Here is a 55617-nt window from a genome sequence, read left to right on the forward strand (position 1 = left end):
ACATAGTTCTATCAAGAAACGTGTCCGCCAAAGTTCTGTTCGATAATCCGGTTACCCGAACCATCAGCAGACAATGCCGCCCACGTTTCTCTTTCTTCTGTATAAAATTGTCAAAGAACAGACAGTCTCAAAACCGTCGAAAACTCACCCGCTTAACTCCGCGACCCAATCTCAGTCATCAGAACCTTTCGGCCCAAACTCTCAATCTCGTCTCGCTCCGTCTCTGCGGTGCCGGGTATCTAATCCACAGCGCAAACCGTGTCAACCCATTTTTTTCAAGAAATTCACAGCCTTATCAACCGTTCCTTCCTCAATACATCAAGCAAACTCGCGCCCACTCAACGCCGCCAAACCAAACAATCAAAACCGAAATCTCAATCGCTTAACCCAACTCCAAGGACGAACCATTCTGTCGCTTGCGACGCTCGCCGCCCTCGGTGAGCGCCATATAGACCCCACACAACAAAACTGTCAACGTTCATTCATAAAAAAATACAAAGTTTCTTTCCAAAGGGGATATGGTGGCTTTTAACTGAATTTCAACCGTTGCGGCGGGCTGATTCCCATCTTTACGACAATGAAACGACAAGCCAATGCATTACTACTTCGGAATCGACGGCGGCGGCAGCGGATGCCGCGCAGTGCTGTCCAATCGAAACGGAGCCATTCTCGGAAAGGGAATGGCTGGTCCTGCTAATATAGGTGCGGATACGGCAAATGCCATCCTGCATATAAAGGAAGTCGCCGAGCAGGCGCGCCTTCAGGCCGACTTACCTCCTTCTATATATATAACGAGCGTTGCCGTACTTGGCCTTGCCGGTGCGAACTCACTTACCAACCATGTCGCCGTTTATAAGGAACTGCCGTTTGGTAGAAGCAGTATCGTTTCCGATACGGTAACAGCTCTGCAGGGCGCACTTGGAAATGGCGACGGTGCCATTGCGATTCTCGGAACCGGCTCGGCATTTGTGAAAAGAACCGGCGACGCGGTCGATGTTATTGGCGGGCGCGGCTTTATGCTCAGCGATCACGCAGGCGGAGCCCGTCTTGGCCGTGATCTTCTTGAGCAGACGTTGCTGGTTTCAGATGGAATCAACGACGAAACGGAATTGACCCGAAAAACTCTCGGTAATTTTGGTGACGACGCAAGGCGGATCACGCAATTTTCCCGCTCGGCAACTGCCGGTGATTATGCGGCCTTCGCCCCCATGGTGTTTGAGTTTGCAGCGAAGGGCGACCCTCTCGGCATGAAACTTGTTTCTGATGCCTGCATCATGATCAAGCGGAACCTGCGTGCCTTAGATATCAAAGCTCTGGGGCGCTTCAGCATAACCGGCGGTTTGGCGGCATCTTATGGTGCGCTCGATTTGCTACCGTATAAGGAGTTTTATACCCCGGCAAAGGGCGACAGCTTGCAAGGCGCTTTAGCTCTGGCCTTACAAAATGACAGAGATCAAGCGGCTGCGACGCGAAAGTAACTTGCCGCAAGGTGCTTTCCTCCCTAATTCTCTTGGGAATAATCATTGGTATTGGATCGTCCAAAGGACATTGCTGCAGGGATGCTATGCTAACCAAAAAAGGCAAATACGGCCTGAAAGCCATGGTTCATCTTGCCGGTGTGTCTAATGGGCAGCTAATTTCCGCAAGTGAGATTGCCGAGCGGCATCACATCCCACGCAAATTTCTCGATAACATCTTCATCGAACTACGCAATGCGGGCTTTGTGCTGAGTCGCAAAGGCAAGGGTGGCGGCTTTTGTCTGGCACGTCCCGCTAGTGAAATTCATATTGGCAATATTATCCGCGCATTGGACGGTGCGCTCGCACCCATCGCCTGCGCCAGCAAGACCGACTACCAGCCGTGCGATGACTGCGATGAGACCGAATGTGAAGTGCGGCACATGATGCTCGACGTGCGTGAAGCAATCGCCAATGTGCTCGACCATCGCACGCTTGCCGACAGCAGGGCTGCCGAAATCGCCGCGCTGTCGGCTGAGTAGTTTTTTACGCCGCGACCGACCAGCTAGGGAACGGATCACTCAGGCGCAGCCAACTTTCCGGCTTGAACACTTCTTCTGGCACCAGGCAGCCATCAAGCTCGGCGGAAATTGCGGCCCTGTTCATTGGATCGACGCCGATAAAGACGATCTCCTGCCGACGATCACCCCATTCTGCATCGAGATAGGGTTGCATTGCACGATGCCATTCCGGTTCTGCCGGCCAATAGCTGCGCGGAACTGCCGACCACCAGCGACCACGTTTGTTGGTACGGACCAGCGCACCGGCCTGGCTGAGCTCTCCAACATAGTCGGGCCTTGTCGCCAGCCAGAAAAAACCCTTGGCGCGGACAACACCCGGCCAGCTCTTATCAATAAAGGCCTGAAAGCGGGCCGGATCGAAGGGACGACGCGCACGATAGACGAATGAGTGCACGCCATATTCTTCTGTTTCAGGCACATGATCGTTAAAGCCGTGAAGCTCTTTGTACCAAAGGGGATGTTCATGAGCGCGATTGAAATCGAAGCGTCGTGTATTGAGGATCGCATCAAGTCCGACCTGACCGAAGTCCACTTCTTCAATTTGGGCATCGGGATTGAGCGACCGGATCACCTTGCGCGCAAGGTCTTGCTCCTCCGCGCTCGCAGTCGAAATCTTGTTGAGTATCACAACATCTGCGAACTCAATCTGTTCGACCAGCAGGTCGACCAGCGTACGCTCATCCTCATCGCCCAGCGATTCACCGCGGTCGCGCAGAAAATCATTTGAAGAATAATCTTTCAGCAGATTGGCTGCATCAACCACCGTTACCATCGTATCGAGGCGCGCCAGATCGGACAGGCTTTCGCCTTTTTCATCACGAAACTCAAAGGTTGCTGCCACCGGCAGAGGCTCCGATATGCCAGTCGATTCGATCAGCAGATAATCGAAACGATCCTGAGCGGCGAGCTGGGCTACCTCTTTCAAAAGATCATCTCGCAAAGTGCAGCAGATGCAGCCATTGGTCATTTCAACGAGCTGTTCCTCGGTCCGGGAGAGGTCGGCCCCGCCCTCGCGCACAAGGGCCGCATCGATATTGATTTCGCTCATATCGTTGACGATCACCGCAACACGGCGATTCTCGCGATTGTTGAGAACGTGATTGAGAAGTGTGGTTTTGCCTGCACCGAGAAAGCCGGAGAGGACAGTGACGGGAAGCCTTTTCATGGGAACTCCTTTGCTGGCGGTTGTAAGGCACGCTGCGGTTGCAGCGTTGCTGGCGATTAATGTTATATCATTACATTCAATTGGCTAAAAGGAGGCGGCAAAGCCACCTTTTGAGAGATCCAGTTAGAATATACTCGACGGGTGATCCGGCGTGAGCAGGGGCTGGTTTAACATTGGTACACTGCAAAATCCCGACCTGCACTTGAATGGAGGGATTTTCAAATCAATCATCGCGTATCTAAGATGCCGGGCCGCCCATACAGGCAGCCCGGCACCACAACAGGTCGCTTCTGGGTGGGGCCCCAGAACGAGGGTGCGACCAATGCTACTCAGACAAGCAACTCTTGAGGGAATCGGCCAGATTGCGTATGAGCTGCGGATAGAGATCCGGGCCGTCCTTCAATTCCGCGCCAAGCGGATCAAGCGTGCCGGTTTTCGCATCCGTTCCATCGATAACCGTATTGACCAGCTTTGGCTCAAACTGCGGCTCGGAGAACACGCAAACAGCGCCCAGTGATTTGATCTTTTCGTGAATATCCTTGATGCGTCCAGCACCCGGCGCCTTTTCAGGGCTCACTGTGATCGAGCCTGCAGCCTTCACGCCAAAGCGATTCTCGAAATACTGATATGCGTCATGGAAGACAATGAACGGTTTATCTTTTAGTGGTTGGAGTTCGCTGTCGATATCTTTGGTCAGCGCATCAAGCTTGTCGGCATAGTCGGCAGCATTCTTTTCATATTGCGCGGCATGTTCAGGATCGTTTTCGCTCAGAACCTTGGCGATATCACCGACGAGAACCTTGCCGTTCTGCGGATCAAGCCAGAAGTGAAGATCAAACTCGCCATGATGGTGGTGATCATCGGCTTTTTCTGATGCTTCATCGGCGTGATTATGGTCGTCATGCTTTTTTTCACGCGCATGGTCATGAGTTTCGTGCTTGTGGCCCTCATGGTCATTGTTATGCGCGTGCTCGCCTTCCTCGCCGCCATGATCGTGTGCCTCAAATGGGCCACCTTCACGGAACTTTAGCTTCGTCAGCCCGTCGGCTTCGCCAAGTGCAACAACCTTGGCACCCTCGCCCAATGTGTCGAACGGTTTGTCGAGAAACGTTTCCATCGAAGGCCCGGCCCAGAAAATCACCTTGGCATGTTCAATGGCTTCGGCATCCGATGGCTTCAGACTATAGGAATGCTCAGAGCCCGCGCCCTGAACAATGAGCTTCGGCTCGCCCACGCCCTGCATAACTGCTGCGACAAGCGAATGCAGCGGCTTGATGGAAACAACGACGCCTTCGCGCTCAGCGGCTGACGCCACTGTACCGAAAGCCGCCATAAATGCAGATGCCATAAGCAGGGAGCGGATATGTTTCATGGGTCTCTCTTGAAGAATTCGCCGAGGGGAACAACATAGATGAGTGATATGTTATTTTATTACGTCATTTGCGTTATGCTATAACGTCTGCAATAAGGAGATACAACCTCTTTTTGGAGAAATGTGCACAGCCGAGAGACGGCCAACGCAAACAGACACGAATCGTCATACTCTCCCTAATTCTTGAGACAAGAATTTTAGAACGCACGATTCATTTTCCCAAAAGCATCGTTAAAGGCAGCGAAAGCCCAAATTAGAATGGCCCAAAAGACCTCCCTCCCCGCAAATTCAAAGCGGGAACCATTGATAGAGCTGAAAGGCGCCGGCGTTTATCGCGACGGGCGATGGCTTGTGCGCAATGTCGACCTTAGCGTCCATCACGGCGAGATCGTTACGCTGATTGGACCGAACGGCGCGGGGAAAAGCACTACTGCCAAAATGGCTCTGCGCGTTTTGAAGCCCGATGAGGGCGCGATCGCCCATAAAAGCGGCCTTCGCATCGGCTATGTGCCGCAGAAGATCAATATTGATCGTACCATGCCGCTCTCAGTCGAGCGCCTGATGACACTGACTGGCCCCCTCGGCAAAAGTGAAATTGCGGATGCCCTTCAGGCGGTCGGCATTTCCCATCTCCTGAAAGCCGAAATTGCCAATCTTTCCGGTGGCGAGTTTCAGCGCGCCCTCATGGCGCGCGCTTTAGCACGCAAACCCGACATTATGGTATTGGATGAGCCGGTACAGGGCGTCGATTTTTCCGGTGAAGCCGCTCTTTACGAGCTGATTGCAAAATTGCGCGATGATTCCGGTTGCGGTGTCCTGCTGATTTCACACGATCTGCATCTGGTGATGGCAGCAACAGATCGCGTTATCTGCTTAAACGGCCATGTCTGTTGCAGTGGAACACCGCGCGATGTGACCTCAAGCCCCGAATATACGCGACTTTTCGGCAGCAGAGCGGTCGCTCCTCTTGCTGTCTATGAACATCACCACGATCATACCCACCTGCCCGATGGCCGCGTACTCCATGCCGATGGTTCTGTAACAGATCATTGCCATGCCGATGACGGCCATCATAACGACCATGATGGGCACAATCACGGTGGGAACGGGCACGAGGGCCACCATCATCATGAGGAGAAGCCACATGCTTGATGACTTTTTCACCCGCGCCCTTATTGCCGGTGTCGGTCTTGCACTGACCACGGGTCCGCTTGGCTGTTTCATTGTGTGGCGCCGCATGGCCTATTTTGGCGACACGATGGCCCACTCAGCGCTGCTGGGTGTGGCGCTGGCGCTGATCTTCGACATCAACCTAATGATCGGGGTTTTTGCCGTTTCCGTCATGATTTCGGCAATTCTTCTGCTTCTGCAGCGACGCCATACTTTGTCGGCAGATTCCCTGCTCGGCATTCTGTCCCATGCGACCTTGTCACTTGGTCTGGTAATCGTAGCCTTCATGACCTGGGTGCGTATCGATCTCCTCTCATTCCTTTTCGGCGATCTGCTTGCAGTTTCGCGGATCGACATTGCCTTTATCTATGGCGGCGGCATTCTCGTTCTGGGTGTCATTGCCTGGCTCTGGCGCCCATTGCTGGCCGCAACCGTCAGCGAGGACATTGCGCGTGCGGAAGGAATGAACCCTGCCGTCTCACGGATCGTCTTCATGCTGCTTCTGGCAATTGTGATTGCAATTGCGATGAAGATCGTCGGCATTTTGCTGATTACATCGCTTCTGATCATTCCCGCAGCGACTGCCCGGCGCTTTTCCTCCACACCAGAGAGAATGGCCATTCTAGCATCTCTGATTGGTGCGCTCGGCGTCATTGGCGGGCTATATGGTTCTGTCGAGTTCGACACGCCATCTGGCCCATCGATCGTCGTTGCTACCCTTGCTATTTTCATTTTCAGCCTCTTGCCCCTACATAAAGGAGAGGCATCACTGAAACGGACCGCTGGACAATGAGCAATCATCACCACCATAACCATGCATCGCACGATTTGACCCGCAATCAGACACTTGTTTTCAACGTGTTGTCCAAGGCGGATGGACCTCTCAGCGCCTATACGATCCTCGATCAGCTTCGCGATGACGGTTTCCGTGCGCCGCTGCAGGTCTATCGCGCACTTGAAAAGCTTCTTGATTTTGGGATGGTACATCGCCTTGAAAGTCTCAATGCTTTTGTTGCATGTGCCCATCCGCAATGCCACCAGCACGGACTGATTGCTTTCGCGATTTGCGAGCAATGCGGTCAGGTGACGGAGTTCTCCGAGCCGGCCATTGAAAACCTTGTCAGTGCATGGAGCCTCCAAAGCGGGTTCAAATCACGTAAAACCACGCTGGAACTGCGTGGTCGATGTGAAAAATGCGGTGAGCACTGAACTTAGGTAACGCATACTAAAGCGATGCCTGCTATATTTTCTCTTCAAGGGGAACAGCAGGCAGAAATTCATGGTACGCAACAAGCCGTCTCAGGAACGACGTAGGGAGGAACGACAGCGTACACGGCTGCGGTCAGGAAAAGTTATCGATCTTGATGGTCGGTTCATTATCGAGTGCCAATTCTGCGACATTGCTCCACACGGCGCACGATTGAGAATAACCGAAGTTCCGAATCTTCCAGAGCGGTTCTGGCTTTTTGACGATCATTACGCGCGAGCAATTCTGGCGCAGATCGTCTGGCGTGAAAAACGTGAAGTCGGCGTTCAGTTTACCGTAGACCCTTCCCTGCCCCCTTTGGATGACGAACGTCTGAGCCAGCTGGCAGGAAAATACTATTCACTCTAACTCTTTATTTTTTATTGGATTATCCAGCACAAAATTGCTTCGCACTTTTGCCGGAACGCTGTAATTTAGTGTTCAGTCGACGCCTGCTTACCCGCTGCATTGGGTGATACAGCTCCGCCACGCATATTCATGGCGCGGATTTCTTCAGCGGAAATATAATTGAACTGCTCGACGAGCAGGTCCTTGATGACCGGCTCTGGAAAACGTGCATTCAAATCGCTGATCACCGATGCGCGAACATCCTCGAACTTCACTTTCTCGACTTCTTTCGTATCCGAATAGCTGCCGTAGAATTTACGGAAAATCTCGTCACTGATGAAATATTCGAGCGGAACCGTGATCTTTTTCCGGATATTAGAATCGATCGTATAAACCAACTGCGTTACGACATAGCCAGCAACGCTACCATTGGAGATAATAGGAACGCTCATCACATCCGTTTTGACGTAATCGAGCCCACCGAATCCTCCTGCCTCTGCTTTCACCTCACCAGATGATCCATCGTTCTGGCGAACGGCGAAAAACAGGGAGCCCAAAGCAACTGCACAGATCCAGAGGCCGATTACGATTGTGCGGATCATCTTGCGTGACCGAGCCTTGCGCTCTGCATGCTGTAAGTGCCGTCGGCATCCTGCGTTTCAAGCGCACCGCGAATAAGATCGGCCAGCTCGCCAACAGCACGCAGATGCAATTGCAGCGCTTCGCAATTCTTCTCAAGTTTCTGCTTGAGGCTATCGAGCAATGGCTGCAATCCCTTCATCGTCGCTGGTTCAGCAAGGCTTGCAGCCTTTTTAATTGCTTTGTTGAAGTCATACAGGCCCCGGCTCTTGCGTGAATTAATCTCAGCGAGATCCGGATGACCGCCTTCAAGCAGAAGACGAGTTTCAGTATCAATGACGTCCTCAAGACGCTGAATTGCACGCACGACCGGCGTGAGTACGGGCTGCTGTTCCAGGTCCTGAACCGAGCTTGCCTCCAGTGCCGCTTCCACCACTTGCGGCAGCAGGCTGATTTCGGAGCTTGTGTCAGTCATTTTCGAGTTCCTCAATTATATAGCATTTCCAGCAAAAGTGCGAAGCGGCTTTGCGTCGGATAATGCGTAAAAACAAACAGTTACAGCGGTTCCAAAGTTTCGTTCTTAGCGGGAACCGCTGTAGGTATCAGCGGGTCGCGGTTTTATTCGCCAGTCAGGTCTTGGAAGGGTTTGCTGTCCTGACCGCTCGATTTTGTGCTCGATGTTCAGCATCAGCTACGAGCGCGATCTCCACTGTCATTGTTTCCCAGTTGTTTCTGAATGAGCTGCCGTTCAAATCCGTGAACGATATCTTTTGAAACTGCGTCTGTGTTCATTCCCTGTCCCAGATCGTCGATCACGCCTCCTAAGGCCAAGGTTGACGAGTTTTCCGCGCGCACCTTCTGCGCTGCCTGCGCTTCAAGCATTTTTGCGATACCAACGCCGCCGGTATCGGCCATCTTGTTCGCCATCGCTTCGGCCATCATTGATTTCCAGTATTCGCCTGCGATGCCCTTGCCGAAGGTGGCCGTCGTATCGCTGGTAAACATCGACTGGACGAAAGATTGCAGCATGAAAGCTTCAAACTTCCGATAAGCCGGGTTGACTGTGTTCGCCCCTTGCGGATTGAACCGAACGCCTGAAGCCAGGCTTTCAGAAAAACTGACGAAGTTTTTTCCCGTATCCGTATCAGCGCCCACGGGACCAGTGCTTGCCGATATGGATTTCAGACGCTCTGCCGCAAGGCGATACGCCTGCGGGTCAGCCGCACGCGCCACGTCCATAACCAGATCTGACGGCGGATTAATCGCCATACAACTTGTCCTTCTTCATCTCTTGATTGCACATTAATCTGTCAAACTTGACTGAAGCTTGCGGTACGAATCAGTTTCAATTTTATGACAAAACCTTGGTCAACGCGGCCAGCGCAAACTCACCAGATTTATTGCAAACAACTGATTTTATTACTTTTTTTCTATCGAGATCGCGACTTATAGTCTTGCGGCGCGGTGGTTTTCCGGCTAACAAACTCTTCAATCAGGCTTGCAAGCTCTCGTCTTTCGGCATCATTGCGAACAGTTTCGAGCCGATCTTCCAAAAGTTCTACCCGACGTTGTTCTTTCAAAAGGCATATACGTTCTGATTCGAGCTGCTGCTCAATTTGGTCTGTTGCGAGCGCATTCGCCCCCAGCCGTTTGATGAGCAGAGATGGATCGACCGTAAAGGCATCGCCGTCATAACGGCGATCCTGCATGGCGATCAGCGCGTCACGTTCTTCATCCAGAACAGTCTTGCGATTGCTGGTTACAGACAGCGAGGCTTCCAGCCGTGCAGCGCCGAGCTTCTGCAAGGTGATAAGCTTTTTCAGATTACGGGCATTGGTTTGAGCCATGCAATCCTCAGAACAGATCGCGCAGCTGCGTTGCAGCTTCGCCGGTGAAAAAACGCAGCAATTCGGGCAGGATGAAGTAGACAACCAGAAGCCCCCCGCCCAGCACGAAGGGCATCGACACAAAGTAGATCGGGATCGTCGGCGTCAGCTTATTGATAAGACCGATGGCGAAATTGACCAGAATCGCAAACACGATAAAGGGTGCTGCGATGCGTAACGTCGCCAGAAATGCTGCAGAAAGCGCATCGCTGATGTCGATCATCGCAGCATCAGGCCTGAAATGCCCGTCAACAGGGATAGCCGTATAGGAGCTCAGCAGTGCTCGCAGAATTTCAAGATGCAAATCCGTGACGAAAAATAGGAATAGCGCGCTGAAAGTAACAATGGTCGCAAGCGTTGCCTGTGGTTCTGCTTCCGTAATCGCATCTGCTGGGGTACCCGAATAACCAACCGCCATTGCCATCATGTTGGCCATAAACTGCAATGCCCAAAAATAGATATGCGCCAGAATCCCGATCACCCCTCCGATGAACATTTCGCTGAGCATGAGGCGGAACATCGCGAGCGGATGGCTGCCATCAAGGCTCGGAGCAATATTTTGGATCACCAAAGGCAAGACCGCAAATGAACAGGCAAGCGCGATAAACAATCGTACCTGCAAGGGAATGCGTCCGCTTGAAATGCCGGGCATCAGCATCAGACACGCGCCAACGCGGCAGAATGCAAGCATGGCCGCAAAGACAAGTTCATTGATCGGCAGTTGCGTGATGGGCAACGGGTTCACTCCCCCGTCAGGAAATCGCGCCGAGCGATTTCACTTCGACACCACGCGCAATCTCCACATGTGAAAGCACGGGAAGCGTTGCAAACAGCCGCTCGATAATCATTCGGATGTAAGGGCGCGCTTCCGGCGAAGAAACGAGGACGAAACGCTCGCCACTATCGAAATGTTTGCGGATTGCTGTGGTTGCTTCTGTGCCGAACTGCTCAAGCTGGCGCGGGTCGATGTCAAATTCGACGATTTCACCCTTGTTGTCGCGCTTGAGGCTCTGGTGGAACACGAGGTCCCAACGATTACCCAGACGAAGCACGTTCAGAACACCATTGTCTGAAAGATCGCCGCATATCTGCTGCGCCATCCGCATCCGAACATGCTCGACGATCATCTCCGGTCGACGGACCAGAGGTGCAATTTCGGCGATGGATTCGAGAATAAGATGCAGATTGCGGATCGAGACGCGCTCCGCAAGCAACAGCTTCAAGACTGCCTGCAAACCAGAATAGGAAATATTGGCTGGGCAAATGTCATCCAGAAGCTTGCGGTATTCCGGACCAAGGCGGTCCAGCAGAATACGCATATCCTTGTAGGAGAGAAGCTGCGCCAGATTATTGCGCACGATTTCGCTAAGATGGGTAAGCAGAACCGACAAGTTGTCGACAGTCATATAGCCATCGCGGCGAAGATCTGAAGCAAAAGTCTCGGGCACGGAATAAGCACGCATACCGAAAGCTGGTTCCCGTACTTCCTCACCCGGAATGGATGGCAATGGACGCTCGCCCAACACCACGAGAATTTCACCGACCCGCAATTCATGGCTCGCAACTGCGGTACCGTGAATTTTGATGCGATAGCTCTTTGGCGGCAGCGAAATATCGTCGGTAACTTTGATCTCTGGGATGACGAAACCATATTCCTGCGCAAACTTCTTGCGCATCTTGGCAACGCGGTGCGCAAGTTCCTGCTGCGAAGCAATAAGGCGTGCGGAAAGCTGCTTGCCCAGGCAAAGTTCAATCTGTGTGGTTTCCAGCGAAGCCTTGACCGAGTTGCGTTCCAGGTCTTCTGCGTCACGCTGCTTCGACTGTGCTTCTGCCTCTTCTGCCTCGCGCTGACGCGCCTGACGGCGTGGCACGGCAATACCGACAAATGCCATCGCACCACCAAGCAGGAAGAACGGGAAAGCCGGGAGGCCTGGCATGATGCCGAGAACAAAGAGAAGGAAGGAAGCAATCAAAAGCGCCTTGGGGTAAGCGCCGAGCTGGCCAAAGATCGCCTGATCTGCGGAACCGCGGGTCCCGCCTTTGGACACCAGAAGACCTGCTGCGAGCGAAACGATCAGCGCAGGGATCTGCGTAACCAGACCGTCACCAACCGAGAGCTTGGTGAAGACGTCAGCAGCTTCCGAAATATCCATACCATGGCGGGTAACGCCAATGATAATCCCGCCGAAAATATTGACAGCGGTGATGATCAAACCGGCAATCGCATCACCGCGGACGAACTTGGACGCACCGTCCATCGAACCGAAGAACGAGCTTTCTTCTTCCAGTTCACGACGGCGATGCTGTGCCTGCTTTTCGTCGATCAGACCCGACGAAAGATCGGCGTCAATCGCCATCTGCTTACCGGGAATAGCATCGAGCGTGAAGCGGGCACCTACTTCCGCAATACGTGTCGCGCCCTTGGTGATAACCAGGAAGTTGACGATGATGAGGATGGTGAAAACCACAAGACCGATGACAAAATCACCGCCCATCACAAACTGCGAAAAGCCATGAATAACATGGCCTGCCGCCAGATAGCCCTCGTTACCATGGGTCAGGATCACGCGTGTCGTGGCAATATTGAGCGACAGACGCATCATGGTCGCAATAAGCAGCACCGTCGGGAACGCCGAAAAATCAAGCGGGCGCTGAATCCACAGCGAAACCATAAGGATAAGAACGGAGAACGCAATCGAGAAAGCAAGGCCGATATCCAGAACAACCGCTGGAACCGGCAGGAAAAGCACTGTCAAAATAATGACGATACCGGCAGCAAGGCCCATGTCGCCACCGGTCAGAATTCCACGTTTTGTCAATGGCTTAGCTACTGCCTGCTGCACGTCCGTCTCCTGTTATCAGACGGAACATAAACGACGAAGCTTGCGCGAGGGCTGCGTTAGAGCAAAAATCCTGTCGGAGTGAAACGAAGATCGATAAGATTATGTTTCCAATAAGACGGCTTAGGGCGTCGATCTGATAAAATCAGATCGGAACGCGCTCTAGAAACCCTTTTCGATGCGCGAATAGGCCAGCAGCGTGAAAGAGTTGATCTGCGCGCCAACAAATGGCGCGGTAAAGGCAAGCACCACAAAAATAACGATGATCTTCGGCACGAAAGTCAGCGTCATTTCCTGAATCTGGGTCAAAGCCTGAAAAAGCGCGATGCCGATACCTGCAAGCATTGCCGCAAGTACGGCTGGACCGCTCGCCATAAGCACGGTCCAGATCGCCGAATTTACGATATCGAGCGCATCAGCTTCGTTCACAGGTAAGGTCCTCAGCGCACAGCGCTTTTGCCCAGTTTCGGTTCAAATGAACTATCGAAACTTCGTCTCAATCTAGATTTTTAGCGCATGCGATTGTCTCAAAACCCGCAGTCGGTTTTGGAGACATCGTTTAACTGATCTTGACGCCCTGGCCGATCAGCATCGTCTTGCCGTCTTCGAGTTCAGCAAGCATCCCCGAAGACTGAATCGTGACAGACTTGACCACACCCGTAACCGCGCCGTCAGCACTCGTCAGCGTGCGACCAATCCAGCCTTCAGCCTGCGAAAGCGACGAATTGGCGATCAGCGTTTCGAGCTTGCTGTTCATCTGCACTGCCTGTTCGACATTGGAGAATGTCGCAAGCTGCGAGACATATTGCGTCGCATCCATCGGCTGTGTGGGGTCCTGGTTCTGCATCTGGGTAACGAGAAGCTTCAGAAAGGAATCATAATCCACACTCGCCTTGGCGGCGGCGGAACTGCTGCTTGATGACGAGTTTGCCGTATTGTTGGCGCCGACTGTCGATGTTGTCGTCATAGACTTGCCCCTTAGAGCGCTGTTTGTCCCAAAGGACGCTCTAGAGCATTTCCTGTTAAAGCTGAATTACTGGAAATGCTCTATCTGTTTGTTTTTACACGGCTCTGGTTCCAAAAACTGACTTAGATTCTTGGGCCGATGCCATAGGCTTTTCTGTTTGTATGGCAGGCACCGACAGGCCTTTTTCACCCATCAGCTCTGCCTCACGCTTATATTGCGTGCGAATTGTTTTCAGTGCCTCGAAGACGCGCCCGTTATGCACCAGCTCATCAACGAGCTTGAGCGCATTGAGGATTTCCGCATCCTTGAACGTCGCAAACATGCCCTTCAACATCTGTGCAAATGTGTTGCGCGCCTGTTCCCTCAGAGCCGGCTCAATCAGGATCGTCTGTGCCGCAAAATAGAGCTGACGCAGCGGGGATGTCGTCTCTTCCGGCTGCAAAACGTGGTTTTCCAGAAGAAATGTCGCGTCGTTCAAAAGCTCCAGCGAAACCTTACGGTCAGCTTTCAAAACCGCACCGTTGATATAAATCTTTTCGCCTGCACGTAGCGAAAGACGGATCGCTGATTTGCCGCTCGTCGTCATGTCAAAGTCCGTCACGTATAGATTGAGTAACCTCGATCAGAGTGTCGTAATCGGTGCTTTCACCCTGTCGAATTTGCTCGATTTCTTTGAGAATGAAGATTCCAACCGAAATGATTGCGGCTTTCAGTTCTTTTGGAAGCACATTCTCTTCTGAACCAAGATCTTCAATGATTGTGGTCCACAGCTTGGTTGTGAAGTAGGAAGCATCGATGCCCTCGCGCGATCCCGCACCATGGGCTTTCGCAGCGGCGAGCATTTCAATCGAGCGATCAAAAAGCATCCGCTCGCGTTCCTTGGCGCTCGCCATATCATCATTCATGACGTCTTCGTAGCGCAGCTGATACATTTAGTCTCCGTTTTCCGGCATCACTCGTACGAACCGCATCACGCTGCCCGATTTGTGATGTTCTTCTTCAGGTCGGGTGAGCGCCCCACCGTATTAAAAGCACGATTCGTCGACCTCATAATTGACACCGACCTTTATGCATCGAGAGAGCGTATAGCGCTCAAATGGTTTTATTTCAGATAGTTGAGCAAACTCATATTCTGCAGCTGAACAGTTAGCGCATAAGAAGTCTCGATCTGCGACATCAGCGCATTGACGCGCGTGGCAGCCTCATAAGGATCGACCGATTCAAGGTCCAGAACCGATTCATTGAGGATTTTCTGCTGCGCCCCGATCCGTGTTGTAGCGGCATTAGTGCGCTGCTGAGCGAGACCCAGCGTCGTCTGCTCAGAAGTCGTCTCCGTAATTGCCTGCGTTGTGGTCTGCATTGCCTGATTTGTCAGAGCCTGAAACGCCGAATTACTCAAGCTAATCGTTGCGAACTCGGAAACCATGACAGCAGACATTATGGTCTTGCGGAAACCATCAGCATTCGCCGAAATGGAGGTCGAAGCTGTTTCGGTCGGTGAAATGCGGCTCTTGATCACCGTATCAGAGGCATTCGACCAATTGGCATCCCAGTTAGCATCATTGAATTGCTCGGCAAAATCACCTTCAAGGAAGGTCTTCATTTGGTCGCCAGTGATATTGGCGACCTGCGGATCATCCATAGCAAAGCCGAAATGAACTTCAAATGCCTGGCGAACTGCATTCTGCGCCCGGCTGCCTTCCGTGTAGTCAGCAATCGGCTTCACATCCGTGTTGACACCTGAGAAGAGATATTCGCCGTTATAGCTGGTGTTTAGCAGGCCTGTGACTGAATCCAGCAAAGACTTTGCCACTTTCGCCGCAGTCTGGGCACTTTCAACGGTGCTGTTGGCACCTGTTAGATCACCAAGAAAATCTTGCGTGTTCTCAATAATGGTCGTGGTCGCAGTCTGTGTCGTCGTCATGCGCTGCTGCAGTAGCTTGTTCATGTCGGTGAGAACGGTAAGGCGATCATATTCTTTGCGCAGCGATATAGTCTGTCCAGCCTTGGAACCAAGCGACAAACCAACATCGAAAACCGTACCAGTGGTGGCTTCCTGCTGCGCCTTTGCAAGCTCAGCCTTCGTCTTTGCTACGAGAACCTTGAGGGCTGAAGCTGCACCATAGGTAGAAATAGATTGCGCTTTCATAAGCCTCACACCGCTCTGAGGAGTTCGTCAAGCATGGCGTTGACCGTCGTCAACACGCGGCTTGATGCCTGATAGGAATGTTCCAGATCGAGAAGCAGCGCCATTTCGGTGTTTATATCGACACCGTTGGCATTGGACAGAGCCTGATCGGCCTGAACTGCTACAGTCTGGTTATAAGAGAAATTGGCATTCGCAGTCTTGCGCTTGCCTTCCAGCCAACTGATGGACGACGCGCTGTAATCGATCAGGCTCGCATTTGAACTGAGCCCAGCCGACGAAGCGAACGTCAGTGGCTCGGAGAACGCCTCATTTAAAGCACGCAGACGATCGCTAAAGCCGCTCGCACCGGCTGAGTTATACTTGTAATTCGCGCCATTTGCACCGCCATCGCGCAGCAGCAGCGAGCTGCCGCCTTCGGCTGCAACAAACGCCGATGACACATTGATCGTGCCTGCGAGACCAGCTGCAACACCCGCGCCCGGAATGGCAGGCGAATTTGACCAGCCGAAAAGGCCTGTTAGTTTTGGACCTGCATCAGCCTGTTCGGTTTCTGCAAACATCGACACCAGACCGCGAGCGATCTCATCGAGCTGCATCTGATATTGCGGCGCAATCTGATCACGCAGCTGCAGAAGCCCGCTCAGACGGCCGGTGCCATAAGGCTGATCGAATGTTTCATGTGTAAGTGGCACACCATCGACGAGAACTGCATTGCCAGCGACACCAGCCGCCAGACCGCCAGAGGGTTCGAAGCTGATGTTGCGCGCCGTGGTTTCAAACAGCGTCACGCCATTTTCCGCAAAGATGACCATGTCATTATCGCCGCGGACCAATGTTGTAATGCCCAGTTCGCCGGAAAGCTGCTTCAGCAGTGAATCGCGCTGATCAAGAAAATCGGACACATCATTGCCGGCACGTGTGCCGCTAACGATCTGCTGATTGATCTTCTCGAACTTCACCAACACATCGTTGATATTGGCAACGGAGTCCGCGATTTCATTATCTGCATCTGTGCGCAGAGACTGGATCTGTTTCGTGCCTGTATTCAGTGCATTGGCTAGTGACTGGGCAGTCGAAACAACGCTATCACCAAGGGCCGAATTGGATGGCGAGGCAGCAAAAGTCTGGAGCGCATCGCGAAGATCGCCGATCAACGCCGAAGGCGAACCCGAGAAATTATCTGCAGAATAAAGCGACGAAAGGCGGTCAAGTCCGCCTGCAAGAATGGATGATGACGATGCAGCACTGTTTGACTGAATAAAGCGGTTGAACAACGCTTCGTCAGCGGATCGGCTTATATTGACATAAAGCGAACCATACGACCCCGAAGCCAGCGACGCAGTGCGGCGCGAGTAATCAGGATCATTGACTCCCGCAATATTGCGAGAGACGACTGACGTCTGCTTGGACGTTGCCGCAAGCGAGCTTTTGGCCGTCAGAAGAGCAGAACTAAGCGACATCTTATCCCCATCCTACATCGAACCGTCTTTGTTGCGAAAACAGTCCAGTTTTAAAACTGCAATTCCGGAGAGGCTGACCACCTCCCCGGAATTGCATCAATTTATCTTTTCAGGTTAACCAACACGTCCATCAATTCGGAGCCGGTCTGGAAGACCTTCGAATTAGCGGTGTAGCTGCGCTGAGCTTCGATCATATCAGTCAGCTCTTGCGCGATATCCGCATTGGATTCTTCAAGCGCACCTGCAGAAACCTTGCCCATGCCCCCGTTTTCAGGGAAACCTAGCTGGATATTGCCGGATTCTGCACTTGGCGAGAAAACGTTGCCGCTTATCACCGACATGCGATCCGGGCTTGCCACAGTTCCCAGTGGAATACGGTAAAGCAGCTTCTGCGAACCGTTTTCATAAAGAGCAACAACCGAACCGTCTTTACCGATATCAACCCCCTTGATAGACGAAGGGGCCTGACCGTTGATAACAGCTTCAGTGATCGTATAGTCTTTTGCGAGTTGCTTGGACGAACCAAGATTAAGGTTCAACGCCTGACCGTTATAAGCTGTCAGATCGACAGCAACGTCACCGCCAGAAAGCAGCTTACCATTTGTGCCATCGAAGTTCAGCGTTGTCGTGCCGACTTCAACACCATCTGCGGCGTTCTTAATCGAAACATCCCAGGTATTATCGGCGGTCTTGGTAAAATAGACATCCAGCGTGATCTTGCCGCCGAGATTGTCGTAAGCGATCAGCGATGTCTTGTGATTGAATTCGCCAGCAGCAGGGACCGAATCAGTAGAAGGCAGGTTGACGGTAAAGTTGCCGGCCGTGCTAGGCGTCGCAATAAGATCCGACGGCTTCACGTTTACACGTTCCAGACCGTCAAAGCTGTTGGCGACCGTATTAACATTGCCGTTAGCATCCGCAGGATAACCCATCAGGTAATAACCAGCCGTATTGACGAGATTGCCGAACTGATCCGGCACAAACGAACCTGCACGCGTGAGGTAAGGTGTGCCATCAGCGTTGCTGACGACGAAATAGCCATTGCCGTCGATTGCAAGGTCGGTCGCGGAGGCTGTCGAACGAATGCCGCCCTGATCTGAAATACCATAGCGGATATTGGTCGCGACGCTACCGGAGTTATACTGGCCTGCGGTGCTTGGCAGAACGAGCGATGAGAACTGCGCATCGGCGCGCTTGTAGCCGACCGTGCTTGCATTCGCGATATTATCTGCGACTGCCGACAAGCGGTTAGCCTGCGCGTTCATGCCTGAAACGCCGGTCCGCATCATACCGTAGAGGCTCATTGGCAACTCCTGAGAATTTGAGAATCCGCAGATAAGCTATCGGGCCACGCTTGCGTGAAACTGTAGCCTTAGAATTTTTTTACGCTTTTACTGAGGACACAATCAGTTTCAGGCTTGCCCGGACAAGACTACCTTCAAAAACCGCGAATTGTTGGATTTGAGCTTTGTAAAAGCTCGATAGAAAAGACACGAATCTCAATCGATATTAATTGAGTATCCAAGAAAACGCTTTGAATCAACAGGATCAAAACCAAGCTTTTCACGCAATTTTTTGCGAAGCTTACTAATATGGCTTTCGACCACATTCTCTTCGACTTCGCTATCGAAAATGCCGTAGATCGCGCTGAAAATCTGCGCCTTGTTCAAGCGGCGACCACGGTTTGCAATTAGATATTCAAGGATCCGGCGCTCACGACGTGGCAACGGAAAATCCACACCATTTATCTGTGGATCACGACCATCGGAGAAAACGCGGATCGGTCCAACCTCGGTTCCATCATTACCTGATGCAGCCGAAGCACCTGTTCGGCGGCGAATGGCGTTGATGCGGGCGAGGATTTCGCGGACGTGAACTGGCTTGCGGACGACATCATCAACCCCGGATTGAAAAAGCTCCAGAGTGTGCTCCAGTGACGGGCGGTCGTTTACGGCAATAACAGGCGCCTTGCAGCGTTCACGAATACGCGCTGGCAGACCGTTCTGAGCCTCACACTCGCCAATTAGAAAGGCTTCTACAGCCATAATATCCTGATGGGGGACGCTTTCGACCCATTCATTGAAATCGGATGGTGTGAACCCGGTTGTCGTGATGCCTTCTCGGCTGAACCAAGAGGAGTACCCCTCAGTCACAATATTCCGCTCATCTACGACTACGATCATCGGCCCGCCTTCCGAATCAATATGTTAACCCACGCAAGACAGCAGTAGCTGGCATGAGGAGTCAGCGGCAATTACACAAAATTGCCCGCAATAAATTGGGAGGCTTTTTAGTAATATCTAATTTAATATGAATCGCCATGATTGCATAGGCCAGACACTTTTGGTCTGGAAAGCTTAACAAGTCGTTAACGAGCTCACGAAGTTTAACGATTCTTTACAAGGACTTAAAAAACTACCCTCTAAAACACATTATCTAGTCACGCGCAATCAGAGGTTGAGACCCATGAAAGTAGCGTGTATACGGCGCCGCTCTACAACCCGGAATTTTGTGGGATTCTTGGTCAACCTGCGCAGAAGTTTTTCGCCTGAGGCGTCCAATTTCCGAAGCCTGTTGCGATCATATTTGCCATCACACGACACACATATCGCTTCTGTGCAGGATCGTTATTCGGACCTGCATGATAACGCGCTACTGCCATCGTCCAATTGCCTTCGCGCTCACGCAGACGCTTTAGGAAGCGCGCTGCATAATCAACATTAAGGCTTGGTTGCAGCATCGCGCCGACAGACGGAAATTCGCTGGAATGATAATAGTGGTTGATCTGCATACAGCCCAGATCAATAAGTTTTACACCTTCCGCGTGTGCCTGGGTGAAACGCCTTAAAGCAGCAGCTTGAGATGGGAAAAACTCAGCCTTTCCTTCAATGTTCATCGCATAGGGCTGAAGCGAGTTTTTGCGCCCGGTTTCTGTCAGACCAACAGAATATAGAATACCGAGTGGCACATCATAGCGGGCGGAAGCTCGATGCATTTCCCTTTCGCAAATGTTCTCTGCTTTAGCGTCTGTTAAACTAAACGACGATGCCGCGATTCCGGCCGCCAGAAAAACCAGAAATTTCGCGTTCATTGTCTTCAGTCGGTCTACGAGTGCGTGCATTATTGCTGTCTGCCTGTCCAGATTCACCATTCTGCCTGCCCTCACCACCCATAAATTGTGCCTGAGAATTTCCCCGGCCATCCGAGCCATTTTGCATGTCAGCGGTCTGCTGGCCTTGCTGTTGAGAGCTGGCCTGTTGGTGCCCCGCACTTTGGCTTGCGGAGCTGTGCTGAACTGCACTGGCTGCTCCACGTTCAGTCACTGTGACAGAAATTTTCGTGTCGTCGGTAATGCCTGCGACTTTCAAAGCTTTTTCGATCATTGAACGATCGGCAGCCAGCGCGTCGGCAGCATTTGCTTTGTCAGCAACCAGATGCACTTCCACACTGTCAGCAACCAGACGAATACGAGCGGTCACCCTGCCAAGCTCAATCGGGTCGAGCCTGATCTGCAAAGTCTTCACAGCACCAAAGCTGCGTTCAGAGAGGACTTGGATATCCGCGATGCGTGCTGCAGCCGTTGGCGTAGTTGATGCAGGGGCCTTTACATAGTCTGCAGGTGCAGACTTCCCGGTTTGCTGCTGCGGCTGAACACTTGGACGATCAGCTTCTGCAGCATTGCTGGACTGAAGTGAAAGCTCAGGCTTGGGCAGTGCAGAAGAGCCGTCTGTGGCGCTGTCAGTCTGCTGATCTTGAGTTGCAGCAGGTGGAGTGTGACTGAACAAATTTTCAGGCTTTGCCGCCCCCCTGGGATCGGCTGTTGCTTGCGTCTGCTTATTTGCCTGAACGTTTTCCTTCTGATCCTTCTTTGGCTCTGCATCAGGCATAGGCAGGCCATCGGCAACTGCAGCCGTCAGTGCAAGGTCTGCAGCCTCTTTGGTATCTGCCAGCGCCGATACATCTATCGACGGCTGGGTAGCAGTATTAGGTGCAGCTGGCTGGTCGTCATCTTTCGGATTGCGGAACCCTACAGCAAGTGCAAGCAGGTTCTGCGACACACCATAGGCCGAAGATTGAACGGGCGTATCCTGATCAGCTCTGTCGCTATCTTCCGACTGCGTCTCATCCTTCTGTTCGCCTTCAAGCGATAGCTTGTTTTGAGACTTTTCCAGCAATGCGCCAAACAGTTTGGCCGATTCAGACTGTTCCTGATTTTCGCCGTTGGCTTTTGCCACAGCGCCCTGTTGGGCGCCTGTACTCCTGGCAAGTGAAGCCAGTCTTCCAGCCGTAGTGAGCAAAAGATCTACGCTCATTGAATAGTCTTTCCTAGCAAGGCATCAATTTCCGCAAGCTTGCGCCGCGCATCATCCATGGTCTTCTGCACATCATCTTCCGGTTTTGCAGCCTGGGATGGCTTCCATCGGGCAGCAGGAGAAGCGGTCTCTGGCGCCTTGGCCACGGCGGGCGCCTCATCACCGTCAGCAATCGGCATTGCCGGAATGTCAGTTTCGCTTCTGGCTGGCTTTGCAATGCTCTCAACGGGAGGCTTGCGCGTCACCAACGATCCTACAGCTTCGGCCGCCTGTAGAAGCTGCCTGTCACGTTCCTGCAGACGATCAGGCGAAATCTGAGACAATTCACGCAATGCATCTTTGGCGGAATCCGAAGCAACATCACTTGCCGCTGCATAAAGATTGGCTCTGCTCGGATCAGCTTTCAGATGGTCGGCTAGCTTTCTTGCCTCAGCCGACATGAAGCGAGCGCGATCTGTCTGCCCATCCACCAGAGCGCCGCGAGCAATTTGCAGATAAAGTGAATATTGCATGACCGTATCAGCTGTACCGATCAGCTTGACCAGTTCGGCATTGCCGATGCGGTCATTGAGTTTCAACGCCGCGTCCACAAATTGCTTCATAAAATCCCTCATATAGGGAGAGCGCGGGAAGCGTTGAAGGTAATTGCGTGACAACATTCTAATCTTGTCTGCATCACCGAGCTTGGCGGCAATCGGCATCGAACGACGAATAGCCGCTTCTTCAAAAAGCGTACCCGGACTATCGAGCCGCACCTGATCAAGACGCAGAAGTGCTGTTGCCGGATCAAAAGCCGTCATCTGGCTAGCTGTTACTAACACGATGGAAGAGCGTAGCTCGGCTGGCAGCTGTGGTGACAGCGGCATTGAGAACAGCTTCACCACCTCAATATTCTGACCCGATGCGTAGGCAAGCGCACCTTTGACGAGCTCTGGCGGAACAGTCTTGCCATCAAAACCAGCAAGCACTTTTCTCACAGCATCAGGGTTACCACCGTTAAACAGATAGATGATGGCCGCATAAATATTCTCAGGCTTGTCCCAAAACTCTTTTGGAGCGCGTTCCATATCAGCACTCACAAAAATCAACAGCCTGTTGAGCATAACAACAGCTTCTGGCTTTCCGGAAACCAGCTGATCCTGCAACATACGCAGCGAGCGGACAAGCTTATAGGGTTCAAGCACCGGCAGGCTGCGTGGCTCGTCTGCTGCTTGCGTCTGCGCATACGACACCACACCTCCGCTTGCCAGCGGAAGGCTTGCAACAAGTACGAGCAGTGCGCGCATTACCAATTTCTTCATGGATTGGACTTGAGGAAGATGTCGATGCGGCGATTCTCGGCGGCATTTGGATCGGAAGCATTCTTCGGTTGGCGGTCGGCATAGCCTTCAACTCGCAGAACACGCTTTTCATCAAGCCCGCCACGCACCAGCATATAATAGGCCATCTGCGCACGCGCCGAAGACAAACGCCAATTGTCGTAGTTTGCACTCTTGAAGGGTCGCGCGTCAGTGTGGCCGCTGATGATAACGTCACCCGACTGCCGCGCGATAACCTGTGCAATGCGTTCAAGCATTTGCACAACGCGCGCATCCGGCTTGGCGGAGCCAATCGTGAACATGCCGAAGTCGACTTTGTCGGTCAGCTGAATCATGACACCGCCATCGACCGGGACGACTGTAACGTCCGGCATAGGTTCAGCCTGTGCCGCTTTGCCGTCATCCGTCGTCGTATTTCCCTCCGCTGCCTTCTTCAAATCAGAAATCAGTTTTTCCTGGGCTCCTACTGGCTTTTCAGCCCCTTCGGCTTTTGACTTGGCTTTGGCTTCCGCTGTCTGTTGTGGCGGCGTAGCCGGAGCAGCTTCCGGCGGCGTCAGTTCTTCCGCAGCCCTGTTCGACCAGTAATCGGGACTGAAAGGATCTCGATAGGCATCGCCGCCGTCACTGCCTGTCTGGGTGCCAGCCTGTGCGCTGCCGCCATCGCCTTTTGCGGACTGGTTCTGTAAAACGCCAGTTTCATGCGCAAGTTCCGACAACACAGCGTATGGCTCGCGGAACATGCGGCTTTCTTCCTGCTCAATGGGCGGAGAAGCAGCGTTATCGTTGATAACCTTGGTGCCGTTTTCGATCTGCGTGTCGCTCTCGAAGCGAACTTTGCCGTTCTGTTCGTCAATGTCCTGCACGCCCTTGGGACTTGAATGACGGTCCATCAGCTTAACGGGATTGAAGTAACTGGCGACAGCCGCTTTGCTTTCTTCGTTGGCGGCATTGATGAGCCACATGACCAGGAAGAACGCCATCATCGCCGTCATGAAGTCGGCGTAAGCGATCTTCCAAACGCCGCCATGATGACCATCATGATCATCGTTCTTGCCACGGCGGACAATTATGATTTCGCGCTTGGTCTCCGGATCAATGCTCATCTGGTAGCTTCCCTTAGTTCTTCCAGAACTGGCGCGACGCGTGTTTCAAGCACACGATCGCCAAAGGAAAATGAGAGTTCGCTGGATGCGTTCTCAGTATAACGACATCCAGGTGGCAGAAGGTCGGCATGATCCTTGAGCGGCTCAAGCAGATGCGCTGGACCGAAGATTTCAGGCGCTTCTCCTTGCAGAGCCAGCTTGCTGATCCGCTGCGCGAAACCGGCAATTGCGTCCTGTTCGATTCTGGCTACCAGCAACAGTGCCAGAGCCTCGGCAATCTGCGCCGATATGGATTGTTCAAGCTCGCTCACAGCTTCCGTCAAAGCACCCGCCAGGAGATTGGCCTGCTCACGAGAGAAACTCGCACGCAATGCTTCAACGTCCGCTTCATGCTCACGCAGCAATCTGGTCTTCTCGGCTTCGTAAAGCGCTTCTGCCTCCTTGTGACCGTCTTCGCGACCGGCCTCAAATGCAGCCCGCTTTTCCTCTTCAATCGCGATAATGCATGCGACTTCCTCCTGCTCTGCAAATAGAGGCTTCTCTGAAGCTTCTAATTGCAGATCGGTGTGCTGCAAGCGCTCCGACAAAGGTTGCGGCTGTGCGGGGGCCGCAATGATTTCGACCGCTTCGTCGGCGATACGATGCGTCGAGAAATCAGGAAGGTAGCGGCTGAGTGCGAGCGTGCTCATAATCAGGCAGCCTCGAGCTCCGGCATTACAGATCGCTGGTTTGATGCTGCATCCTGCTTGATAGCGGTTTCGTGGATCCATTGCTTGAGAACTGCAGCGACGCGCTCTTCATCCATCTCAATCATCTGTTCGAGACGTAGCTTAGCAGGCATACGCATACGCTGACGCAGGTCGCTAAGGCTCGTCTTCATCTGATCAGCATAGGCTTCTGGTCCACCGATCACTGCCTTAGCGCCCTCACCGGCGATGGCCTGCTGTGCATCACCAACAAAGTTTGGCACAGCGACATCAGCCGGTTGACGCAGCGCAACTTCTGTTCCGGATGGCTTTGCGTTCTGATCGCGGAGCAAAGGACGAACACCAAACCAGATCAGGAACGCAACGGCAGCAAGAATTGCCAACGCATTGACGTAAGAACCACTCTGACGCATCAGCTGCTCGGACCATGGCGTGGAAACCGGCTCCATATCCGCGCCAGCAGGGCTGAGAAAGTTGACAGCCGTTACGTTGATCACATCCCCACGGTCGGCATTGAGACCGGCGGCCGTTGCAACGAGGTCGCGGATTCTCAAGATCTGCTGATCGACGAAATCTGCAGGAGGCGGCGTGGTGCCCGCCGTTTCAAGCAGACGCGCCTGATCGATAACGACGGCAATCGACAGACGTTTGATGGTGTAGCCATCGCTGACTGTGGCCACCGTCTTGGTGTTCATTTCGTAATTAGTGAGTTCTTCGCGGCGATCGGTCTTTTCAGACGAGCTTTCGCCGTTGCGGTTCTGAATTTCTTCTTGCGGAATATTCTGCTCAACGCCGGTGGCATTGTCATTGCGTGCGTTGCGGGAGTCCCCGCTTTCGCGAACAACACGAACAGAACGTTCAACACGCGATTCAGGATCGAACTGAGTTTCGTTGGTCTGACGGCGGTCGGTATCAAGCGTTGCCTGAACACTGCTCTGAAAGTGACCAACACCGAGATATGGAGCAAGCGCCTTGCGGATGCTCTCATCCACATTGCCAGCCACTTGCTGTTCAAGCGACGCAGTCAGAAGAGCAGCACCATTCGCAGCTTCCCCGGCCGAAGCGAGCAGACGACCATTGGTATCGAGAACCGTAATGGACGAAGCATCAAGCGATGGTACGGCGGCTGCAACCAGTTGGCGGATCGACTGTGCGGATTCAGCGGCAAACCCGCCTTCAGCACGGATCACAACCGAGGCAGACGGCTTCTGGTCACCGCGACGGAACGAGCCTTTTTCGGCCATGACGATGTGGACACGTGCAGCTTTGACGCCTCGAATGGCCTGAATGGTGCGGGCGATCTCACCTTCAAGCGCACGAACATGTGTGATTTCCTGCATAAACGACGTCAAGCCAAGCGAGCCCATATTGTCGAAAAGCTCGTAACCGGCGTTATTTGACGTCGGCAGACCTTTTTCAGCCAGATACATTCGCGCCTGTTCTGCCTTGCCGACAGGAACAAGGATCGATGAACCGTCAGACTTTACGTCGAAAGCGATGCCCGCTTCACCGAGCGCCAAACCCATACGATTCACGTCATCGCGCGAAAGGCCGACATAAAGTGTCTCATAGGAGGGGCGACTCAGATAGACGCTCGTATAAAGAATAGCGCCCATCAATGCAGCCCCGACAAGTCCGAGCGCAATAAGTTTTCGCGCGCCAAGCTTGCCGAGCGTTCCCTTAAGCTGTTGGAGTAATTGCTGGAAATTTTGCTGCATCGATACCACCGCCATCCTGATGCGAACAAAATAGATCGCGAAGCTTGCGCGAAAGTGTCGACATGACTGAAGAAGTAGCTTTTTAGAAAAGAAGAAGGGCGCGGAATAAATTCCACGCCCCTCGAAGTATCAACTGTATCAGCTAAATGATTAGCCGCGGAACAGCGACAGGATTGACTGGCTCGACGAGTTAGCGATCGAGAGAGCCTGAACGCCCAGCTGCTGCTGAACCTGCAGAGCCGACAAACGAGCCGATTCCTTGTTCATGTCGGCGTCAACGAGCGTACCAACGCCCTTTTCAACCGAGTCGCTGAGCTTGGAAATGAAGCTCTTCTGGGTGTCGATACGTGCCTTTGCAGCACCGAGCGAGGCTGCACCGGTGGTGAGCTTGTCCAGAGCGGTTTCAACCGATTCCAGAGCAGTCTTGATTGCAGCGTCGTCAAGCTTTGCTGTGGATGGGTCGAAGAACGTATCGGCAACAAGACCGCCAGCGATACCGCCGGTGCCTGCAGCGTCAGCAAAAACCTGTACGTCAGCAGCAGCAACGTCAACGGTATCGATCGTTACGGTGGTGCCGGTACGGTTGTACGATGCAACAACCTTAAGGTCCGAAGTTGCAGCGGCGTCGTTCACGAGCAGGTTCGAACCAGCGTAGTTCGCGTTGCTGGCAGACGACTTGATCTGCGACTGGATTGCTTTCAGTTCGGTCGCGACCTTCTTCTGGTCTTCCTGGCTGGCGCCCTGAGCGCTAACCAGAAGCGACTTCATCTTGTCAACCTGGTCCTTGATGTCGTTGATTGCAGTATATGCAGTGTCGACCTTGCCGGCACCGAGGCCAAGAGCGTCCTGAACAGCCGAATTGGCCTTGTTGTCGGACTTCATCGAGGTTGCAATCGACCAGTAAGATGCATTGTCAGCAGCTTCACCGATGCGCAAGCCGGTCGAAATACGGTTCTGCGTGGTTTCCAGCGACTTGTTGGTCGAGGAAAGGGTCTGAAGAGCGGTAAGAGCTGAAGAGTTAGTAAGAATGCTAGACATTGAATTGCCCCTTGGGAAAACAAACTTGAGGGACAGGCCGGATTGAAAATTACCGGCATAGGAGAGCGGCATCATGCCTGTCACCACGAAACGCGTGGGACCTACTATGGCTAGTAGCACTATAATCCAATTGTTAAGAATATATTAATATAATGCGATCGTTTTTAATGAACCTTCATTTTGGAGGATGCCACCTCCTTGGGAGGCGTATTGCAGTCCAGTTAAAATGGAAACGTTGGTACCGCTCTAAACCCATTTTTTTGGCGCATTATCCCACACAAAGCCGCTTCGCACTTTTGTTAGAAATGCCTAACAAGCTATTGATTTGGCACCCGTCGACTTAGGAGAATGATCGTATCAGGCTTCCGACCAAGATATTCCAGCCATCGATCAGCACGAAAAATAGTATTTTGAACGGCAGGGATATCACGGTCGGCGGCAACATCATCATACCCATCGACATGGTGAGCGTCGCCACCACTAAATCGATCACCAGAAACGGCAGAACGATCAGGAAGCCGATTTCAAAACCACGTCGTAATTCAGAAATCATGAAGGCCGGAACCAACACGCGGAAATCAACAATGCCGTCTTCACCCGTGCGAAATGCCGGATCTGCTAGATCTTCAAACAGGCGCAAGTCCTTGTCGCGCACTTCGCGCATCATAAATTCCCGAAATGGATTCGAAAGTTCACGAAATGCCACGTCCTGCGTGATCTCATTGCGCATCAAAGGCTGCAAGCCATTGTTCCAGGCACGATCAAACACTGGTGCCATGACATAGAAGGTCATGAATAAAGCCAGCGAGATCATCACCATGCTTGCAGGAGCCGTCTGAAGCCCAAGCCCCGAGCGCAAAAGCGAGAATGCAATGGCAAAACGGGTGAAGCTTGTGACCATGATCAGCAAGCCGGGCGCCACCGACAGAACCGTCAGAATGCCAAACAGCTGAACAATCTGTCCGCTGGCTGCACCACTTCCGGCTGGAAGAAGACTATCCAGTGACAAGGCTTGTGCATGGGCAACAGAAATAAAGACCAACGTCAGCAAGCCACTCAGGGCGAAAATTTTCTTCATTCTACTACCAGCGTCGAAATGAAAACGCGGTCGACCGCGCCTTCCGAACGCATCCGCGCCCGTTCTTCAAGATCGGCACGCAAATAGGCCAAACCAGCGGCACCCTGCAACTGCATGAGATTGACGCTCCGCAGGAAGCTCATGAAATCATCGCCCACACTGGCCGCAACTGAGGGCGGAATTTCACGGCCCGGCTTTGCAACAAGCGCCGCCTCAAGTCGGACCCATGTGGTCTGAGGAATACCAAGATTGGTCACAATCGGCTGCAGAGGGATGATGGTTCCAATGGAGCGCGATTCAAAATCACCCTGCTTCGGCTTGTCCTCCTTCGTCGTCGATTTAACTGCGGCTTGCTGGTCATCTGAGATAACGCCACCCAGATACCATCCTCCACCGCCAGCGATTGCAGTCAGCACTGCAACAGCGCCCAACAGGCCCACCAACGAGCCTTTTGCTTTACCGTCCTTATCGATTGCCGTATCGCTCATACCTGCTCAACTTCAGAACGGAGAAATCTGATCGAGAATCTGCTGACCGTAAGGCGGCTGCTGAATTTCGCTCAGGCGACCGCGTCCACCGTAAGAAATACGCGCCTCGGCAATCTTGTCGTAGGAAATGGTGTTGTTGCCTGAAATATCGCGCGGACGTACAACACCGACAACGTTTAGCACGCGCAGCTCGTTGTTAACGCGCACTTCCTGCGAACCACGAATGATCATATTACCGTTCGGCAACGTATCGGTGACAATGGCTGCGACCTGCAGACGGATATCTTCACTGCGCTCAATCGTGCCTTTGCCCTTCGATGAGCTGTTTGATCGCGTGTTGACCGACGCATCCATGGTACCACCTGCTCCTGCACCCGAAAGGCTACTTGTGTCGAACGAAGCGCCACCGCCGTAGAGGCCTTTCGACACGCGTTCACGATCGGTCTTGTTGTCCATGTTCGCCCGATCATTTATCGAGATGATAACCGTCAGGACATCGCCGGGCTCGGCGGCGCGTGGATCTTTGAAGAAGTTCGTAGAACGCTGATCCCAAAGCGAATAGGATGCCTTGCTTGGGCGAACAGGATAGCCGGTATATTGCGGGTTGTTCTGGACACCGAGATTAGCCGCCACAGGCGAAAGGTCCGGCGCACGGCCGATCTCTTCCGGCTTTGTGGCACAGCCCGCTAAAAGGGCTAAGGTTGCCGCTGCAAAGAGCGCTTTGTTTATGCTTTTCGTCATTGCACCGAATTCCCGGATTCCGCCTGCGCGCGCTGTTCCCTGGTGAGCTGCGGCGCTGCGGTCGTGCGCTGCGAACCAACAATAACCCTTGCGAGCTTGGCTGCCTTTTCAGGCGGCATTTCATTGAGGATGATGCTCGAAACACGCGGATTGAGTTTGAGTATCAAAGCCGCCGCCGCTTCATCGCCAATCAGCGACATTTGCGCCGCAGCCGCATCAGGTTTCATCTTGGAGATGATATCGACAAGGGAATCCTGTGCTTTGTTCACGAACTCGTCGCGACGCTTCAGCCACATCTCATATTCTTTGCGCTTGGCTTCCAGCGCGCGCATACGCTCTTCAACGTCGGCCTTGAGATCAGCAAGCTGCTTGGCCTGCAGCGAATAGCGCGCATCAGCGGCCTGATCGTCGATGTTGCCGCAGAATTTGCGAATTTCATCAAGATTGCCGATGGGCGCAGAAGCCGCCAACTGCTGAGCAGCGGTTGATGGCGCGAGCCCTTCGGCCTGATTTGGGGCTGGAACAGGTGGAAGCGGCTGCTGTGCAAAAGCCGGAAAACCTGTACCGAAAAGCACTGCAAGAACTGAACCAAAGCCAATGACGTATCTAGCCATAATCATTGCACCACCAGTTCTGCGTGAAGGGCACCTGAAGTCTTGATAGCCTGCAGAATAGCAATGATGCCATTTGGTTTAACGCCGATCTGGTTCAGTCCTTTGACAAGGTTTTCAAGATTGGCCCCCGTCAGGATGCCGATCTTGGAGTCACCCTGATTGACCGCAATATCAGTATTCGGCTCAACCTCAGTTTCGCCGTAGCTAAATGGATCCGGCTGGACGACTATCGGTGTTTCCGTCACGCGCACGGTCAGGCTACCATGGCTGATTGCCACTTTGGAAATCCGTACTTTCTCGCCAATGACGACCGTGCCCGTTCGTTCATCCACGACGACGCGCGCAACTTCATCCGTGGTGATTGGCAAACCTTCCAGCTCAGCAAGGAAGCGAGCGGCAGGCACGTTCTTCGGACGCTGAAGCCGAATGGTCTTGGCATCGCGTGCAATCGCCACACCGCGGCCATACCGGCGTTTGGCAAAAACGTTGATCGTATCGGCGGCACGTACAGCAGTGGTGAAATCAGGGTCGCGCAATTCGACGACCATTTCACTGTCATTGCCGAAATTGCCTGCAACTTCGCGCTCAACAAGAGCACCGTTCGGGATACGGCCCGAGGTCGGAACACCCTGCGTTATGCTCGCAGCTTCGCCTTCAGCCGAAAATCCTGAAACGATCATGTTACCCTGCGCGACCGCATAAACCTGATTATCTGCACCCATCAGGGGCGTCATCACCAGCGTACCGCCTTGCAACGATGTTGCGTCACCCAGCGAAGACACAGTCACGTCAATACGGGAGCCGGTTCCTGCAAATGCGGGCAGATTGGCGGTTACGATAACAGCTGCGGTGTTCTTGGAACGGGTCGAATTGCGCGGAGCGCTGATACCCAAATTGTCCAACATGGCGCGCATGGATTGTTCCGTGAAAGGCGAATTGCGCAGACTGTCGCCGCTGCCTTTCAGACCGATAACGAGACCATAACCTACGAGCTGATTTTCACGTACGCCCTGAATGGTCGCAATGTCTTTCAGGCGCGCAACAGCGCTGCCCCTGCCCAGTTCGGCATAAGTCATTTTCGACGGATCGCCACCTGAGCCAAGCCAGTCTGCGTCGGCTTCTACGGCCGACCCAAACTCGCGCGCGTTCTTGGATGATTCATCCGCAAAGCCCGCAACGGGCTGCAGTGCAATAGCCAGAAGGGCAATCAGGGCTGCGCGTGCTTTTCTCACTGCATCCCCACCTGAATACGGCCATCCGCAAGCACTGTGCCCGACACGATGATACCACTATCGATATTACGGATTTTGATAAAATCGCCAGCAGCACCCGATTCAAGCGGTGTGCCCATAGCGGTGATGACAAGCGTACCAGACGTGAATACTAACGGAGCCGGAACACCACGCTTGACCAGCGATGGCTCACTAAGGGCAGATACGAGGATCGGCTTGCCCGGAAGCAGCGTCTTGCGTGCAACCTTGCCTGCCGCCTGATCTTGCGACAGCACATACTGGCTTGCAGCCGGTGCGCTGATGAAGAACTTCTTTTCCAGCAGTGCGGTATCGCTTACAATCTGACCGGGATAGACGGTTGCCGAAGGCACGACAAAAGCTATGCGGTCGGCAGCGCTTACGGCCATGGTCGCAGACCCCATTACTGCGGACAGCAGAAGGGCGGCAGTGACCAGCCTTGTTTTCCGGGAAATCGCCTTCGCATAACTCATCGCCATCACCGTTGGAGCACATCCCGAAAAGCGGAACCGGTTTTCGGACCAAGATGTGCGTGGAAACAAAAAGAAAGCATTTCTGATGCTTTAGCGCAGATTCTTCGATACAGTAGCGGCCATTTCGTCAGCTGCCTGAATGACCTTCGAGTTCATTTCATAGGCACGCTGTGCCGAAATCAAATCGGTGATTTCCTTCACCGGATCGACGTTTGATGCTTCGAGGTAACCCTGCTTGATCGCGCCATAGCCCGGATCACCCGGGACACCGACCAACGGGCCACCAGAGGCTTCCGTTTCGCGGTAGAGATTGCCACCCAGTGGCTCCAGACCGGCTTCGTTGGTGAAATTGGCAAGTGTCAGCTGACCGAGATCGACCTGATTGACCTGATCCTGCAGCTTGGCGAAAACCTGACCGGTCTCTGTAACGGTAACCTCAATGGCGTCAGGTGGAATGGTGATCGCAGGTTCGACCGGATTGCCATCGAGCGTTACCAGCTGGCCGTCGGCATTCTTGTTGAATGCACCAGCGCGCGTGTAAAGCGTTTCTCCCGTCGGGCTCTGGATCTGGAACCAGCCGCGACCCGTCAGCGCCACGTCATAGGGATTGCCGGTTTGATTGAAGCTGCCCTGAATATGCAGATTACGCACTGCGGCTGTCTGAACACCAAGCCCGACCAGCGCGCCTTCGGGAACGATTGCCTGATTGGCCTGATTTGGCACTCCAGCTGTCCGTTCCGATTGATAGAGAAGATCGGAGAACTCAGCGCGGGCACGCTTGAAGCCTGTCGTATTGATATTGGCGATGTTGTTGGCGATCACTTCCAGATTGAGCTGCTGGGCGTTCATACCGGTTGCGGCAATCGTCAGGGCTTTCATAGCAGGTCCTTATTCACTGAGAGCACTCAAACCGGCATACGGCTGATTTCGAGATAGGCCTGTACGATCTTGTCACGAATCGCGATTGCCGTCTGAAGCGACTGCTCAGCCTCCATGACCGAACCGACCACATCACGCAGCGGTGCGTCGCCCTTGATGCCCTGGATCGATTTGGCTTCCGCGGCCTGTAGCTTCTGTCCGACGGAATCCGTCATCTGCGACAGTACTTCTCCGAAAGAAGCGCCGGACGTTGTTGGAATAGCTTGCGGGGCCGAGGTCGAGCCCACGCTCTTTTCAGCAACCGTTTCAGAAAGACGCGATAGAGCGTTTCGCGCCGAAACACTCATGATTGAGTCGTACATTATGTGCTCCTCAGGAGATCGATGGTCATTGAAATCAGCTCTCGGGCTTGTTTGACGACCTGCAAATTGGCTTCGTAAGAACGGTTAGCTTCACGCATGTCCGCCATCTCGACGACCATGTTGACGTTTGGATATTTCACATAGCCACGCGCATCCGCTGCCGGATGGCTTGGGTCATATTGTTCGATAAAGGCCGACGTATCCTTACCGACTTCAGCAACCCTGACTTCGGCAGCACCCGTACCCTGTTCGATTTCAGTGCGGAAGGATACAGTTTTGCGGCGGTAAGGATCGGTATCGGCGGTCTTGGCTGTCGCCTGCGCATTGGCAAGATTTTCAGAAACGATGCGCAACCGGGTCGACTGAGCCGACAGTCCTGACGCGGCAATCTTGAGGGTATTTTGCAAGGCATCCGACACGGCTTACCCCTTCGCTACAGTCATCATCATACGGTGAAACGCTTTGACGATGCTTGTGTTAAGCGAATATTCACGCGAGATCTCGCCTGCCTTCATCATTTCTCGCTCGACATCGACCGTATTGCCCGAATGGGTCTGCTCGGTGATATCTTCCGGGCGCAGCCGCGCGCCTGCGATGCCATTCGCCTCAACCTCTAGATGCTGCGAGCTTGTTGCAGCCATGGTGAGCTGGGTTTTGTCCAGCACGTCAGCGAAGGGCTGAACGTCGCGCGCCCGGAAATCTGGCGTATTCGCATTGGCGACATTGCCTGCAACCGTGGCCTGTCGTACCGACAACCACTGCGCCTGCCTTGCAGCCAGATCGAAAAGATGAATGGAGCTCATTGAGTTTCCCGCCTTTACAGTTCGTTAACTTAAAGGCCGGAACTTGCGTCAAGCTTGCGTAGAGCAAGGTTTCGCAAAGGCAGAGCATTCCAACACTTGGATAACGTTCATAAAATATATTTAAATCAGATAGTTATATTAATATCGACTCTGATTCAGAGAAGTGAACCAATCTGTTTTCAAGGCAGATTTACGCAAGCTTCAAAAAGGCCAGCTCATGGCCTCATCTGCGCATTTCGATCACATCGCCAGATGATGTCGTCAGCTTCCACATTCCGACCTGATTACCCCGGCCGATGGAAACCAGATGGCTGCCGTCTGGCAGGAGCGAACCCTTTTCCACGAACCAATAGCCCGACGTATCTTCGATCATCGCCATACCGCCGACCACTTCCCGCAATGCGAATACCGGCTTTGGCAATGTCTGCCTCTCGCCGCCTTCACGACCATTACCCGCACCTGTTCCAGGCAAACCCTTGCCGTTCGACATGACCGAACCTGTTGTGGTGGTGTCGATATCCTCGCTCGGGGCGACTTGATCATTCGGGCGGAAGGACGGAAAATGACGCACGGTCTTCTGGTCGGAGCGGTCAAGCGGATCAACAATCTTGCTGTCGGTCTTCTTATCCTGGCTCAGATCGACACGCTGAAGATAGGTGACGAACGGAAGCATCGAGCAGCCAACAGCAAGTGTGATCGCCGCAATCTTGAGATAGCGGTCAACCTGACTTTGCGGCTTTTTGGTTTCCCTCACAGTCGCAGCTTCCACCTCTGCTGCCAAGTCAGCAAGAATGGACTCTTCCATGGTTTTACGCGAACCCGTCTTCATGACCTTCATGCCTGTTTTTCCCCGCGCAGTGCCGCGGCAAGATCGTGATAGGGGTCAGCAGACAGCCCTGTCTCAGGCGATTGTTGGAGCGCATCATAAATGCGCGGAACAAAATCGACGGCCTGATCCAGCAATCCGTCATTACCCTTCTGATAGGCACCAATCGCACGCAGATCGCGCGTCTCTTCAAAACGTGCAACCATACTGCGCAACTGAGTGGCAAGCTTGCGCTGTTCTGGTGTCCAGTTATGTTTTGCCAGACGCGAAACCGATGCAGGAATATCGACTGCCGGATAACGTCCCTGAGCCGCAATTGCGCGATCAAGAACAATATGCCCATCCAACGTGCCGCGAATGGTATCGGAGACCGGGTCATTGTGATCGTCACCATCGACCAGCACCGAATAAATGCCCGTGATACTGCCACCCGCGTCAGTAATGCCGGGACCAGCGCGCTCTAGCAAACGCGGTAACTGACTGAACACGCTTGGCGGATAACCCCGCGATACCGGCGGCTCTTCCGCGGCAATAGCCACCTCGCGCGCAGCATGGGCAAAGCGTGTGACGGAATCTACAATCAGCAGGACATTCTGTCCAAGATCGCGGAAATATTCCGCAATCGCGGTTGCTGTATTAGGGGCAAGGCGGCGCATCATCGGGCTTTCGTCGCCGGTCGCAACCACCGTTACCGTTTTATCGAGATGCCCCGCCATTGTTTCTTCGAGCATCTCGCGCACTTCGCGACCGCGTTCACCGGTCAGTGCCAGAACAACCGTATCGAAATCGGCAGCGCGGGTCATCATGGCGAGCAAGGTGGATTTACCCACACCTGAGCCTGCAAAAATGCCGATACGTTGCCCAAAACAGAGCGGCGTGAAAATATCGATTACATTGACGCCGGTCCGCAATCCGCGATCCACGCGTGCGCGTCGCAACGCAGCTGGTGGAAGGTTTTCCGATGCCATGGGGCGTAAACCGGGTTGGAGTGAGCCTTTTCCATCCACCGCTTCGCCCAATGCATTGATTACCCTGCCCCGCCATTCCGGCGCAGGCCGAATGCGAAGCGGCCCTTCTTCAAACACAGCAGCGCCAAGTGAGGGAATTATACGATCATCGAACGGCTTCGCAAGCACCTGATGATCAGCCACACGAATGATCTCAGCAAGGCTCTGACCACTGTCAGTGCGGATAGCCACCGCATCACCCAAGCGCGCATTGCGCGAGAGGCCCCGCACTGCAATCGCCGAACGCGACACATCGCTCACCGTACCGCCAATTCCTGTCAGAGACTTTGGCGCTATCGATTGTTGGCGGGCAAAGGCGGCGAGCCGCGCGAGCGGTAAGTCAGGAGTCATCCGTTTTTGGAGCCCAGCGTCCTGATGGCTTCAGCCACTGTGCTTTCCTGTTGTGAAAGTAGATTATTCACCTGCTCAAAAGCTCGGCTAACGCTGATGAGACGGGTCATTTCCGTCATGCCATCAACATTGGAACCTTCGATCATCCCCTGCACAACTCCAACACTCATATCGTCAACGACAGCCTGCGCGGGCTTACTTGGTACAACACCGGAATTGCCTGCATAGGTGAGATCGGCATCTACTGGTATCGAGAACAGGCCAATTGCACCGATCTGTGCGCCGTTCTGGTAGACAGCACCGTCACTGGAAATCTTCGGCGCACCGCCATCCGGATTGAGAACGATAGGCGCACCGCCCACATCCAGAACCGAATTGCCTGTGACAGACACCAGTTCACCGGTTGGCATCATCTTCATGCGGCCGTCGCGAGTATAGACAACACCCTGCGGGGTGTTGACCGACATCCAGGCATCGCCTTTGACGGCAACATCAAAAGGATTACCGGTTTCCAGCATTGAGCCCGCTTCTGTGCGAATATAGCTCTTGCCTGCTGTCGCGAAGCTTACGTCTTCGCTTGCCTTGTTGGAGACGATTGTATTGAATTTCGTGCCTTCGCCGCGAAAGCCCGGCGTCGAAATATTTGCCACATTATGCGCAATGGCATCCATCCGCCGTTCAAGTGTGACAAGGGAAGACAGCCCTACGTAGATGGAATTATTTTGCATTTATCAACGTCCGCCCGGCTTGAAGTTCTGCAAAGTAGTCAGAATGCTCGACGATATGCCGACCGATGACGTGCCACCCAACAACAGCGAGGCGATAGATGCAGGGCTGCTCGTGGTTGGATTGTTCATCTCGTACATGGCCGTGAAGCGCGAGATCATCTTCGATACATAATCAGGATCTGACATTCTCGAAAAATCGACTTTGGCCTCGATCATCTTCGCTTGCTTGTCGATGTCGGCATTTGACATCACCGAGGGCCAGCCAAACGTTGTCTGCATAACGGTTAGCAAAGCCTTATCGCCAAGGATTTCGTACGCATTGGTAATGGTGGACGCTTTGCGCTCGAAATAGAGTGCCAGACGGACACCCTCGTTCTGGCTGCCAGCCTCTGTCTCCAGTGTCTGACGGATATACTTATCCATCACACCTTGCTGGGCGGCCGTGCCGTCGGTGGCTTTTTCACCCTTGCCTGCAAAATCGAATGTCGTCGCAAACTCTTTATACCGCTTGTCGGTCAGCTTGTTCGCCATGGCGTCATCGTCTTTGACGCCCTCAGTGAGTATCTTACGAACGAAAGCCTTAGCATAGGCCATGTCTTCCAGGCCGAATGACTTCATGGCATAGTTATAGAGTCGGGTGTCAGACATGAAATCATCAATGGATTTCACCTTGCCGATGTTCTCTTTGTAATAGGCGGTTTCTCGCTCGACCAGCGGCTCCTTCGAAACACGCTGCAACGACCGCGTCATATCGGACGCGATCAGCCGATAACTCATCATCGTGTTGACCAAGCGAGAACCCCCTGCAATTTTTCGCAACCTTTATGCAGCCTCAAGCTTGTCCGAAGCTGATGCATTTTAGCGTCATGTGACAAGCTTCGCGCAAGGCGCATTCCCTAGAGTGCGAAATAAGTTCGAACCAACGGGAGTCTTGCGCTTTGGGTATTCTCATCGGCCTCGCCATCACACTGGGCTGTATGCTCGGCGGTTTCATCGCCATGGGCGGTCACGTCGGCGTGCTTGTTCAGCCGTGGGAATTCGTCATTATTCTTGGCGCAGCCCTTGGCACATTCTTCATCGCCAACCCGTTTTCACTTGTGAAAGATACGGGCAAGGCTTGCGTTGAGGCCTTCACCAATGCAGTGCCAAAGCAGCGTGATTATCTCGATCTTCTCGGATTGCTTTATAGCCTGATGCGTGAGCTGCGCGCCAAGTCGCGCAACGAAGTGGAAGCCCATATCGACAACCCCAAGGAATCGCCGATCTTTCAGGCATATCCCAGCATCCTGAAGAGAGACGATCTCATCCACTTCATCTGCGATTATTGCCGCCTTATCATCGTTGGCAATGTTCGCTCACATGAAATTGAAGCGCTTATGGATGAAGAAATCCACACGCTTTCGCGCGACAAGCTCAAGCCTTACCAGGCGATGGTCAGCATTTCCGAAGCGCTGCCGGCCCTAGGTATCGTCGCAGCTGTTCTTGGTGTTATTAAAGCGATGGGTGCGCTCAACCAGTCCCCCGAAGTACTGGGCCATCTGATTGGTGCGGCGCTTGTTGGTACCTTCGCGGGTATCTTTTTTTCCTATGGTGTCGTTGGCCCGATTGCTACCAAGATCAAGTCGACGCGAGACAAGAATAACCGTCTTTACACCGTAGTTAAGCAGACACTGCTTGCATATATGAACGGTTCTCTGCCACAGATCGCCGTTGAATACGGCCGCAAGACCATCTCAGCTTATGAACGTCCAAGCATCGACGTTGTCGAGCAGGAAACAATGGCGACAACGCCGATCCAGCAGGCAGCCTGATATGACCACTCAGGGCCAGAGCCGCAAAAACGACGCGCTTGCTGAAAATCTGTTACGAGCGGCAGGATTGTCGGGCGACGATCTGAAGTCGCTTTCACACGTGTTCAAGGATGCGTCTGCGCATTTTTGCGGCCGTCTCAAACAGGGCAGCGCTGCTGCATTTGATGCGGAAGCAGGCCAGGTTGAAGCTGCGGACAATGCTTCATTCGATGCCATCATGGGTAAGGCTGCGATCATCGCGCCCCTCAAAGCCGATCGTTGGGGATGTACACTTTACCTAACCGCCGATGCGGCAATGGTATTTTCTGTCATTGAGGCCATGTTTGGCGCACAGGGAAATCTCGGCAACTTCGATCTGGAACGTCCGTTCGGTTTGCTGGAGCGCAAAATCTCGAGCCTACTGACGTCTCACATGGCTGCAGCTCTTGATCAGGTATTCGCAACCACTTCGCAGGCGCTGTTTGCCGCTGGCGAATGCACGGACACGGCCGAGTTCAACCGCGACGAATTCGAGCATTCGCGCCTCTTCGTCTGCCGCATTGATGTGGTAGCGGCAGGTAAGACAGGGGCCGTGCATCTTCTTTTGCCCCGCAGCACTCATAAGCCGATGCAAGACGCCGTGGCTGCATTCCTGCGCCGCCCGCTGGATCAAGCAGATCCTGCTTGGAGCAAGCGAATGCGCAGCGAAGTCAGCCGCGCACGGATCGAGCTTGAAGCCTTCATCCAGCAAGGAAGCCTAACGCTCGACGTTCTTTCAAAACTTGAAATCGGTCAGGTTCTGAAGCTGCCGACGGATGCAATGGAACAGGTGCGTTTGCGTGCTGGCGATCAGCAGCTTTTCAAATGCACGCTCGGGAAGTCCGGCATTCACTTTACAGTCAAGGTTGGCGATGCGGTCAATCAGGAAGAGGATCTCATCGATGAGCTTGTTGCTGGCTAACATACTTTCCACGCTGATGGCTCTCGGCTCGCTCGGCGCGCTCATCATCGTCGGGCGCAAGGCCAATGAGACAATCAAGCTGGGCAAGTTGCTAACGCTTCGTGTGGCTGCGGCCTCCAACGGTCTGGAGCGCGTTGCAAAATCTTTGCAGAACCAGCGTACCGATCTTGCAGATGAAACCGTCCGCATTGAAGCCCGTATCGCTGAAACTGCCCGCGTTCGTCGGGAAATGGATGAAGCGATTGAGGAGCTGAACCGAGTGCGAAAGGCTCTTTCCCGTGATGTGCATCAGGCGCGCAATGTTACGGCAGCAGTTGCTCGTATTGAGGAGCAGCCTTTTCCTCCTATGAGCGAGCCTTCGCCAAAAGAAAAGAACGCATTACCTGTTTTCGTACGTCGCGCCGTCAAGAAGGCGACCGTTGAAATTGCGGGGCAGGCATGAGCAAGAACAAGGATGAAGAAATGCAGCATGAGCTCGACGAAGCAATCGAAGAGTTGCAGGAAGATAAGCCGCGCGCTGAAAAGACAGGCGCAGCGAAGCCCAATCTCGAGCTCATCATGGGCATTCCGGTCGACGTTCAGGTCGTGCTGGGCGGAACAACCATGCCTGTCGCCAATCTAATGAAGCTTGGTCGCGGTGCTGTTATCACCCTCGACAAGCAGATCGGCGACCCGGTCGATATCGTCGTCAATGGGCGAGTGATTGCGCGCGGTGAAGTTATCGTTCTTGAAGACGATTCTTCGCGCTTCGGCGTCAGCCTCACCGAAATCATCGGTAAGTAACGGATCGACCATGGCCGATAATGAATCGCAGAAGCCTCTCGATGACAGCACAAGCGGAGTGGTTGACACTCTTTCCGGTCCGCAGAAAGCGGCTGCGATCCTTGTCGCAATCGGCCGCCCTTCTGCCGCTCGGCTGCTCAAACATTTCAACGCCGACGATTTGCGCAAGCTTGCAGGCCATGCCCGCACGCTTGAACCCATTTCACCGCTCGACTTTGAACATCTGGTGAAACAGTTCGAAGATTCATTTGCCGAAGGCGCGCCCGTTTCAGAGGCAGCACAGCGCTTTGAAGGCCTGCTGCGCGAAGCCTTGCCGCAAGACGAAGCCGATGCCGTGTTTGAAGAGCGCGTTCAGCCGCAGCTAGTTCAGGAATCCATTTGGGTACAACTTGCGAGACTGCCGGTTGAGAGCCTGCAGGCCTATCTCTCGGATCAGCATCCGCAGATCATCGCTTATATCGTCTCCAAGCTGCCATCGGATCTCGCCGCCCGCATGTTTGTAAGTCTACCGCCACAGTTGCGCAGTGCCGTCGTGCAGCGTTCGCTGCATATTGGGAATGTTGCACCAGCTGCAGCCGATCTTCTGGAAGATGTATTGCGCCGCGACCTGCTCGGCCGCACCGATGCAGGCCCTGTCAAAGCCCATCACGGCCAGATCGCCAATATCTTCAACCAGCTCGACCGGCAGGAGATGGAAGAGCTCATGTCTAGTCTCAAAGATCTCAGTCAAGACGACATCGCACGCATCAAGGCGAAACTCTTCAACTTTGAAGATGTCGAACGTCTCTCGCAACGCGCCCGTCTTCTGCTATTCGATGAAGTCCAGACCGAACAGATTGCAACCGCATTGCGTGGTGCCGACACGTCTCTTCAGGAAATGGTGCTATCCTCGCTTTCCACACGCGGTCGCCGTATGGTCGAAAGCGAATTGGCAGCCGAACAAGGCAACATCACCAGTCAGAACATCGCAAACGCACGGCGCGCAATTGCACGCATCGCTATCGATCTTTCTGAGCGCGGTATCATCACTCTCGATCCAGGCGCAGACCCGAAATAGGGCGCCGAACTGATTGGAGCGGATCGGCATTCTAGTCAACTGTCCTAACGCGCATCTCTGTCCGAAAAACCGTTTCACACTGTTCGGAATGCGCTCTAATCTTGCGTGTAACATATGTCCGACGATACCGATAAAGAGAGTAAAACCGAGGACGCGACCGAGAAAAAGATCCGCGACGCTTTGGACAAGGGCAACATGCCTTTCTCCCGCGAAACGCCAATCCTTGCTGGTATCGCATCCTTTCTGGTGATTGCGGTCTTCGTCGCGGCACCCGCAACAACCAAACTGGCTGTTTTCTTGCGCGAACTAATGGACCGTCCAGAAGATTGGTCTCTAAACAGCGCGGAAGATGCAAGCCATCTGTTTGGCATTCTGTCGCTTTCTGTCGGTGCAGCCCTCATTCCGGTCTTCATCATCATTCCACTTGCAGGTATTGCTGCTTCTGTCTTCCAAAATGCGCCGCGATTGGTCGGTGAACGTATTCGCCCACAAGCATCGCGCATTTCCTTGCTCAAAGGCTGGACGCGCATTTTCGGTCGTGCCGGTCAGGTCGAATTTCTCAAATCATTGGCAAAATTCATTGCCGCCAGCGTGATCGTTTTCTTTGTCTTCTTCAAAGGCAATAACCTCTTCACCGAAGCGGTCGCTACCGACCCGAGCGCATTACCCGAGTTTCTGCGTGAGAATCTCGTGCGGCTTTTGGTGGCAAATGTCCTCGCGATCACCGCGATTGCCGGCTTCGATCTTGCATGGTCGCGCATTCACTGGAAACAGGAACTGCGCATGACCAAGCAGGAAATAAAGGACGAGCTCAAGCAGTCAGAAGGCGATCCACTGGTTAAAGCACGGCTGCGCTCGCTGGGCCGCGACCGCGCTCGGCGCCGCATGATCAACGCAGTTCCAACAGCCACGCTGATTGTCGCAAATCCGACCCACTTTTCTGTAGCATTACGCTATCGACCTCATGAGGAGGCAGCACCAATCGTTGTTGCAAAAGGACAAGATCTCATCGCCCTCAAGATAAGAGAAATAGCAACCGCAAATTCCATTCCAGTATTTGAGGATGTACAATTGGCACGTGCTCTCTATAAGCAGGTGAATGTCGACCAGATGATCGCACCTGAATTCTATAAGGCGGTCGCCGAACTGATCCGCGTCATCAATGCCCGGCATACTATACGATGACAGGTTTTCAGATGACTTTAGAATATTCTAATATATTATCAGTCTGTTCTTACTGATCGGCGGTTACACGATGAAGAGTCTTCAATTCTCAAACGAACGCGAGGCAATCATTGCCGAAAACATCCGAGAAGTCGTTGCTGAACTTCGACTAGTTGATCCTGCCGACTATATCGCCTTCATACGCTGCGAATTGTTTGCAAACATTGCCGATATCGTCGCTTCGGCGACGGAGTTGCATTTCTTCCCTGGTACTCTCGAGCTGGGGCATGGCGGTGAGTTCCAGTGCGACTGGTACGGCCCCCCTTCCATTGTTCTCGACATGGAGTTTCGTAGTAGGGGTGTCTATGCCTACTTCCGGCTCACCCTTTCAGGCAAGACCGCTAGCGTGGAACTCAGCCATATCGTGTTCGAGAATCCCGATGAAAATCCTGCGCAGAACACGACAAGGCTAATCGACGCAATAGACAGCGCGCGGCTTCCATTGCGAAAAATCGCCTAACTCATGTGGCCAGGAAGCATCGGAAGCTTGAGCGCCCGGTGTCAACAGTTTGGCGCTGACCCCGAAATTAAATCAGATGCGCCACTTCGGGCATCTCAATAAGGCCCAGCGAAAGGGCGGTCGCCACAGCAGACGTCCGGTTTGAACAGTTGAGCTTGATCTTCGCATTTTGAAGATAGGTCACAACGGTCCAACGAGCAATGCTGAGAATTTCCGCGATCTCACCATCGGTTTTGCCATTTGCAGCCCATCGCAGACAGTCAATCTCACGCGGGGTCAAAAGTGATGCAGCAGATTTCGTTTCGTCACACCCGCAGAGCTTATTGTGAATGATGCCGGAAACGCTAAGCAATCGTGGACGCATCCTGGAGACGAAATAATCGCGCGGTTCTCCCTCGCCCAGATCAAAACAAAATAGTGTGCAACCAGATGCTGCTTTCGGATTGCGTGCAGAAACGGCGAGGAAAACATTGCCGAGTCCGTGCTTCTCGGCATCTTGCATCATCTCCGCTACATCTGGACAGACATCCGCGTCCAATTTGAGATCCCGCACAATGCCGCCGGAATCATTTCTGAAGTAAGGAGCATCCTCCTGGAAAATCGGATCAACTACAAAATAGTTTTTTGTCGAGTACCGTGTGACCCAACTCGAAGGAAACGTCATAACCACAGTTAGGTCAGACGAGTTTGTCTTCGTACAATCCCCTACTCGCCCACGATAGGTGTGCATAATGTAACGACATCCGATTTCATCTCGGATACGCGTCAGAAGTGCCAAAGAGTCGCCCTGAAACGACGTGCCGAAGAATGTCTTTTTGAAATTTGGGAAATGAATTAAGTCGAGAGTCATTGCATAATATCCTTGGTAATAAAGCATGAACGAGCTTCATCTGGCGCCAAAAAATACCGGCGGCGAATCGTCTTCATCAGGCCTTCAATCACTTATAAGTCACATAAAAAATGGGCTGCTATGCAACCCGCAATAAATTGATTGCTATGTATTACACACAAAAAGCATGTCGAAATAAGGCAGGGGCAAATGAAAAATGATTTACAAATGAGATTTCCGTGAAACAGCGTCTCGGCGCGAGCCCGATGTACTATTTTGAAACATCAGACTGTTTTTTTCCGTATGCCCTGAAGAAAAACTCTAACGCATTCTCGACATTCTTGGAAATAGCGTGCTCGGAAGGCGGCTCCGTCAGGACGCCAAAGAGGCGAGGCCGATAAAGTCCCGACAGAAACAGATCCGTGAGTTGATAGGCTTTCTCCAGCGGATCGAACGGCTCCAGCTCTCCAGCGTCAATCATCCTGGACAGAAAGTCTGACATAATCAAGTGACTACGCTTGGGACCGCGTTCATAAAAACGTGCCGACAATTCCGGCTTGCGTTCGCTAACCCCAAGAATGATGCGCTGCGCTCGGATCGCTGTGGTCGATGTAATAAGCGTGACCAGTGTCACACCAAAATCGGCGAGCTCTTCGCGCGTGGAGAATCCCTTGTCGATTTTGGCAACCATCTGGCTAAATGTCGTCATGCGATAATGCTCGCACAAAGCGACAAACAGATCTTCCTTGCTGTTGAAGTAAACGTAAATCGTTCCCTTGGAGACACCAGCTTCCCGTGTGATGTCGTTCATGCTGGCAGCATCAAAGCCCATACGCAGAAACACGTTCTGGGCGCCTTCGAGAATTTGCTGACGCTTTATCGGATCCTGTCCTGCACCAAGGCGCGTGCGCGTGCTTTCCGCATCGGTTTCGCAAGCGATCGGGTCTGAACCGCTACCGTCGACGGTGGCATCAGGACCTTCCTTTAAGCATTGTTCACGATTCATTGTATAAAACTCGCAACTTTTTCGAACCAAACGGTTCGATGTCACTTGATATGGGCGACTTATTGCTCTAAGTCAACATCGAACCAAGCGGTTCGTTGAAGCGGTTATACAGAAAGTTTGCCTTATGTCCGCCCCCAAGTCTGTTGATACGGCTGATATCCGTCCATTCCCTACACCCGCTGGTCAGGGAGAACAGTCCAGAGTGAACGCCGAACCCATGGGGGAACGGCCTGCTCCGCGGACTGCTCCGGATACGGCAGCACCAAGCGCCCCGCCCACTGACGCAAAGGGTGGAAAGAAAAAAGGCTTCGGGAAGCGCGTTCTGCTTCCGGGCATTCTCATTGTTGCTGTCGCTGGCGGCCTTTGGTATGGTTATGACTGGTGGACGGTTGGCCGCTTCATGGTTTCAACGGACGACGCTTATGTGCAGGGCGACATTGCATCGATTGCTCCGAAAGTCACCGGCTATATCGAAAACATTCCAGTTGTCGCCAACCAGCACCTTAAAGCTGGCGATGTGATCTTCCAGCTCGATGCTGGCGACTATCAGATCGCGCTTGACGATGCGGAAGCCAAGCTCAACACGCAGAAACAGACACTTGCACGCATCAATGCGCAGGTTGACGCTTCGAAGGCGAGTTTGCAGCAGGCGCAGGCAGACGAACAGGCTTCGCAGGCCGTTCTGAAGAATGCCGAAAGCACGATGGTCCGCGTGCAGAAGCTGCATGATACGCGCTTCTCTGCACAGTCCGAACTCGATAACGCACAGTCAGCGCTCGATCAGGCCAAGGCAAAGCTTGCCGGCTCGAATGCGCAGATTGCTTCGGCAAATGCGAATATCGAAGTGCTGAATGCGCAGTATAAGGAAGCGGAAAGCACCATGCGTTCGCTGGAGCTCGCCCGCGACAAAGCTGCGCGAGACCTCAATTTCACCACCCTGCGCGCGCCTTTTGACGGTGTTGTCGGCAATCTTTCCGGCAAGAAGGGCGATCTCGTTTCGGCTGGCCAGAAGATCGCAGCACTCGTTCCTGTGAATGCGCTCTATATCGATGCCAACTTCAAGGAAACGCAACTCGGCCACATCAAAACCGGCGAAACTGCGCGTATCTATGTTGATGCCATCGACGGCCCTTACTTAGAAGGCAAGGTCGCATCGGTTGCTCCGGCATCGGGCGCCGTGTTCTCGCTGCTGCCACCTGAAAATGCGACGGGCAACTTCACCAAGATCGTCCAGCGTGTTCCGGTTCGTATCATGATCCCGCAGGAAGCGCTCGATTCGGGCAAAATTCGTGCAGGTCTCAGCGTGACGGTTGATGTGGACACCCGCACCGCACCTGAAGACAAGGTCAACTAAAGAAGCGATTACTTTGCAGAGCGCATATCCGGATTTAGGAAACAGCTTTCGGTATGCGCGTGAAAACGGCTCATTAGAAAAATTTGGTAGCGCAGCGGACAAGTTTCGCGCGCCGTTCCTCTTCCTATTCGGAGTGCGCCTTCATGGCTGCAAACACCACGATGGGGCCTATGGCTCCCGCAGAAGATCGCATCGATCCCAAGAAGGCAATTGCCTTTCTTGCAATGGTGTTCGGCATGTTCATGGCAATTCTGGACATCCAGATTGTGTCTGCATCGCTGTCCGAAATTCAGGCAGGCCTCAGCGCGAGTTCCGATGAAATCTCGTGGGTTCAGACTTCCTATCTGATTGCGGAGGTCATCATGATCCCGCTGTCAGGCTTCCTCGGACGTCTTGTCTCCACCCGCGTGCTGTTTACGGTTTCCGCCGCTGGCTTCACGCTTGCCTCCATGCTCTGCGCAACTGCCACCAATATCGATCAGATGATCGTCTATCGTGCCATTCAGGGCTTCATCGGCGGCGGTATGATCCCGAGTGTGTTTGCAGCCGCATTCACGATCTTCCCGCCATCAAAGCGCTCCATCGTATCGCCGATGATCGGCCTTGTCGCGACGCTTGCACCAACCATCGGCCCGACCGTTGGCGGCTATCTCAGCCACGCATTCTCGTGGCACTGGCTGTTTCTTGTTAATGTCGGACCAGGCATACTCGTCACAATCGCAGCTTGGAACCTCATTGACTTCGACGAAGGCGACAGCTCGCTTCTCAGCAAATTCGACTGGTGGGGCCTCGCGGGCATGGCAGCCTTCTTAGGCTCGATGGAATACGTGCTTGAAGAAGGACCGCGCAACGACTGGCTGCAGGATGAAGCGATCTTCATTCTGAGCGGCGTGATGGTGATAGGCGGCATTCTCTTCTTCTTCCGAGCGTTCACAGCCGAAGAACCCATTGTGGACTTACGTGCCTTCAAGAATGTCAACTTTGCCTTTGGCTCACTGTTCTCGTTTGTGATGGGTGTTGGCCTTTATGGCCTCACTTATCTTTATCCCCTCTTTCTCAGTAGCATCCGGGGTTACGACGCCCTGATGATCGGGGAAGCGCTGTTTGTCAGCGGCCTTGCCATGTTCTTTACTGCACCGCTCGCAGGATTCCTGTCGACGCGCATGGACCCTCGCCTGATGATGATGATCGGCTTCCTTGGCTTTGCCGCGGGAACATGGATGGTCACAGGGCTGACTGCTGACTGGGATTTCTATGAGCTTCTGCTGCCGCAGATCCTGCGCGGCTGTTCGCTGATGCTTTGCATGGTGCCGATCAACAATCTGGCGCTCGGCACCTTGCCGCCTGCGCTGCTGAAAAACGCTTCCGGTCTTTTCAACCTGACCCGAAATCTCGGTGGTGCTGTTGGTCTGGCGGTCATCAACACCATTCTCACCCGTCGCAGCGATATGCACTATGAGCGTTTGGCTGAACATGTGCGCTGGGGCAATGCCGAGGCTGAGCAGATGTTGGCAAACCTGACTGCTAAGTATAATTCAGCCGGCCTGGATGGCGCGACAATCGCCATTTCCAAAATGTCGGGCATGGTGCGCCAGCAGGCAACGCTCATGTCCTTTATCGACGTATTCTTCATACTCACGATGATGTTCTGCACGCTCGCAGCTTGTGCCGTGATGTTACGCAAGCCAAAGCAAGCAGCTGGAGGTGGCGGCGGCGGTCACTAAATAATCCAGATTTGATTTCATACGAAACCGAAACCGCTTCGTAAGTATTTCAAAATTTTTCGTTTGAAAGTGCGCTGCGCACTCCATGCCGCGCGCAGACAAACTCCTGTCGCTTTAGGAAAAGCGTCTTTTTAAATTGTGACAGTGACGGAACCTTTGTCATATTTATTGTCATAAAAATGCAGTTAACTCCTTTGGATCAATTGCTAAGTCCCTGAAAACGTGTTTCACTTTCCGCCGTTGACATTTTGTGACATTGAGCAAACTGTCATCCAACCGTCATCTAGGACGGCTATCGGGAGTGCGCGAACACTGGAATCGACCGGGAGCGTTCGCCCGACTTTAACAGGGGAGTCAAACAATGCTTGGATTTACTGCGCGCCTGCTGTCGCTATCGACTGCAATCGCTGTTGGCGGGGTTTCTATTGCTGCTGCTGAACCATCAGCTGAGCTCATCGCTGCGGCAAAGGCCGAAGGCGAACTGACCACAATCGCGCTACCGCACGACTGGTGTGGCTACGGCGAAATCATCAAAAGCTTCAAAGACAAGTATGGCCTTAAGGTCAACGAACTGAACCCTGATGCTGGTTCGGGCGACGAAATTGAAGCTATCAAGGCAAACAAGGATAACAAGGGCCCACAGGCTCCTGACGTGATCGACGTTGGCTTTGCTTTCGGCACCACCGCCAAGAAAGACGGCCTGATCCAGCCTTACAAGGTCGCAACCTGGGACGAAATTCCAGACAGCGCCAAGGACCCTGAAGGTTACTGGTACGGCGACTATTACGGCGTTCTTGGTTTCGAAGTGAACAAAGACATCGTTAAAGACGTCCCACAGGATTGGGAAGACCTGCTCAAGAGCGATTACGCAAACTCGGTTGCTCTCGCTGGTGATCCACGCGTTTCCGCACAGGCAATCCTGGGGGTTCACGCTGCAGGCATCGCGCGCGGCGCGGAACCTGGTGCCGAAGCTGGCAAGAAGGGTCTTGAATTCTACAAGGAACTTAACGCCAACGGCAACTTCGTACCAGTCATCGGCAAGGCTGCTTCGCTGGCACAGGGATCGACCCCAATCGTTATTCGTTGGGATTATAACGCTCTCGCAGACCGTGATACCCTGAAGGGCAACCCGGAAATCGAAACCGTAATTCCAAAATCGGGCGTTGTTGCTGGCGTTTACGTTCAGGCGATCAGCGCTTACGCGCCGCATCCAAACGCTGCAAAGCTGTGGATGGAGCACCTGTATTCCGACGAAGGTCAGCTTGGCTATCTGAAGGGCTACTGCCACCCGATCCGCTTCAATGCAATGGCGAAGGCTGGCAAGATCCCACAGGAACTGCTCGACAAGCTTCCACCTGCAGAAGCCTATGAAAAGGCTATCTTCCCAACTCTTGAACAGATTGAAGCCGCTCAGGCAGAAATCACCAAGAACTGGGACAGCGTTGTTGGCGCAAACGTTCAGTAAGAGGATTTAGAGCGCTGTACGCCCTCTTGGACGCACAAAAATCGCTTTAACTCACCCTGTTATGGCATGCGACGACCAGAAATGGTCGTCGCATTGCTTCCTGAACTTTTAGATCCGGCAAACACTGTATTGAATCTGGACCGAAAGAGATCATTGTCTCTTTACTTCACGCATAATCACATCCGAAAAAGCGAACCGCTCTTCGGGATTATGCCTTAAAGAAAGAACGCATGAGTTCATCAGCCGAAACAACCGCACCGGTCAGCGGGGTGCGAAAGCGTCAGTTGCCGCTATCGTGGATTGGCGTCGCGCCTTTCTTCTTGTTTGCCATTCTGTTCCTGCTTTGGCCGACAATGTATCTCATCATCGGTGCGTTTCAGGACCCCGATGGCAATTTCACGCTTCAGAATGTCTATGATCTCTTCCAGCCTCAGATTATGAGTGCCTACTGGATTTCGATCAAAGTAAGCCTCGCATCAGCGCTCGGTGGCGCATTGATCGGCTTCTTTCTGGCCTGGGCTGTGGTGCTTGGCAATCTGCCACGCTGGCTGCGCCCAACAGTTCTGACCTTCTCGGGCGTTGCATCGAATTTCGCTGGCGTTCCGCTGGCCTTCGCGTTCCTCGCAACCCTTGGCCGTACCGGCTTCGTAACAATCCTGTTGCGTGAGTGGTTCGGTTTCAATCTGTACTCGACCGGCTTCAACCTTCTAAGCTTTTTCGGTCTGACCATCACCTATCTGTTCTTCCAGATTCCGCTGATGGTGCTCATTCTGACGCCCGCTCTGGACGGCCTGAAGAAAGAATGGCGTGAAGCCTCTTCGATCCTGGGCGCGACCAATCTTCAATATTGGCGCATGGTTGCGTTTCCGATTCTCTGGCCAAGCCTGCTCGGTACGACGTTGCTTCTGTTCGCAAACGCCTTTGGTGCAATTGCAACAGCCTACGCGCTCACCGGCTCGTCGCTCAACATCGTTCCGATCCTGCTCTATGCACAAATCAGAGGCGACGTTCTGCATAACCAGAATCTGGGCTACGCGTTGGCTCTCGGCATGATCGTTATCACCGGTCTTTCGAACCTGCTTTACATTTGGCTGCGTATGCGTGCCGAAAGGTGGCAGCGATGAAAAAGGGGTTCAATCTCCAAAAGATCGGTGCGTGGATTGCCTTCCTCATTGGAGCAATCTACTTCCTCGTTCCGCTGATCGGGACCTTTGAATTTTCGCTGCGCATGCGTCGTGGCGAATATTCCTTCGATGCCTATCGCGTGGTTTTCAGCGATCCTAATTTCCAGGCAACTTTCGGCTATTCAATCCTGCTTGGTATTCTCACGATCATTTTTGGTGTGCTGCTTGTTGTGCCAACTGCTTATTGGGTTCGTCTGCGTCTGCCGCATCTGCGTCCATTGATCGAGTTCATCACACTGATGCCGCTCGTCATTCCGGCAATTGTCATCGTGTTCGGCTATCTGCGCATCTATAACTCTTCGTCTTGGCTGCCATTTACCTCATCCACGCGCGCAACAGATCTGTTGCTGATGTTTGGTTATGTAACGCTGGCCCTGCCCTACATGTATCGCGCAGTCGACACTGCCATGCGCACAATTGATGTTCGCACACTGACCGAAGCAGCCCAGAGCCTTGGCGCTGGCTGGGGTCGGATCATGTTCAAGGTCATTTTTCCAAATGTTATCTCGGGTGTCATGAGTGGTGCATTCATCACTTTTGCTATCGTCATCGGTGAGTTCACGCTGGCATCCTTGCTCAACCGTCCTGCCTTTGGTCCTTATCTTCAGCTCGTCGGCGCAAATCGCGCTTATGAACCATCCGCGCTGGCGATTATCTCCTTCGGTATCACTTGGCTCAGCATTATTATGTTGCAGCTCGTTTCGCGCCTCAACAAATTCAAGACAACCGCCGGGTAACATTCATGGCTTTTCTTAATCTCAAGCACCTGAAAAAGAGCTTCGGCGCAACCACTGTCGTCCACGATTTCAATCTCGCTGTCGAAAAGGGAGAATTCGTTTCCTTCCTCGGCCCATCGGGATGCGGCAAGACCACTGTTCTGCGTATGATCGCAGGGTTTGAGAGTGCGGATCAGGGCGCAATCGAAATTGACGGCAAAGATGTTGTTGATCTCAAGCCAAACCAGCGCAATATCGGTATGGTCTTTCAGGCCTATGCGCTGTTTCCAAACATGACCGTTGCCCAGAACGTGGCATTCGGCCTGCGTGTTTCAGGCAAGTCGAAGGCTGAAATCGAGGCGACGGTCAAGGAAATGCTCAGCCTCATAAAGCTCGAGCATCTTGCCGATCGTTATCCTTATCAGATGTCCGGCGGCCAGCAGCAGCGTGTGGCCTTGGCACGTGCGCTTGCAACCAAGCCGCAGGTACTTCTGCTTGATGAACCGCTTTCAGCACTCGATGCAAAGATCCGTATCTCGCTCCGTCAAGAAATCCGTGCGATCCAGCAGAAATTGGGAATTACCACGGTGTTCGTAACACATGATCAGGAAGAAGCGCTTTCGATATCTGATCGTATCGTCGTCATGCATGAAGGCCGTGCTGATCAGATCGGCACACCATTCGATATTTATAATCGCCCTGCATCTCGTTTCGTTGCTTCCTTTGTCGGCACGCTTAACATGCTGGAGGCATCGGTCGCCGAACCAGGCCAGAACAGCATCGACCTTGACGGTCGCACTATCAAGGTAAATGAAGAACTCAGCCATCACCAGAAAGGCAAGGCGATCACACTCGCGCTACGTCCGGAGGCGGTCAGTATGGAAGCACGCAAAAGCCACGACACATCACTTGATGCGACCATCGAAGATGTGCACTTCCTCGGTTCGGTTATTCGTACGCGTGTGGCACTTGGCAAGAACCAGTTGTCCTTCGACACATTTAATGATCCCACCCAGCCACCACCACAGCGCGGTGATAAAGTGACAGTACATTTTGCATCGCACGATCTGCTCGTTCTAGCAGATTAAGCTATATAAGCTGAGAAAAAAGCCGCCCAAAAGGGCGGCTTTTTTGTGAACCTTGTATTCAAGGCAAGAGAATAATGGCACTTCAGCGTTTTTGGTCATTCAGGGCCATAACTTTAAGCTCTCTTTAAGCGCTTAGTTGACCCATGGACCATGGAAGTCACCGTCCTTGTCAATGCGCTTGAAGCCGTGCGAACCGAAGAAATCGCGCTGGCCCTGAATCACATTGGCCGTACCCTGCGACTGCGTAAAGCTGTCGAAGTAGCTCAATGCCGAACCAATTGCCGGAAGCGGCAGACCTGCAAGTGCTGCCTGTGCAACGATCTTGCGAAGACCCTTCGATGCCTTGCCCATGCGTTCAACAAAGGCAGGAACCAACAGGAGGTTCTCGATTTCCTGACCTTCAAAAGCCTGCGCAATATCGTCGAGGAACAGCGAACGGATGATGCAGCCTTCGCGCCAGATGCGGGCGGTGGTTGCAAGCGGGATGTTCCAGCCGTGCTCCTTGGATGCGGCCGCCAGAACTGCAAAACCTTGTGCATAGGCAACGATCTTGCCAGCCAGCAGACCCTGCTCAAGATCAGCAAGGAACTGCGCCTGATCAGCAATATCAAGCGTGCGTGGTGCAGGCTTATAGGCCTTTTCAGCGGCCTCACGCTCAGCTTTCAGCGACGAAATCGAGCGTGCGTCAACGGCTGCTTCAATGCCGGTTGCAGGAACGCCGAGCATCTGTGCTTCAATCGCCGACCAACGGCCAGTGCCCTTCTGTCCAGCTTGATCGAGGATCATATCGACCATCGCCTTGCCGGTTTCAGGGTCAGTTGCTTTCAGAACTTTTGCAGTGATTTCAATGAGGTAAGAATTGAGTGGGCCGGCGTTCCACTTTTCGAATACATCACCGATTGCTGGCGCCGAAAGGCCGAGTCCATCACGCAGTATGCCGTATATTTCGGCGATCATCTGCATATCAGCATATTCGATACCGTTGTGAATTGTCTTGACGAAATGGCCTGCACCATCCGGGCCAACTAGCGCACAGCAAGGCTCGCCCTTATATTTTGCAGCGGCAGCCAAAAGAATTGGCGCGATGCGATCATAGGCTTCCTGCGTGCCGCCAACCATCATCGATGGTCCGTTGCGGGCACCTTCTGCGCCACCCGATACACCCATGCCAACGAATGTAGGATCATTCGGGCCGAGCGCCTTTAGACGACGCATGGTGTCGCGATAGTCGGAGTTGCCTGCATCGATCATGATGTCGCCCTGCTCAAGATAAGCCTTGAGGCGGGTAGTTTCGGCGTCAACTGGTGCGCCAGCCTTGATCAAGAAGATGATTGGACGTGGCTTGCGGATACTGTCAGCCAGCTCTTCAAAAGTTGAGCAAGGGATAATCTTGTCACGCAACGCGCCAGCTTTTTCGATGAATGCCTGCAGCACGGGCTCGTCGCGGTCATAGACGGCTACCGTGTAGCCCTTCTCGGCGATGTTCAGCGCAAGGTTCGAACCCATAACGCCGAGGCCGACCATTCCGATATCTGCTTTTTCCATTTTTTGCCCTTTTGAAACACAGCCAACTGGCTTGTCATACAGAAATAGAGAGCCGACAGACTGGACTGTCTTAGCTGCTGCTGTCGCAGTATTTAGCGCCAGCGCGTACAGTCTGTATCCTATTGTGGGATGATCTAGGGCATATGACACAAATTTGATAGGCCTTTTTCCAGAATACTAACCGATTTAAATCCTCAGACACGCTCCAGTTTCACATGTGGCAGCGGTGGCAGTTCAATCTCGATATTATCACCAGCCTGCACATTTCCGCCCGCAATAACGATCGACATGACGCCTGCTTTACGCACCAGTTCGCCGTCTTCAGTTTTATCGAGGACAGCACCAAGAAGCCCCTTTTCAAAGCTTTCAATCTGCGAACATGGATTGCGCAGGCCGGTGAGTTCAAGAACAACATCGGACCCGATTTTGAGGATGGCCGACTTGGGCAGTGCGAGCAGGTCAATCCCGCGCGTGGTGATGTTTTCACCAAGCTGCGCGGGCGCAATGTCAAAGCCCTTCTCGGTGAGCTCATCGAAAAGCTCCGCCTGAATAAGATGGACCTGACGCAAGTTCGGCTGAGTCGGATCGACCTTTACGCGCGAACGATGTTTGACGGTAACACCCTTATGCGCGTCGCCTTCAACGCCCTGACCTGCAACAATGCTTATCTCTGAAACCAGCTGTTTCGAGAAACGATGCTCGGCGTCGCGCGCAACGGCTACAACTATTCCACCCATATTTTTACCTTGATCGCATGAAGAAGGACGCGGCAGGCAAAGCCGGTCGTAATCCCGCATATCATGCGATATACAACAGATGGATGACAAGGGTATCGCGAAGGGGGGTGGCGGGAAACCATGACGAGTAAGCAGCGCGACGGCAAGGATTTTCGCTGGGGCATCTGGGGTACAGGCACGATTGCCAGCGCCTTTGCAGCCGACATTCAGACAAGCGGCGACATGCGCGTGACTGCGGTCTGTTCGCGCTCGATGGAGAGTGCGACAAGCTTCAAAACCCGCATCGGCGCGGACAAAGCTTTTGATGATCCGGCAGCTTTTCTCAACACCGCTGAAATTGACGCCGTTTACATTGCCACACCCAGTGCAATGCATGTGCAGCAAACATTACAGGCAATCGCCGCAGGCAAAGCCTGTCTAACGGAAAAGCCGGTAACGCTCGATGCAGACGGCGCCAATCAGATTGCTTCCGCGAGCCGCGCGCATAATGTCTTTGCCATGGAAGCGATGTGGAGCCGGTTCCTTCCGGCGATTCATGCCACCCGTGAGCATATCAAAAGCGGTCGCATCGGGACGGTAAAGCGTATCGAAGCGGACCTCTCCTATTTCCGTGCGGAAGATCCGCAAAGCCGGTTTTTCAATCCGGCACTTGGCGGCGGTGCCGCCTTCGATCTAG

At 53.2% G+C, this 55617-nt stretch carries 61 protein-coding genes (1 of these 61 only partly in view); 20 read left to right on the top strand and 41 right to left on the bottom strand.

Annotation, left to right across the window (positions count from 1 at the left end):
• The first annotated feature begins 593 nt into the window (after positions 1-593).
• Both QSJ70_RS05505 and QSJ70_RS05510 read left to right on the top strand, forming a co-directional pair.
• Positions 594-1478 carry a glucosamine kinase nucleotide-binding domain-containing protein gene (locus tag QSJ70_RS05505; RefSeq protein WP_285535101.1) on the top strand — a complete coding sequence of 295 codons (885 nt, stop codon included), beginning with the start codon at positions 594-596 and terminating at the stop codon, positions 1476-1478.
• An 86-nt stretch (positions 1479-1564) separates the two neighbouring features.
• The gene (locus QSJ70_RS05510; protein WP_285535102.1) at positions 1565-1999 is read left to right on the top strand and encodes an RrF2 family transcriptional regulator; all 435 of its coding nucleotides are present in this window, start codon (positions 1565-1567) and stop codon (positions 1997-1999) included.
• A gap of 4 nt (positions 2000-2003) precedes the next feature.
• Here the strand turns inward: QSJ70_RS05510 and zigA are convergent, their stop codons facing one another.
• On the bottom strand, positions 2004-3203 hold the full coding sequence (gene zigA, locus QSJ70_RS05515; RefSeq protein WP_285535103.1) for a zinc metallochaperone GTPase ZigA: 1200 nt from the start codon (positions 3201-3203) through the stop codon (positions 2004-2006).
• A gap of 325 nt (positions 3204-3528) precedes the next feature.
• On the bottom strand, positions 3529-4575 hold the full coding sequence (gene znuA, locus QSJ70_RS05520) for a zinc ABC transporter substrate-binding protein ZnuA (protein ID WP_285535104.1): 1047 nt from the start codon (positions 4573-4575) through the stop codon (positions 3529-3531).
• Between the two features lie 258 nt (positions 4576-4833).
• On the opposite strand from znuA, the gene QSJ70_RS05525 reads away from it, so the two are divergent.
• From QSJ70_RS05525 to QSJ70_RS05540, 4 genes are all read left to right on the top strand, one after another.
• Positions 4834-5727: an ATP-binding cassette domain-containing protein gene (locus QSJ70_RS05525; RefSeq protein WP_215778326.1), complete on the top strand. Its 894-nt coding sequence runs from the start codon at positions 4834-4836 to the stop codon at positions 5725-5727.
• Positions 5720-6538 carry a zinc ABC transporter permease subunit ZnuB gene (gene znuB, locus QSJ70_RS05530; RefSeq protein WP_215778325.1) on the top strand — a complete coding sequence of 273 codons (819 nt, stop codon included), beginning with the start codon at positions 5720-5722 and terminating at the stop codon, positions 6536-6538. Before QSJ70_RS05525 ends, znuB begins: the two co-directional genes overlap by 8 nt.
• Complete coding sequence (locus tag QSJ70_RS05535) at positions 6535-6954, top strand: Fur family transcriptional regulator (protein WP_215778323.1); 420 nt, start codon at positions 6535-6537, stop codon at positions 6952-6954. The genes znuB and QSJ70_RS05535 overlap by 4 nt, the downstream gene beginning before the upstream one ends.
• A gap of 70 nt (positions 6955-7024) precedes the next feature.
• A complete protein-coding gene (locus QSJ70_RS05540; protein WP_215778321.1) occupies positions 7025-7360 on the top strand; it encodes a PilZ domain-containing protein in 336 nt (111 codons plus the stop codon).
• A 65-nt stretch (positions 7361-7425) separates the two neighbouring features.
• Here QSJ70_RS05540 and QSJ70_RS05545 read toward each other — a convergent pair whose 3' ends face one another.
• The 35 genes from QSJ70_RS05545 to QSJ70_RS05715 form a co-directional block, all read right to left on the bottom strand.
• Complete coding sequence (locus QSJ70_RS05545; protein WP_215778320.1) at positions 7426-7941, bottom strand: hypothetical protein; 516 nt, start codon at positions 7939-7941, stop codon at positions 7426-7428.
• Entirely contained in the window at positions 7938-8393 is a 456-nt protein-coding gene (locus QSJ70_RS05550) for a flagellar protein FlgN (protein WP_215778318.1), read from the bottom strand. The genes QSJ70_RS05545 and QSJ70_RS05550 overlap by 4 nt, the downstream gene beginning before the upstream one ends.
• Before the next feature lie 212 nt (positions 8394-8605).
• Positions 8606-9187, bottom strand: a complete 582-nt coding sequence (locus QSJ70_RS05555; RefSeq protein WP_215778316.1) for a rod-binding protein — start codon at positions 9185-9187, stop codon at positions 8606-8608.
• Between the two features lie 161 nt (positions 9188-9348).
• Positions 9349-9765: a hypothetical protein gene (locus tag QSJ70_RS05560; RefSeq protein WP_285535105.1), complete on the bottom strand. Its 417-nt coding sequence runs from the start codon at positions 9763-9765 to the stop codon at positions 9349-9351.
• 7 nt (positions 9766-9772) lie between these two features.
• Positions 9773-10540 carry a flagellar biosynthetic protein FliR gene (gene fliR / locus QSJ70_RS05565; protein WP_285535106.1) on the bottom strand — a complete coding sequence of 256 codons (768 nt, stop codon included), beginning with the start codon at positions 10538-10540 and terminating at the stop codon, positions 9773-9775.
• Between the two features lie 16 nt (positions 10541-10556).
• Complete coding sequence (gene flhA / locus QSJ70_RS05570; RefSeq protein WP_502871664.1) at positions 10557-12647, bottom strand: flagellar biosynthesis protein FlhA; 2091 nt, start codon at positions 12645-12647, stop codon at positions 10557-10559.
• Positions 12648-12806: 159 nt separating this feature from the next.
• Positions 12807-13073 (bottom strand): flagellar biosynthesis protein FliQ, encoded by a 267-nt coding sequence (gene fliQ, locus QSJ70_RS05575; RefSeq protein ID WP_064321443.1) that lies wholly within the window; start codon positions 13071-13073, stop codon positions 12807-12809.
• A gap of 130 nt (positions 13074-13203) precedes the next feature.
• Entirely contained in the window at positions 13204-13611 is a 408-nt protein-coding gene (gene flgD, locus QSJ70_RS05580) for a flagellar hook assembly protein FlgD (protein WP_215778309.1), read from the bottom strand.
• 94 nt (positions 13612-13705) lie between these two features.
• Complete coding sequence (gene flbT / locus QSJ70_RS05585) at positions 13706-14197, bottom strand: flagellar biosynthesis repressor FlbT (RefSeq protein WP_215778307.1); 492 nt, start codon at positions 14195-14197, stop codon at positions 13706-13708.
• 1 nt (position 14198) lies between these two features.
• Positions 14199-14543 (bottom strand): flagellar biosynthesis regulator FlaF, encoded by a 345-nt coding sequence (flaF, locus tag QSJ70_RS05590; RefSeq protein WP_215778305.1) that lies wholly within the window; start codon positions 14541-14543, stop codon positions 14199-14201.
• Positions 14544-14713: 170 nt separating this feature from the next.
• Positions 14714-15760, bottom strand: a complete 1047-nt coding sequence (locus QSJ70_RS05595) for a flagellar hook-associated family protein (protein WP_215778303.1) — start codon at positions 15758-15760, stop codon at positions 14714-14716.
• Positions 15761-15765: 5 nt separating this feature from the next.
• Entirely contained in the window at positions 15766-17220 is a 1455-nt protein-coding gene (gene flgK, locus QSJ70_RS05600; protein ID WP_285535108.1) for a flagellar hook-associated protein FlgK, read from the bottom strand.
• Positions 17221-17321: 101 nt separating this feature from the next.
• Positions 17322-18524 carry a flagellar hook protein FlgE gene (locus QSJ70_RS05605; RefSeq protein ID WP_285535109.1) on the bottom strand — a complete coding sequence of 401 codons (1203 nt, stop codon included), beginning with the start codon at positions 18522-18524 and terminating at the stop codon, positions 17322-17324.
• Between the two features lie 195 nt (positions 18525-18719).
• Positions 18720-19403, bottom strand: coding sequence for a flagellar transcriptional regulator FtcR (gene ftcR, locus QSJ70_RS05610; RefSeq protein WP_215778298.1), 684 nt, complete (start codon positions 19401-19403; stop codon positions 18720-18722).
• Positions 19404-19744: 341 nt separating this feature from the next.
• Positions 19745-20215 (bottom strand): transglycosylase SLT domain-containing protein, encoded by a 471-nt coding sequence (locus tag QSJ70_RS05615; protein WP_502871665.1) that lies wholly within the window; start codon positions 20213-20215, stop codon positions 19745-19747.
• A 40-nt stretch (positions 20216-20255) separates the two neighbouring features.
• Positions 20256-21533 carry a flagellar hook-length control protein FliK gene (locus tag QSJ70_RS05620; RefSeq protein ID WP_285535111.1) on the bottom strand — a complete coding sequence of 426 codons (1278 nt, stop codon included), beginning with the start codon at positions 21531-21533 and terminating at the stop codon, positions 20256-20258.
• A complete protein-coding gene (locus QSJ70_RS05625) occupies positions 21530-22834 on the bottom strand; it encodes a chemotaxis protein (protein ID WP_215778294.1) in 1305 nt (434 codons plus the stop codon). Before QSJ70_RS05625 ends, QSJ70_RS05620 begins: the two co-directional genes overlap by 4 nt.
• Positions 22831-23955, bottom strand: coding sequence for a flagellar motor protein MotB (locus QSJ70_RS05630; RefSeq protein WP_215778292.1), 1125 nt, complete (start codon positions 23953-23955; stop codon positions 22831-22833). The genes QSJ70_RS05625 and QSJ70_RS05630 overlap by 4 nt, the downstream gene beginning before the upstream one ends.
• Positions 23952-24644, bottom strand: coding sequence for a hypothetical protein (locus tag QSJ70_RS05635; RefSeq protein WP_285535113.1), 693 nt, complete (start codon positions 24642-24644; stop codon positions 23952-23954). Before QSJ70_RS05635 ends, QSJ70_RS05630 begins: the two co-directional genes overlap by 4 nt.
• Positions 24645-24646: 2 nt before the next feature.
• Positions 24647-26395: a flagellar basal-body MS-ring/collar protein FliF gene (gene fliF / locus QSJ70_RS05640; protein WP_285535114.1), complete on the bottom strand. Its 1749-nt coding sequence runs from the start codon at positions 26393-26395 to the stop codon at positions 24647-24649.
• Between the two features lie 135 nt (positions 26396-26530).
• Complete coding sequence (locus QSJ70_RS05645) at positions 26531-27418, bottom strand: flagellin N-terminal helical domain-containing protein (RefSeq protein ID WP_215778287.1); 888 nt, start codon at positions 27416-27418, stop codon at positions 26531-26533.
• A gap of 340 nt (positions 27419-27758) precedes the next feature.
• Positions 27759-28496, bottom strand: coding sequence for a flagellar type III secretion system pore protein FliP (fliP, locus tag QSJ70_RS05650; RefSeq protein WP_285535115.1), 738 nt, complete (start codon positions 28494-28496; stop codon positions 27759-27761).
• Positions 28493-28984, bottom strand: coding sequence for a flagellar basal body-associated FliL family protein (locus QSJ70_RS05655; protein WP_215778284.1), 492 nt, complete (start codon positions 28982-28984; stop codon positions 28493-28495). Before QSJ70_RS05655 ends, fliP begins: the two co-directional genes overlap by 4 nt.
• Before the next feature lie 12 nt (positions 28985-28996).
• Entirely contained in the window at positions 28997-29725 is a 729-nt protein-coding gene (gene flgH, locus QSJ70_RS05660; protein ID WP_285535116.1) for a flagellar basal body L-ring protein FlgH, read from the bottom strand.
• Positions 29722-30345: a MotE family protein gene (locus QSJ70_RS05665; protein WP_215778280.1), complete on the bottom strand. Its 624-nt coding sequence runs from the start codon at positions 30343-30345 to the stop codon at positions 29722-29724. The genes flgH and QSJ70_RS05665 overlap by 4 nt, the downstream gene beginning before the upstream one ends.
• Positions 30342-31571 carry a flagellar basal body P-ring protein FlgI gene (locus tag QSJ70_RS05670; RefSeq protein WP_215778279.1) on the bottom strand — a complete coding sequence of 410 codons (1230 nt, stop codon included), beginning with the start codon at positions 31569-31571 and terminating at the stop codon, positions 30342-30344. The genes QSJ70_RS05665 and QSJ70_RS05670 overlap by 4 nt, the downstream gene beginning before the upstream one ends.
• Positions 31568-32062 carry a flagellar basal body P-ring formation chaperone FlgA gene (gene flgA / locus QSJ70_RS05675; protein WP_215778277.1) on the bottom strand — a complete coding sequence of 165 codons (495 nt, stop codon included), beginning with the start codon at positions 32060-32062 and terminating at the stop codon, positions 31568-31570. Before flgA ends, QSJ70_RS05670 begins: the two co-directional genes overlap by 4 nt.
• Before the next feature lie 90 nt (positions 32063-32152).
• Positions 32153-32941 (bottom strand): flagellar basal-body rod protein FlgG, encoded by a 789-nt coding sequence (flgG, locus tag QSJ70_RS05680; RefSeq protein WP_215778275.1) that lies wholly within the window; start codon positions 32939-32941, stop codon positions 32153-32155.
• Positions 32942-32967: 26 nt separating this feature from the next.
• Positions 32968-33303 carry a flagellar hook-basal body complex protein FliE gene (gene fliE / locus QSJ70_RS05685; RefSeq protein ID WP_215778274.1) on the bottom strand — a complete coding sequence of 112 codons (336 nt, stop codon included), beginning with the start codon at positions 33301-33303 and terminating at the stop codon, positions 32968-32970.
• Positions 33303-33722: a flagellar basal body rod protein FlgC gene (flgC, locus tag QSJ70_RS05690; protein WP_215778272.1), complete on the bottom strand. Its 420-nt coding sequence runs from the start codon at positions 33720-33722 to the stop codon at positions 33303-33305. Before flgC ends, fliE begins: the two co-directional genes overlap by 1 nt.
• Before the next feature lie 3 nt (positions 33723-33725).
• Positions 33726-34106, bottom strand: coding sequence for a flagellar basal body rod protein FlgB (gene flgB, locus QSJ70_RS05695; RefSeq protein WP_285535117.1), 381 nt, complete (start codon positions 34104-34106; stop codon positions 33726-33728).
• A gap of 223 nt (positions 34107-34329) precedes the next feature.
• Positions 34330-34935, bottom strand: coding sequence for a hypothetical protein (locus QSJ70_RS05700; protein WP_215778982.1), 606 nt, complete (start codon positions 34933-34935; stop codon positions 34330-34332).
• Positions 34936-34940: 5 nt separating this feature from the next.
• Positions 34941-36290, bottom strand: a complete 1350-nt coding sequence (gene fliI / locus QSJ70_RS05705) for a flagellar protein export ATPase FliI (protein ID WP_215778268.1) — start codon at positions 36288-36290, stop codon at positions 34941-34943.
• Positions 36287-37018: a flagellar basal-body rod protein FlgF gene (gene flgF / locus QSJ70_RS05710; protein ID WP_215778266.1), complete on the bottom strand. Its 732-nt coding sequence runs from the start codon at positions 37016-37018 to the stop codon at positions 36287-36289. Before flgF ends, fliI begins: the two co-directional genes overlap by 4 nt.
• 3 nt (positions 37019-37021) lie before the next feature.
• A complete protein-coding gene (locus QSJ70_RS05715) occupies positions 37022-37810 on the bottom strand; it encodes a DUF1217 domain-containing protein (RefSeq protein ID WP_215778264.1) in 789 nt (262 codons plus the stop codon).
• A 146-nt stretch (positions 37811-37956) separates the two neighbouring features.
• Here QSJ70_RS05715 and motA point away from each other — a divergent pair, with 146 nt between their 5' ends.
• The 7 genes from motA (at position 37957) to QSJ70_RS05750 (ending at position 43293) form a co-directional block, all read left to right on the top strand.
• Complete coding sequence (gene motA / locus QSJ70_RS05720) at positions 37957-38829, top strand: flagellar motor stator protein MotA (protein ID WP_215778262.1); 873 nt, start codon at positions 37957-37959, stop codon at positions 38827-38829.
• Position 38830: 1 nt separating this feature from the next.
• The gene (locus QSJ70_RS05725; protein WP_285535118.1) at positions 38831-39769 is read left to right on the top strand and encodes a FliM/FliN family flagellar motor switch protein; all 939 of its coding nucleotides are present in this window, start codon (positions 38831-38833) and stop codon (positions 39767-39769) included.
• On the top strand, positions 39750-40211 hold the full coding sequence (locus tag QSJ70_RS05730) for a BAB2_0123 family type IV secretion system effector (protein ID WP_285535119.1): 462 nt from the start codon (positions 39750-39752) through the stop codon (positions 40209-40211). Before QSJ70_RS05725 ends, QSJ70_RS05730 begins: the two co-directional genes overlap by 20 nt.
• Positions 40208-40552, top strand: a complete 345-nt coding sequence (fliN, locus tag QSJ70_RS05735) for a flagellar motor switch protein FliN (RefSeq protein ID WP_215778257.1) — start codon at positions 40208-40210, stop codon at positions 40550-40552. Before QSJ70_RS05730 ends, fliN begins: the two co-directional genes overlap by 4 nt.
• Before the next feature lie 10 nt (positions 40553-40562).
• Positions 40563-41609 carry a flagellar motor switch protein FliG gene (locus QSJ70_RS05740; protein WP_215778255.1) on the top strand — a complete coding sequence of 349 codons (1047 nt, stop codon included), beginning with the start codon at positions 40563-40565 and terminating at the stop codon, positions 41607-41609.
• A 114-nt stretch (positions 41610-41723) separates the two neighbouring features.
• Positions 41724-42794, top strand: a complete 1071-nt coding sequence (gene flhB / locus QSJ70_RS05745; RefSeq protein ID WP_285535120.1) for a flagellar type III secretion system protein FlhB — start codon at positions 41724-41726, stop codon at positions 42792-42794.
• Positions 42795-42864: 70 nt separating this feature from the next.
• The gene (locus QSJ70_RS05750; protein ID WP_215778251.1) at positions 42865-43293 is read left to right on the top strand and encodes a BspJ family T4SS effector nucleomodulin; all 429 of its coding nucleotides are present in this window, start codon (positions 42865-42867) and stop codon (positions 43291-43293) included.
• Between the two features lie 67 nt (positions 43294-43360).
• Here the strand turns inward: QSJ70_RS05750 and QSJ70_RS05755 are convergent, their stop codons facing one another.
• Positions 43361-44143, bottom strand: a complete 783-nt coding sequence (locus tag QSJ70_RS05755; RefSeq protein WP_215778250.1) for a helix-turn-helix transcriptional regulator — start codon at positions 44141-44143, stop codon at positions 43361-43363.
• Between the two features lie 250 nt (positions 44144-44393).
• Positions 44394-45128 carry a TetR/AcrR family transcriptional regulator gene (locus tag QSJ70_RS05760; RefSeq protein WP_352230994.1) on the bottom strand — a complete coding sequence of 245 codons (735 nt, stop codon included), beginning with the start codon at positions 45126-45128 and terminating at the stop codon, positions 44394-44396.
• A gap of 124 nt (positions 45129-45252) precedes the next feature.
• Between QSJ70_RS05760 and QSJ70_RS05765 the strand changes: the two genes are divergently transcribed.
• The 6 genes from QSJ70_RS05765 (at position 45253) to QSJ70_RS05790 (ending at position 52659) form a co-directional block, all read left to right on the top strand.
• The gene (locus QSJ70_RS05765) at positions 45253-46482 is read left to right on the top strand and encodes an HlyD family secretion protein (protein ID WP_285535121.1); all 1230 of its coding nucleotides are present in this window, start codon (positions 45253-45255) and stop codon (positions 46480-46482) included.
• Between the two features lie 143 nt (positions 46483-46625).
• The gene (locus QSJ70_RS05770; RefSeq protein ID WP_215778244.1) at positions 46626-48206 is read left to right on the top strand and encodes a DHA2 family efflux MFS transporter permease subunit; all 1581 of its coding nucleotides are present in this window, start codon (positions 46626-46628) and stop codon (positions 48204-48206) included.
• Between the two features lie 361 nt (positions 48207-48567).
• Positions 48568-49671, top strand: a complete 1104-nt coding sequence (locus QSJ70_RS05775) for an ABC transporter substrate-binding protein (RefSeq protein ID WP_215778242.1) — start codon at positions 48568-48570, stop codon at positions 49669-49671.
• 230 nt (positions 49672-49901) lie between these two features.
• Positions 49902-50795 carry an ABC transporter permease gene (locus tag QSJ70_RS05780; RefSeq protein WP_079213902.1) on the top strand — a complete coding sequence of 298 codons (894 nt, stop codon included), beginning with the start codon at positions 49902-49904 and terminating at the stop codon, positions 50793-50795.
• Positions 50792-51592: an ABC transporter permease gene (locus QSJ70_RS05785; RefSeq protein WP_215778240.1), complete on the top strand. Its 801-nt coding sequence runs from the start codon at positions 50792-50794 to the stop codon at positions 51590-51592. The genes QSJ70_RS05780 and QSJ70_RS05785 overlap by 4 nt, the downstream gene beginning before the upstream one ends.
• 5 nt (positions 51593-51597) lie before the next feature.
• On the top strand, positions 51598-52659 hold the full coding sequence (locus QSJ70_RS05790; RefSeq protein ID WP_215778239.1) for an ABC transporter ATP-binding protein: 1062 nt from the start codon (positions 51598-51600) through the stop codon (positions 52657-52659).
• 132 nt (positions 52660-52791) lie between these two features.
• On the opposite strand, the gene gnd is transcribed toward QSJ70_RS05790, so the two are convergent.
• Together gnd and QSJ70_RS05800 are read right to left on the bottom strand one after the other, a co-directional pair.
• Positions 52792-54204, bottom strand: coding sequence for an NADP-dependent phosphogluconate dehydrogenase (gnd, locus tag QSJ70_RS05795; protein ID WP_215778237.1), 1413 nt, complete (start codon positions 54202-54204; stop codon positions 52792-52794).
• A 194-nt stretch (positions 54205-54398) separates the two neighbouring features.
• On the bottom strand, positions 54399-54941 hold the full coding sequence (locus QSJ70_RS05800) for an MOSC domain-containing protein (RefSeq protein ID WP_007877093.1): 543 nt from the start codon (positions 54939-54941) through the stop codon (positions 54399-54401).
• 120 nt (positions 54942-55061) lie between these two features.
• Here QSJ70_RS05800 and QSJ70_RS05805 point away from each other — a divergent pair, with 120 nt between their 5' ends.
• Positions 55062-55617 carry the 5' portion of a Gfo/Idh/MocA family protein gene (locus QSJ70_RS05805; RefSeq protein WP_215778235.1) on the top strand. 500 nt of this gene lie beyond the right edge of the window, so 556 of the gene's 1056 nt are visible here — the first part of the coding sequence; the start codon lies at positions 55062-55064; its stop codon lies off the right edge, out of view.

It is taken from the genome of Brucella sp. NBRC 12950 (genome assembly GCF_030268145.1).
In the GTDB taxonomy this organism is placed as follows: Bacteria; Pseudomonadota; Alphaproteobacteria; order Rhizobiales; family Rhizobiaceae; genus Brucella.

What these genes read in the sequence shown, in the direction of transcription:
- fliI (WP_215778268.1), bottom strand. Translation starts at nt 36,290, where the DNA reads ATGACTCCTGACTTACCGCTCGCGCGGCTCGCCGCCTTTGCCCGCCAA.
- QSJ70_RS05725 (WP_285535118.1), top strand. Translation starts at nt 38,831, where the DNA reads ATGACCACTCAGGGCCAGAGCCGCAAAAACGACGCGCTTGCTGAAAAT.
- QSJ70_RS05605 (WP_285535109.1), bottom strand. Translation starts at nt 18,524, where the DNA reads ATGAGCCTCTACGGTATGATGCGGACCGGCGTTTCAGGCATGAACGCG.
- QSJ70_RS05545 (WP_215778320.1), bottom strand. Translation starts at nt 7,941, where the DNA reads ATGATCCGCACAATCGTAATCGGCCTCTGGATCTGTGCAGTTGCTTTG.
- QSJ70_RS05595 (WP_215778303.1), bottom strand. Translation starts at nt 15,760, where the DNA reads ATGAAAGCGCAATCTATTTCTACCTATGGTGCAGCTTCAGCCCTCAAG.
- QSJ70_RS05770 (WP_215778244.1), top strand. Translation starts at nt 46,626, where the DNA reads ATGGCTGCAAACACCACGATGGGGCCTATGGCTCCCGCAGAAGATCGC.
- QSJ70_RS05775 (WP_215778242.1), top strand. Translation starts at nt 48,568, where the DNA reads ATGCTTGGATTTACTGCGCGCCTGCTGTCGCTATCGACTGCAATCGCT.
- flgA (WP_215778277.1), bottom strand. Translation starts at nt 32,062, where the DNA reads ATGAGTTATGCGAAGGCGATTTCCCGGAAAACAAGGCTGGTCACTGCC.
- flgH (WP_285535116.1), bottom strand. Translation starts at nt 29,725, where the DNA reads ATGACGAAAAGCATAAACAAAGCGCTCTTTGCAGCGGCAACCTTAGCC.
- QSJ70_RS05550 (WP_215778318.1), bottom strand. Translation starts at nt 8,393, where the DNA reads ATGACTGACACAAGCTCCGAAATCAGCCTGCTGCCGCAAGTGGTGGAA.
- QSJ70_RS05555 (WP_215778316.1), bottom strand. Translation starts at nt 9,187, where the DNA reads ATGGCGATTAATCCGCCGTCAGATCTGGTTATGGACGTGGCGCGTGCG.
- gnd (WP_215778237.1), bottom strand. Translation starts at nt 54,204, where the DNA reads ATGGAAAAAGCAGATATCGGAATGGTCGGCCTCGGCGTTATGGGTTCG.
- QSJ70_RS05510 (WP_285535102.1), top strand. Translation starts at nt 1,565, where the DNA reads ATGCTAACCAAAAAAGGCAAATACGGCCTGAAAGCCATGGTTCATCTT.
- QSJ70_RS05780 (WP_079213902.1), top strand. Translation starts at nt 49,902, where the DNA reads ATGAGTTCATCAGCCGAAACAACCGCACCGGTCAGCGGGGTGCGAAAG.
- QSJ70_RS05560 (WP_285535105.1), bottom strand. Translation starts at nt 9,765, where the DNA reads ATGGCTCAAACCAATGCCCGTAATCTGAAAAAGCTTATCACCTTGCAG.
- QSJ70_RS05535 (WP_215778323.1), top strand. Translation starts at nt 6,535, where the DNA reads ATGAGCAATCATCACCACCATAACCATGCATCGCACGATTTGACCCGC.
- flhB (WP_285535120.1), top strand. Translation starts at nt 41,724, where the DNA reads ATGTCCGACGATACCGATAAAGAGAGTAAAACCGAGGACGCGACCGAG.
- flgG (WP_215778275.1), bottom strand. Translation starts at nt 32,941, where the DNA reads ATGAAAGCCCTGACGATTGCCGCAACCGGTATGAACGCCCAGCAGCTC.
- QSJ70_RS05525 (WP_215778326.1), top strand. Translation starts at nt 4,834, where the DNA reads ATGGCCCAAAAGACCTCCCTCCCCGCAAATTCAAAGCGGGAACCATTG.
- fliF (WP_285535114.1), bottom strand. Translation starts at nt 26,395, where the DNA reads ATGGCGGTGGTATCGATGCAGCAAAATTTCCAGCAATTACTCCAACAG.
- QSJ70_RS05630 (WP_215778292.1), bottom strand. Translation starts at nt 23,955, where the DNA reads ATGAGCATTGATCCGGAGACCAAGCGCGAAATCATAATTGTCCGCCGT.
- flgD (WP_215778309.1), bottom strand. Translation starts at nt 13,611, where the DNA reads ATGACGACAACATCGACAGTCGGCGCCAACAATACGGCAAACTCGTCA.
- znuA (WP_285535104.1), bottom strand. Translation starts at nt 4,575, where the DNA reads ATGAAACATATCCGCTCCCTGCTTATGGCATCTGCATTTATGGCGGCT.
- QSJ70_RS05635 (WP_285535113.1), bottom strand. Translation starts at nt 24,644, where the DNA reads ATGAGCACGCTCGCACTCAGCCGCTACCTTCCTGATTTCTCGACGCAT.
- QSJ70_RS05615 (WP_502871665.1), bottom strand. Translation starts at nt 20,215, where the DNA reads ATGCATCGAGCTTCCGCCCGCTATGATGTGCCACTCGGTATTCTATAT.
- QSJ70_RS05655 (WP_215778284.1), bottom strand. Translation starts at nt 28,984, where the DNA reads ATGAGCGATACGGCAATCGATAAGGACGGTAAAGCAAAAGGCTCGTTG.
- znuB (WP_215778325.1), top strand. Translation starts at nt 5,720, where the DNA reads ATGCTTGATGACTTTTTCACCCGCGCCCTTATTGCCGGTGTCGGTCTT.
- QSJ70_RS05700 (WP_215778982.1), bottom strand. Translation starts at nt 34,935, where the DNA reads ATGAAGACGGGTTCGCGTAAAACCATGGAAGAGTCCATTCTTGCTGAC.
- flgK (WP_285535108.1), bottom strand. Translation starts at nt 17,220, where the DNA reads ATGTCGCTTAGTTCTGCTCTTCTGACGGCCAAAAGCTCGCTTGCGGCA.
- QSJ70_RS05800 (WP_007877093.1), bottom strand. Translation starts at nt 54,941, where the DNA reads ATGGGTGGAATAGTTGTAGCCGTTGCGCGCGACGCCGAGCATCGTTTC.
- flgF (WP_215778266.1), bottom strand. Translation starts at nt 37,018, where the DNA reads ATGCAAAATAATTCCATCTACGTAGGGCTGTCTTCCCTTGTCACACTT.
- QSJ70_RS05625 (WP_215778294.1), bottom strand. Translation starts at nt 22,834, where the DNA reads ATGAAGAAATTGGTAATGCGCGCACTGCTCGTACTTGTTGCAAGCCTT.
- QSJ70_RS05645 (WP_215778287.1), bottom strand. Translation starts at nt 27,418, where the DNA reads ATGTCTAGCATTCTTACTAACTCTTCAGCTCTTACCGCTCTTCAGACC.
- QSJ70_RS05730 (WP_285535119.1), top strand. Translation starts at nt 39,750, where the DNA reads ATGAGCTTGTTGCTGGCTAACATACTTTCCACGCTGATGGCTCTCGGC.
- QSJ70_RS05620 (WP_285535111.1), bottom strand. Translation starts at nt 21,533, where the DNA reads ATGAGCGTAGATCTTTTGCTCACTACGGCTGGAAGACTGGCTTCACTT.
- flgB (WP_285535117.1), bottom strand. Translation starts at nt 34,106, where the DNA reads ATGAGCTCCATTCATCTTTTCGATCTGGCTGCAAGGCAGGCGCAGTGG.
- QSJ70_RS05790 (WP_215778239.1), top strand. Translation starts at nt 51,598, where the DNA reads ATGGCTTTTCTTAATCTCAAGCACCTGAAAAAGAGCTTCGGCGCAACC.
- fliP (WP_285535115.1), bottom strand. Translation starts at nt 28,496, where the DNA reads ATGAAGAAAATTTTCGCCCTGAGTGGCTTGCTGACGTTGGTCTTTATT.
- QSJ70_RS05505 (WP_285535101.1), top strand. Translation starts at nt 594, where the DNA reads ATGCATTACTACTTCGGAATCGACGGCGGCGGCAGCGGATGCCGCGCA.
- QSJ70_RS05665 (WP_215778280.1), bottom strand. Translation starts at nt 30,345, where the DNA reads ATGATTATGGCTAGATACGTCATTGGCTTTGGTTCAGTTCTTGCAGTG.
- QSJ70_RS05760 (WP_352230994.1), bottom strand. Translation starts at nt 45,128, where the DNA reads ATGAATCGTGAACAATGCTTAAAGGAAGGTCCTGATGCCACCGTCGAC.
- QSJ70_RS05755 (WP_215778250.1), bottom strand. Translation starts at nt 44,143, where the DNA reads ATGACTCTCGACTTAATTCATTTCCCAAATTTCAAAAAGACATTCTTC.
- fliN (WP_215778257.1), top strand. Translation starts at nt 40,208, where the DNA reads ATGAGCAAGAACAAGGATGAAGAAATGCAGCATGAGCTCGACGAAGCA.
- zigA (WP_285535103.1), bottom strand. Translation starts at nt 3,203, where the DNA reads ATGAAAAGGCTTCCCGTCACTGTCCTCTCCGGCTTTCTCGGTGCAGGC.
- flaF (WP_215778305.1), bottom strand. Translation starts at nt 14,543, where the DNA reads ATGTATCAGCTGCGCTACGAAGACGTCATGAATGATGATATGGCGAGC.
- fliE (WP_215778274.1), bottom strand. Translation starts at nt 33,303, where the DNA reads ATGTACGACTCAATCATGAGTGTTTCGGCGCGAAACGCTCTATCGCGT.
- QSJ70_RS05540 (WP_215778321.1), top strand. Translation starts at nt 7,025, where the DNA reads ATGGTACGCAACAAGCCGTCTCAGGAACGACGTAGGGAGGAACGACAG.
- flbT (WP_215778307.1), bottom strand. Translation starts at nt 14,197, where the DNA reads ATGACGACGAGCGGCAAATCAGCGATCCGTCTTTCGCTACGTGCAGGC.
- QSJ70_RS05765 (WP_285535121.1), top strand. Translation starts at nt 45,253, where the DNA reads ATGTCCGCCCCCAAGTCTGTTGATACGGCTGATATCCGTCCATTCCCT.
- QSJ70_RS05740 (WP_215778255.1), top strand. Translation starts at nt 40,563, where the DNA reads ATGGCCGATAATGAATCGCAGAAGCCTCTCGATGACAGCACAAGCGGA.
- QSJ70_RS05785 (WP_215778240.1), top strand. Translation starts at nt 50,792, where the DNA reads ATGAAAAAGGGGTTCAATCTCCAAAAGATCGGTGCGTGGATTGCCTTC.
- QSJ70_RS05750 (WP_215778251.1), top strand. Translation starts at nt 42,865, where the DNA reads ATGAAGAGTCTTCAATTCTCAAACGAACGCGAGGCAATCATTGCCGAA.
- ftcR (WP_215778298.1), bottom strand. Translation starts at nt 19,403, where the DNA reads ATGATCGTAGTCGTAGATGAGCGGAATATTGTGACTGAGGGGTACTCC.